The sequence below is a fragment of the Corynebacterium sp. 5QC2CO genome (assembly GCF_024580435.1).
Lineage (GTDB): Bacteria > Actinomycetota > Actinomycetes > Mycobacteriales > Mycobacteriaceae > Corynebacterium > Corynebacterium jeikeium_D.
On sequence record NZ_JANIKI010000015.1, the window covers coordinates 1 to 45,186 of the forward strand.

Annotated in this window: 35 protein-coding genes, 1 tRNA gene and 1 pseudogene; 17 read left to right on the plus strand and 20 right to left on the minus strand. The window is 58.1% G+C overall.

Annotation, left to right across the window (positions count from 1 at the left end; genetic code table 11):
• Positions 1–124 precede the first annotated feature (124 nt).
• Positions 125–1,498, plus strand: a pseudogene (locus NQ014_RS09980) (DUF5635 domain-containing protein); the annotation flags it as partial.
• Positions 1,499–1,634: 136 nt separating this feature from the next.
• Here the strand turns inward: NQ014_RS09980 and NQ014_RS11010 are convergent.
• From NQ014_RS11010 to NQ014_RS10000, 4 genes are all read right to left on the minus strand, one after another.
• On the minus strand, positions 1,635–2,873 hold the full coding sequence (locus NQ014_RS11010) for a restriction endonuclease subunit S (protein ID WP_257075128.1): 1,239 nt from the start codon (positions 2,871–2,873) through the stop codon (positions 1,635–1,637).
• The gene (locus tag NQ014_RS09990) at positions 2,870–3,919 is read right to left on the minus strand and encodes a virulence RhuM family protein (protein ID WP_257075130.1); all 1,050 of its coding nucleotides are present in this window, start codon (positions 3,917–3,919) and stop codon (positions 2,870–2,872) included. The genes NQ014_RS11010 and NQ014_RS09990 overlap by 4 nt, the downstream gene beginning before the upstream one ends.
• Positions 3,912–5,489: a type I restriction-modification system subunit M gene (locus NQ014_RS09995; RefSeq protein ID WP_257075132.1), complete on the minus strand. Its 1,578-nt coding sequence runs from the start codon at positions 5,487–5,489 to the stop codon at positions 3,912–3,914. The genes NQ014_RS09990 and NQ014_RS09995 overlap by 8 nt, the downstream gene beginning before the upstream one ends.
• Positions 5,490–5,656: 167 nt before the next feature.
• On the minus strand, positions 5,657–6,538 hold the full coding sequence (locus NQ014_RS10000; protein ID WP_257075134.1) for a class I SAM-dependent methyltransferase: 882 nt from the start codon (positions 6,536–6,538) through the stop codon (positions 5,657–5,659).
• Positions 6,539–6,631: 93 nt separating this feature from the next.
• Here NQ014_RS10000 and NQ014_RS10005 point away from each other — a divergent pair, with 93 nt between their 5' ends.
• On the plus strand, positions 6,632–7,810 hold the full coding sequence (locus NQ014_RS10005; RefSeq protein ID WP_257075136.1) for a glycosyltransferase family 4 protein: 1,179 nt from the start codon (positions 6,632–6,634) through the stop codon (positions 7,808–7,810).
• Here the strand turns inward: NQ014_RS10005 and NQ014_RS10010 are convergent.
• Together NQ014_RS10010 and NQ014_RS10015 are read right to left on the minus strand one after the other, a co-directional pair.
• Entirely contained in the window at positions 7,790–9,622 is a 1,833-nt protein-coding gene (locus NQ014_RS10010) for a hypothetical protein (RefSeq protein ID WP_257075137.1), read from the minus strand. The genes NQ014_RS10005 and NQ014_RS10010 overlap by 21 nt on opposite strands.
• Before the next feature lie 81 nt (positions 9,623–9,703).
• Positions 9,704–10,864: a DUF3068 domain-containing protein gene (locus NQ014_RS10015; RefSeq protein WP_257075138.1), complete on the minus strand. Its 1,161-nt coding sequence runs from the start codon at positions 10,862–10,864 to the stop codon at positions 9,704–9,706.
• 196 nt (positions 10,865–11,060) lie between these two features.
• Here NQ014_RS10015 and NQ014_RS10020 point away from each other — a divergent pair, with 196 nt between their 5' ends.
• A complete protein-coding gene (locus tag NQ014_RS10020; protein WP_257075140.1) occupies positions 11,061–12,353 on the plus strand; it encodes an acyltransferase in 1,293 nt (430 codons plus the stop codon).
• 6 nt (positions 12,354–12,359) lie between these two features.
• Here NQ014_RS10020 and NQ014_RS10025 read toward each other — a convergent pair whose 3' ends face one another.
• From NQ014_RS10025 to NQ014_RS10040, 4 genes are all read right to left on the minus strand, one after another.
• Positions 12,360–15,947 carry an alpha-(1->3)-arabinofuranosyltransferase family protein gene (locus tag NQ014_RS10025; RefSeq protein ID WP_257075143.1) on the minus strand — a complete coding sequence of 1,196 codons (3,588 nt, stop codon included), beginning with the start codon at positions 15,945–15,947 and terminating at the stop codon, positions 12,360–12,362.
• A 29-nt stretch (positions 15,948–15,976) separates the two neighbouring features.
• Positions 15,977–16,171, minus strand: coding sequence for a DUF2613 domain-containing protein (locus tag NQ014_RS10030; RefSeq protein WP_005510537.1), 195 nt, complete (start codon positions 16,169–16,171; stop codon positions 15,977–15,979).
• Between the two features lie 196 nt (positions 16,172–16,367).
• On the minus strand, positions 16,368–16,847 hold the full coding sequence (locus NQ014_RS10035; RefSeq protein WP_005510532.1) for a universal stress protein: 480 nt from the start codon (positions 16,845–16,847) through the stop codon (positions 16,368–16,370).
• Between the two features lie 152 nt (positions 16,848–16,999).
• Entirely contained in the window at positions 17,000–17,179 is a 180-nt protein-coding gene (locus NQ014_RS10040; RefSeq protein ID WP_016421593.1) for a hypothetical protein, read from the minus strand.
• 177 nt (positions 17,180–17,356) lie between these two features.
• On the opposite strand from NQ014_RS10040, the gene NQ014_RS10045 reads away from it, so the two are divergent.
• From NQ014_RS10045 to NQ014_RS10055, 3 genes are read left to right on the plus strand one after another with little or no spacing between them, the layout of a single operon-like run.
• Positions 17,357–18,688: an MFS transporter gene (locus tag NQ014_RS10045; protein ID WP_257075146.1), complete on the plus strand. Its 1,332-nt coding sequence runs from the start codon at positions 17,357–17,359 to the stop codon at positions 18,686–18,688.
• Positions 18,689–18,744: 56 nt separating this feature from the next.
• Positions 18,745–19,914 carry a sensor histidine kinase gene (locus tag NQ014_RS10050; protein ID WP_257075147.1) on the plus strand — a complete coding sequence of 390 codons (1,170 nt, stop codon included), beginning with the start codon at positions 18,745–18,747 and terminating at the stop codon, positions 19,912–19,914.
• The gene (locus NQ014_RS10055) at positions 19,911–20,552 is read left to right on the plus strand and encodes a response regulator transcription factor (RefSeq protein WP_257075148.1); all 642 of its coding nucleotides are present in this window, start codon (positions 19,911–19,913) and stop codon (positions 20,550–20,552) included. Before NQ014_RS10050 ends, NQ014_RS10055 begins: the two co-directional genes overlap by 4 nt.
• Before the next feature lie 123 nt (positions 20,553–20,675).
• Here NQ014_RS10055 and NQ014_RS10060 read toward each other — a convergent pair whose 3' ends face one another.
• Positions 20,676–23,066, minus strand: a complete 2,391-nt coding sequence (locus tag NQ014_RS10060) for an MMPL family transporter (RefSeq protein WP_257075150.1) — start codon at positions 23,064–23,066, stop codon at positions 20,676–20,678.
• Between the two features lie 173 nt (positions 23,067–23,239).
• Positions 23,240–23,310, minus strand: a tRNA-Gly gene (locus tag NQ014_RS10065).
• Between the two features lie 207 nt (positions 23,311–23,517).
• Between NQ014_RS10065 and dcd the strand changes: the two genes are divergently transcribed.
• The 6 genes from dcd (at position 23,518) to NQ014_RS10095 (ending at position 28,912) form a co-directional block, all read left to right on the plus strand.
• A complete protein-coding gene (gene dcd, locus NQ014_RS10070; protein WP_115598554.1) occupies positions 23,518–24,096 on the plus strand; it encodes a dCTP deaminase in 579 nt (192 codons plus the stop codon).
• 40 nt (positions 24,097–24,136) lie between these two features.
• A complete protein-coding gene (locus tag NQ014_RS10075; protein WP_257075153.1) occupies positions 24,137–25,021 on the plus strand; it encodes an ABC transporter ATP-binding protein in 885 nt (294 codons plus the stop codon).
• An 8-nt stretch (positions 25,022–25,029) separates the two neighbouring features.
• Positions 25,030–25,707 carry an ABC transporter permease gene (locus NQ014_RS10080; RefSeq protein ID WP_257075154.1) on the plus strand — a complete coding sequence of 226 codons (678 nt, stop codon included), beginning with the start codon at positions 25,030–25,032 and terminating at the stop codon, positions 25,705–25,707.
• Between the two features lie 16 nt (positions 25,708–25,723).
• A complete protein-coding gene (locus tag NQ014_RS10085) occupies positions 25,724–26,419 on the plus strand; it encodes an ABC transporter permease (protein WP_257075156.1) in 696 nt (231 codons plus the stop codon).
• The gene (locus NQ014_RS10090) at positions 26,416–27,423 is read left to right on the plus strand and encodes an ABC transporter substrate-binding protein (protein ID WP_257075157.1); all 1,008 of its coding nucleotides are present in this window, start codon (positions 26,416–26,418) and stop codon (positions 27,421–27,423) included. The genes NQ014_RS10085 and NQ014_RS10090 overlap by 4 nt, the downstream gene beginning before the upstream one ends.
• A 106-nt stretch (positions 27,424–27,529) precedes the next feature.
• A complete protein-coding gene (locus NQ014_RS10095) occupies positions 27,530–28,912 on the plus strand; it encodes a UDP-glucose/GDP-mannose dehydrogenase family protein (protein ID WP_257075159.1) in 1,383 nt (460 codons plus the stop codon).
• Here the strand turns inward: NQ014_RS10095 and NQ014_RS10100 are convergent.
• The 4 genes from NQ014_RS10100 to NQ014_RS10115 form a co-directional block, all read right to left on the minus strand.
• The gene (locus NQ014_RS10100; protein WP_257075177.1) at positions 28,909–30,333 is read right to left on the minus strand and encodes a YibE/F family protein; all 1,425 of its coding nucleotides are present in this window, start codon (positions 30,331–30,333) and stop codon (positions 28,909–28,911) included. The two genes, NQ014_RS10095 and NQ014_RS10100, sit on opposite strands and share 4 nt — an antisense overlap.
• Positions 30,334–30,889: 556 nt before the next feature.
• A complete protein-coding gene (locus tag NQ014_RS10105) occupies positions 30,890–32,272 on the minus strand; it encodes a pyridoxal phosphate-dependent aminotransferase (RefSeq protein WP_373467724.1) in 1,383 nt (460 codons plus the stop codon).
• A 212-nt stretch (positions 32,273–32,484) separates the two neighbouring features.
• Positions 32,485–33,021, minus strand: a complete 537-nt coding sequence (locus tag NQ014_RS10110; protein WP_257075160.1) for a YceI family protein — start codon at positions 33,019–33,021, stop codon at positions 32,485–32,487.
• Between the two features lie 145 nt (positions 33,022–33,166).
• Positions 33,167–34,123, minus strand: coding sequence for a pirin family protein (locus tag NQ014_RS10115; RefSeq protein WP_257075162.1), 957 nt, complete (start codon positions 34,121–34,123; stop codon positions 33,167–33,169).
• A gap of 112 nt (positions 34,124–34,235) precedes the next feature.
• On the opposite strand from NQ014_RS10115, the gene NQ014_RS10120 reads away from it, so the two are divergent.
• Together NQ014_RS10120 and NQ014_RS10125 are read left to right on the plus strand one after the other, a co-directional pair.
• Positions 34,236–35,360, plus strand: coding sequence for a CE1758 family FMN-dependent luciferase-like monooxygenase (locus tag NQ014_RS10120; protein ID WP_257075163.1), 1,125 nt, complete (start codon positions 34,236–34,238; stop codon positions 35,358–35,360).
• Entirely contained in the window at positions 35,357–36,124 is a 768-nt protein-coding gene (locus tag NQ014_RS10125) for an FMN reductase (protein WP_257075165.1), read from the plus strand. Before NQ014_RS10120 ends, NQ014_RS10125 begins: the two co-directional genes overlap by 4 nt.
• Before the next feature lie 51 nt (positions 36,125–36,175).
• Here NQ014_RS10125 and NQ014_RS10130 read toward each other — a convergent pair whose 3' ends face one another.
• On the minus strand, positions 36,176–36,367 hold the full coding sequence (locus NQ014_RS10130; protein ID WP_257075167.1) for a hypothetical protein: 192 nt from the start codon (positions 36,365–36,367) through the stop codon (positions 36,176–36,178).
• A gap of 518 nt (positions 36,368–36,885) precedes the next feature.
• Here NQ014_RS10130 and NQ014_RS10135 point away from each other — a divergent pair.
• The 3 genes from NQ014_RS10135 to NQ014_RS10145 are packed head-to-tail and all read left to right on the plus strand — an operon-like array spanning position 36,886 to position 38,809.
• Positions 36,886–37,479 carry a hypothetical protein gene (locus tag NQ014_RS10135; RefSeq protein WP_016421574.1) on the plus strand — a complete coding sequence of 198 codons (594 nt, stop codon included), beginning with the start codon at positions 36,886–36,888 and terminating at the stop codon, positions 37,477–37,479.
• Between the two features lie 47 nt (positions 37,480–37,526).
• Entirely contained in the window at positions 37,527–38,201 is a 675-nt protein-coding gene (locus NQ014_RS10140) for a hypothetical protein (RefSeq protein ID WP_257075169.1), read from the plus strand.
• A gap of 8 nt (positions 38,202–38,209) precedes the next feature.
• Positions 38,210–38,809: a hypothetical protein gene (locus tag NQ014_RS10145; RefSeq protein ID WP_257075172.1), complete on the plus strand. Its 600-nt coding sequence runs from the start codon at positions 38,210–38,212 to the stop codon at positions 38,807–38,809.
• A 140-nt stretch (positions 38,810–38,949) separates the two neighbouring features.
• Here NQ014_RS10145 and NQ014_RS10150 read toward each other — a convergent pair whose 3' ends face one another.
• From NQ014_RS10150 to NQ014_RS10160, 3 genes are all read right to left on the minus strand, one after another.
• Entirely contained in the window at positions 38,950–39,603 is a 654-nt protein-coding gene (locus NQ014_RS10150; RefSeq protein ID WP_257075173.1) for a response regulator transcription factor, read from the minus strand.
• A gap of 133 nt (positions 39,604–39,736) precedes the next feature.
• Entirely contained in the window at positions 39,737–40,843 is a 1,107-nt protein-coding gene (locus NQ014_RS10155; RefSeq protein ID WP_257075181.1) for a histidine kinase, read from the minus strand.
• A 263-nt stretch (positions 40,844–41,106) separates the two neighbouring features.
• Positions 41,107–44,427, minus strand: a complete 3,321-nt coding sequence (locus tag NQ014_RS10160; RefSeq protein ID WP_257075174.1) for a heterodisulfide reductase-related iron-sulfur binding cluster — start codon at positions 44,425–44,427, stop codon at positions 41,107–41,109.
• Positions 44,428–45,186: the final 759 nt, after the last annotated feature.

The following is a 45,186-nucleotide window of genomic DNA, read 5'->3' on the forward strand; positions in this document are numbered from 1 at the left end:
CGCCGACACCACCACCAAGGAGGTCGCATGAACCAGTCACAGCACCAAGCACGTGCCGGTCCCTGACGCCATCACACTGCTTGTTTCAACGAAAGGCAGAAACACCACTCCGTCGGACTTGACCGTGCAGGGCCAGCGGGTGCTTGTCATCTATGTTGCGGCAGCCTCTGAACCCGTTGAAGATACTGGGAATAGGCTGCGTTGGCGTGTTGGTGATTCGTGCAAGCCGGTGGACCGGTCGGAATGGTGGGAGTATCGGCGTGCGCAGGACGGCTTTGATTCAATGGCGCAGGTTAGTGCCGCAACACTTTCCGATGTCCGTCCCGGTGCCCTGGCGTTGGCCAGGAAATGGGACCCAGTGTTTGCCGAGCTTACCGACCAAGAAGTGCTGCACGGCATTGGTGCTCTTGATGCCAATGGATTCCTATCAATGGCAGGAAAGCAGCTATTTACTTCGGCAGGGCGTACGGTTATTGAGCTCAGCATTTTTGATGTTCACGGTGGTCAGGTGCTTAACAGAGTGGTGCCGGAACCTGAGAAGTCGTGTCTTGAGCAGCTTGCGTACATAGAGCAGGCTCTGAATGTGGTGAATAAAAACAACACTGTGGTGGAGGGGTTCGTACATAAGCCGGTACCAGAGATTCCACGCGGTGCAGTGCGTGAGGCGATGCTAAATGCCATGATTCACCGCGATTGGAATCGAAGCGAAGCCATTGATGTGCGATGGATTGAGCTCGACAGCACCTTGATTGTGCGAAGCCCCGGTGGTTTTCCAGGAGCAATCACCGAAAACAATGTGTTAAGTAACCGTTCTGCTCGTTACCCCGCTCTGGCTGATGTGTATCGCGCAATTGGGCTCGTAGACAAGCAGGGTGTTGGGGTGGATCGCATGTACCAATCGATGATTGCCCTGGGGCATCGGCCGCCCACCATTGAAGAAGTAGCGGGCCCGTTTGTGGAAACGACTTTGGTGGGTGGCAGTCCCGTGCTGCCCGTTCTTGAGCTGATGTCAAGGATAATCCCTCAAGCACGGCAGGAAGATTACCGCATTGCAATCGTGTTGTATCTACTTTTTCAGCGTCCATTTGTCACGGTTGCGGAAGTAGCGCGTGGGCTGCAAGCCGGGCCTGAATCGGCTCACAATGCCCTGGATGCAGCCCGACAAACGACGGTACTGGGTGAACCGCTGATTGTCCCCCATGCTGGAGTGTGGGTGCTTGGCGAAACATGCCGAGCAATCTTGCGCAAAGCTGAACCGACGCCATTCTTGCCTGCGCGGTACCTCACCACCGATCAGGATGAACTCCAGAAAGCAGCGATGTTGTGGCTGTGTGAGGTTGGGGATATCGCTACAAGTGACCTCATGGTTCTGTCTGGAAGCTCCCGCGGCACAGTGAAGGCCTGTATCGACGTCATGGTAGAAACCGGCATTGTCACTGCCATTGGCAACGGCCGATCGCGCAGGTATCGGCTCACTAATCCGTCAAGGTCTCTGTAGAAACCGAAATCATTGTCAGATTAGGCACTGCCTAATCTGACAATCCGGAGGTGGGCGATGAATGCGGAAGTATTGCTGACCTGATGGAGCGAGGGAAGTCCGACGTCCCGCTGGGACTCGCCGACGCCGTCCTGGTTTATGCCGAAAGCTCCTTAAATGTGAGTAGTTGATCCCGGTAGAACTCGTACTGCTTCCGGCGAGCTTCAATTTCGGCAGGCAGACCGGAGGTGAGGTCGTTCACGAGTGCATCGAACTTGTCGAGAATATTCACGATGCGCTGCTGTTCTTCGAGGGGAGGGACGGGGATGGGGAAGTTCTTAATCTTTCTCGCGTTGAGATTATTTTGAGAACCTTCACCTAGGTTTTTCAAAATAAAGTATTGTTTAGCAATCCAGTGATAGACGTATCGATAGTGTGCGATATTACTATCCACAGTTATGTTGCAGCATGCTTGATTGGTGGTCAGTGGAATCTTGTTAACTGCGACTTTCGCTGCTGTAGCACCGTACATCGCCACAATTACGGAGTTTTCTGGGACCCATTTCGCAGAAGATGAATTGAGGCCTGCCTCAGTAATTGATACTGAGGTTTTATAGACGTCCCTGTAGTCGATGTCTTGGGTACGTAACCACGGGATTGAGCCGTTGTAAAACTCTTTTGTCCCGGACCGAGGTGTACCACCAGAGGAAACACGTTGGGCTACTTCGTTCAAGGTCACCCACCGGACTCTCTCGCTCTCGGTAAATGTCAGCAGTTGGTCACGATAAAATTCATACTGCTTTTTCCTAGCTTCCAGCTCCGCTTCCAGCTCCGCTTCCAGCGATTGGAAGGTGTCGAGGATTTTTACAATTTCTTTCTGAATTTCTAGAGGTGGAACCGGGATTGTTATTCTCGCGAGGCGGGGTTTGGAGATGTTTATCCTGGTGACACCGTTCGAGCACCTTCTAATTTGCTGTCTTATGTACTCCGATCTGAATAGATGCTTAGCGAAATCAGGGTTGAAAAATTCATTACTTATGGGACGAAGTATGAAGCAAAAACTATTGAGATAAATTGGTTTCGAAGGCGCTTTAGTTACGACTGATGTAAGTCCTACATCTTCAGTGGATTCTGATGACCCTGTGATGAGAATATCGCCTAAAAGCAGATGATTCTGCTTTTCTTGATCTCCTACTTTAACGTAATCAGAAGAATCTAACTGAGTAGAAATATTGGAAAATACATTCTTGTAACTAATGAATGGTGCGTTTCCGTTTGAAAAGTCTGTTTTCTTTTTACCTTTGAGGCCGGGTAGTGCGATCGTTAATTCGCCCAGCGGTTTGTACTCCACACCATCCGGGCAGAGTTCCTCGATGAGCTTTTCAATCTGGTTCACTTCTGCTCCTTCGGTGGTTGCTGGATCTGCTTCTGAACTGCAGTGATTTCCTTGAGATAGTCCCGTTCCACACCACTCGGTTGGGTATCAATCACTGATTTGTACTTCTCGTATTCCGCATGGGCCTTCTGTACCGCTTGGCGGTGGGAAACCGTTCCTGCTCCCTCCAAGGACTTGCCACCCATGGCCGCAATCATTGTGGTGAGGTGATCCATCCAGTCCGCCATGTACGTCGGTTGGTGCATCTGGGCACGGAATTCTGCCGCGTCGAAGTAGGCAGAAACCAAGGTATTTAGGCGTTTTAGCTCGTCCTCGGCAAGGTAGTTTTTGGCAATCTCCACCTCAGCCTTGGTGATGCGCTCGCCCTTCCAATTGGTCAACCCCATGTTTGGCTTTGTGGCATCCGAACGCTCGTAAACCACCTCGGCTGCCGTGTGGCCGTGAGCACCAAAATGAAGTTTATTCTGGACCGTCGCAAAGAACTGCTTACTCACAGCGGCCCGTGGATCGTAATCCACGCTGGTGGCGTACAAATCTAGAACCTGGCGATGAATGACCTTCTCACTAGAGCGAATATCGCGGATACGCTCCAGCAATTCACGCCAGTATGTTCCGCCACCGCCCTCTTTCAGGCGCTCATCGTCCATGGCGAAGCCCTTGATCAGATATTCGCGCAAAACGCCTAGTGCCCACTGCCGGAACTGAGTACCCCGCAAGGACCTCACTCGGTAGCCCACGGAGATAATCACGTCGAGGTTATAGTGCTCCCGCTCGCGCGAAACTTCCCTTGAGCCTTCGAGTTGAACTGTTCGGAATTTCCGAACAGTTGCCTCTGACCTGGGAAGCTCGCCTTCCGCAAAGACATTCCTAATATGTTCGGAGACGTTCGCCTTCGACGATTGAAACAGCTCCACCATCTGGGCCTGGGTGAGCCACACGGTTTCGTTGACAAGCCGTACCTCAATGCGTGTCGCGCCGTCGTCCGTGCGGAACATCACCAGCTCGCCCGCAGACGCCATGCTCATGTCGCCGTTCATGTCAGACATCGGTGCGGGTTCCCTCAAGATCTGCCACAATCTCATCGATTGCCTCGCGCAGCTGGCGCTGGCGCTCCACAATGCCAACGATCTGCTTATTCAGCTCTACGATGTCTATGATCTCGCGGGTGTCCTCGGGTTCGACGTAGGAGGAAACTGCGATGTTGTAGTCGTTATCCGCAATCTCCTCAGCGGGCACCAGCTTGGTGAAATACTCCACATCCTCTCGGGCAGTGAAGGCATCCAGAATCTTCTTCTGGTTCTTGTCATTCAGTCGGTTCTTGTTACCACTGCGCTCAAACTCTGCGGAGGCATCGATGAAGAGAACCGAATTGTCCTTCTTCGACTTCTTCAACACGATGATGCAGGTCGCGATTGTGGTGCCGAAGAAAAGATCCGGCGGCAACTGGATAACCGTATCCACATAGTTGTTATCCACCAGGTACTTGCGGATCTTCTTCTCCGCACCGCCGCGGTAAAGCACACCGGGGAACTCAACAATTGCGGCCGTGCCGTTCGTCGCCAGCCACGAGAGAATATGCATGGTGAACGCCAAGTCAGCCTTTGACTTCGGCGCCAGGACGCCTGCCGGTGCGTAGCGCGGATCGTTAATCAGCAGAGGATTGTTATCGCCCTCCCACTTGATGGAGTAGGGCGGGTTGGACACGATTGCCTCAAACGGCTGGTTATCCCAGTGTGCAGGTTCAGTGAGTGTATTGCCCAGCGCAATGTCGAAATTGTCGAAGTTCACATCGTGCAAAAACATGTTGATGCGCGCAAGGTTATACGTGGTCAGGTTGATTTCCTGGCCGTAGTAGCCCTCGCGGACACCGCCCACGCCCAGCACCTTCTTGAACTTCAACAGCAGTGAACCGGAGCCAACAGCCGGGTCATACACCCTGTTCACACTCTTCTTGCCCACCACAGTGATTCGAGTCAGCAGCTCAGAGACTTCCTGCGGCGTGTAGTACTCGCCACCGGACTTGCCTGCCTGAGAGGCGTACATGCCCATCAAGTATTCGTAGGCATCACCGAATAGGTCGATGGAGTTGTCATCGGCTTTAACCGTGAGAGGCATATTGCCGATATGCTTCATCAGATCGTAGATCTTGTTATTGCGTTCGATGACCGAGTTGCCAAGCTTGTTGCTGTCCAGGTTGATGTCGTCGAAAAGCCCTTGAAGATCGCTTTCGCTAGCGGTGCCTTTTGCAGATGCTTCGATATTTTTGAATACCTGCTGCAGTCGCTCATTGAGGTTCTCGCGGTAGTGTTCGTCAGCTGCCTGTTTGCAGACGTTGGTAAACAACTCAGAGGGCAAAATGAAGTAGCCCTTTTCCTCGACGATACTGGTGCGTCCCCACTCAGCATCCTTGTCAGAAAGGGAAGCGTAATCCGCGTCCTCATTGCCAGCGGCGCGTTCGCCGTCATCGATGTACTCGGAGAGCTTCTCCGAGATAAAGCGGTAGAACATCATGCCGAGCACATAAGACTTAAAATCCCAACCATCCACGCTGCCACGCAAGTCGTTGGCGATGTTCCAAATAGTCCTGTGCAGCTGTGCCCGGTCTGCGTCACTCATAGTGAAAATCCCCGCTCAATCAGTAAAAATGCTTGAGCTCCCAGTCTAGTGGCAGACGATACGAAGTCAGGGGAACACGCGACGGGCAAAGCTGGGCGGGGGTAGAGGAGGAGGGAGTGCCGCCAGCGTCAATCTCGACGATCACCTTGTCGCTCAGCGCCAACCCCCTACCGCTTCCGCAGCACCAGCACCAGATTCGATACCGCGAACTCGCGCAGCCCCGGCACGTGCACCATCCACCAGGCCCACCACGGGTGGTAGCGCGGGAACGCGGCCAGCAGTTCGCAGTCGCCGGCCTCCGCGGCAGCGTGCGCCCACTCCAACCCTTCACCGCAACCGACCTTGAACAGGGACTCGCCAAAGTAGTTCTTCGGTCGCTTGCCGTGCTTCTTCTCATACATGCGCCGCGCTCGGTCGCCGCCCAGGTAGTGCGTCATCCCCATCTCGTGGCCACCGAACGGACCGTACCAAATGGTGTACGAGTAAACGACCAGTCCACCCGGCTTGGTCACGCGCAGCATTTCCTCGCCCATCGTCCACGGCTCAGGCACATGCTCGGCGACATTCGACGAGTACGTCAGGTCAAATGCGTCATCGCGAAACGGCAGTTCCAGCCCCGATCCGCGTACCGACGACTCCAGCTTGATACCTGCCGCCGCCATCTCGCCCACATCAGGTTCGCAGGTGTAATACTCCACGCCACGCTGGGCAAATGCTCGGCCAAAGTATCCAGGGCCGCCGCCGACATCAAGGATGCGCTTGCCACGCAGTGCGGTATTCGTCGTAACGCTTGACGACGTGCCCGCCGGCCCCCCTGCGCCCGTCGTCCCCGCCGTACCAGCGGTACCCGCTGAACCATCCGCGCCAGCCACGATGCCTTCTAGGAGGCCGATGGTGTCCTCGGCCAGGTGCCCGTAGAAGATATCGGGATCGGTTTGCTCATATTTGAAGTCGTTGAGCAGGCCGAATGAGCGTGACAGCGTAGCAAAGCTGCGCAGCTCTTTCAGGGCGGGCGGGACGATAAAAGCGGGAAAGCGAAAGCTGGTCACGTCAAACAATCTAATGGACTGGTTGGGTCTGGGAGTATGGATTTGAGCTAAAGCGGCAACGAAAGCCGCGCCGAGCGTTAGGCTCATATTGTTATGAAAATCTTACTGTTGTGTTGGCGCGACACCGGCCATCCCGAAGGTGGAGGTAGTGAGCGCTATTTGGAGCGCGTCGCAGGTTACCTTGCCGATCAAGGCCATACTGTGGTGTTCCGCACGGCCAACTACCCAGGCGCACCAGCCCTTTCGCGTCGTGACGGTGTGACTTTCTCCCGCGCTGGTGGAAACTTCTCCGTCTACGTGCGCTCCTGGACCGCGATGCTGGGTGCGCGACTTGGCGTGGGCCCAATTGCCAAGGCGCTCGGCGGCAAGCCGGATGTCGTGGTCGATACCCAAAACGGTGTCCCCTTTTTCGCGCGGATTTTCTCCGGCGCACCGACGGTGCTGCTGACACATCACTGTCACCGCGAACAGTGGCCAGTGGCAGGGCCGATTATTAGCAAGCTTGGGTGGTTCATCGAGTCGCGTCTGTCGCCGATGATTCACCGCCGCTGCCGCTACATCACCGTTTCCGAGCCAAGTGCCGCTGAGCTAGTGGAACTCGGAGTGTCGCCGGGGCGCATCGCGGTAATCCGCAATGGTGTGGACCCGATTCCGGAGGAGTTGCAGTCGACCGAAATCATGGCGGACCTATCCGAGTGCGACGGTCCAGCACCGCATTTGGTGACGCTGTCGCGATTGGTTCCGCATAAGCAGATTGAGCACGCCATCGATGTGCTTGCAGATCTTGTACAAGATCGTCCAGGTGCGATTCTCGATGTTATTGGTTCGGGTTGGTGGCACGACAACCTCGTGGAATATGCCCGTGACAAGGGCGTTTCGGACCACGTCGTCTTCCACGGGCAGGTCACCGAGGCGGACAAACACCGCATCCTCTCCAAGGCGTGTCTGCACCTGATGCCTTCGCGCAAGGAGGGTTGGGGGCTCGCCGTCATCGAATCAGCGCAGCACGGCGTGCCGACGGTCGGTTACCGCTCCTCGGCGGGCTTGCGCGATTCGGTCAACGACGGCGAAACTGGCCTGCTGGCCAGCGATGAAGCTGACCTGATTGCCAAGACACGACAGATTCTCGATAACGGCGAACTGCATCGCGCAATGTCCAAGGCCTGCGTCGCCCGTGCCGCGGAATTTGGCTGGGACAAGACCGGTGAGGCAGTTCTGAATGTCTTGGAAAACCCAACACTGGACAAGTTGCTACCTGCGGCGGGGCAGTAGCGCTTCCATTACTCCAGTCAGTAGCCCCGCCAGCAGCCCAGCGAGTAGGCAAAGAGTCCAGATTCCAAAGGCTGTCCACGCAGCTGCATAGGCCCCCTGGCTTGGTTGTGTGGCCGGCTCGATAACACCGGGGACATGGTAGAGCTGCAGGTCAGGTGTTTCATAGACGGGATCTAACGCTGCCACAATGTCAGCGGAGTCGCCGAAGTTGCCGGGCGAGTTCTCCACTAGGACCCAGCCAACGCCTTGGTCTCGAAGGCTCTGGAGCGCAGACTCAAGCTCCTCCTGCCTCTTCGCACCACCGAGCAGCGTGCGCTCAACGGTTGTGGCTCCCTCGCCAGACACCGACTGCCCAGAGACAATCAGTTCGCCAGAGCTCACCACCGGAGCGGGCAAAATCTTCGTAGCCGGGTCGAGGACAGGACGCCCATTAATAATGCGGTAAGAACCGGCAGGTAGAACCGCAACGCGATCGTCGTCAAGCGCGACGACACCGGAAACCGCCGACCAGCCCTCCCATGACGGAATGGGGCGGAGTGGAGCGACATCGGCGGGCAGCGTGGGGACAGCGGCAATGATGATGAGCGCGCTGACGCCAGTAGCCAACCACTGGCCGATATTGGCGGTGGCGCTGCGAGCGCGGCGTGCCAGGTACTCCGCACCGCTGGCGGCGAGGATGACATAGGCGGGGACAGCGAGCGCGATCCACTTTTGTGCATCACGAAGCAGACCCGCCCCCGGGATGTGCTCGAGCGCCCAACCCATCATCAAAATGCCCGGCGTTGTTGCGGCGAGAGCGACGAGCACAATGCTCACGGCGCCGGTGATAATCAGCCCCCGCCAGCGCTCCTGCGAATGCCAGACACGACGGAATCCCAGACCCATGAGTACCAAGAGCACCAGCACCATGATCGCCGAAAAACCAGCCTCGCGAGTTAGCGGCACAGCCTGCTTATTCCAGATACCGGCCAGCCCCAACAGGCTGCCGAGCGTGCCGACGTGAGCCTCTGCTCTGGCCGCAAATGCGGCAGCGCCAGCAACATCGGAGGACCCAGCTGCACTCGGGTTCAGCAAAGACGCAACCAGCCACGGTGAACTGACCGCCACTGTTGTGGCCGCAACCCAAGCGCGGTCGCGGTTATTGCGCGCGGCAACAATGCCGGTGATACCAGCCAAAAGGGCACCGGTCGGTGTGAGGCCCGCAGCGGCAATTGCACTGGTGCGCCAAAAAGCACTACCCACCTGCGTTGCCAGAACAACTGCCGGAAGTAGCAATACGGCGATGACCAGTGACCACTGTCCCTGGAGTAAACGCTCGACCACGAACGGGCTCCATAGCAGCATCGTCGGTGCAATCAGCTGGCTGGCCAAGCTCGGATTCATGGGTACAAGGCCCGCACCGGATGCGCTACTGGCGCTAGCACCGTGACGAGTGAGCCTGCGGGCGAGCTCAGCAGCCGCAAGACCACCAATCAAACAGGCGCCCACCATGCCGAAGCGCACCCAATGGCTGGCATCCACAAAGTAGCCCAGTGCCCACAGTGCGGTGTCCTGCGGAACAGCTCGTGCCGCAGCGGGGCCGAGTCCCAGGGCCGCGTCGGTAAGCGGTGGGTGATTGGGGATGACCATGTCGCGCAGCAGAAACATCGGTGCCCCAAAGCGACCATCAGCCGGGGCCTTGTGGGGCACAAAGAGAGGCCAGCACACGGCAGCGGTCAGCAAGAGAATCCACGACAACACAAAAAGCCAGGCGACTCGCTCCGAATGAGAGCGAGCCGACTGGGTCAGAGTAGTGCGGAAACGTTGTGTCACGTGCCCTATATTAAATTATTTTTCGCTTTCCTCAGTGAAACTTAGGGTAAGCGAGAGCCTGTGGCACCGTAGTTTGGCTTCTTAGGCGGACCTGCTGCGAACACGGAAGCCAATCACGATGAGAACCAGGCCGAGGATACCGAGGATCCACGGTGCGACAGTGCCACCGATAGTCAGCGACTTACGTGCCTCCTTAGCGCGGTCCATCTGGCGGCCCTTGGAGCCTTCGTCCCACTGAGCGGTGTACTTCATCGCGGTACGGTTCTGCTCCTTGGCCTCCTTTTCACGGCCAGCCTTGGAAGCAATTTCTTCAGCTTCCTTGTCGTCCTTGGCGTAGAACATGAACATCTCTTCAGTACCGTTGACAATCACGCCAGAAGTCGGCTCGACGCGAACAGTACGGACGTTGGTGTAGTAACGATCCAACTCGACGTCGTCGTCACCCTCCAGGCCCCACTTGGGAGCCGGGAAGCTCAGGCGCATGGAAGCCAGCGAGGACTTGTCAGCCTCGGTGAGCTTGCGGCCGTCGCGAGTGAAGTGCTCGGTCAGGGACTCGTAGAGGTTCTGCGGCGGAACGGTCATGGAGTACTTGTAGACCTTGACGCCATCCTGAGTTTCCTCACCGACGAAGTCAATCTCGAAGTTACGCATCGCCTGGACGTCGTAGTACGGGTAGGACTTCTTCTCAGCACCAAACGGGAACTGGTACTGGATGCCCGGACGGGTGAACGTCGGCGGCTTGGTGTCCGAACCACCCTGCGGTGCGTTAATAGCAACGCTGGAGATCGGGTCATCTACCGGGTACGCAGTGCTGCGGTCAACAGTGATGCGGTCGAGGGTCGCATTGATAAGGTTCTTCGGCTCTTCGAGGTCATCGCGCAGCAGAGTGGTACCGACCTGGAGAGTTGCGATCTTGTCGTCAGCCGGCTCCTCAATTTCAACGTGGCGCTTCGACTGCATCGGAGTCTTGTCGTTGATGAAGCAGTGGACCGGAAGATCGCGCTTCTCTTCGTCCGTCTCTGCCTTGCAGCGCGGGTCATTCTTGCGGTTTGGCGTTGGCTCATTCTTGCCCAGCTGGCTGGAGTCCAACAGAGTGCCGTCGCGCACCTCCGTGATGGTATCGCTCACAGTGTCAAGTGGGATGACCCGGAGGCGAGGAACCAGGAAGGTTGGCAGAAGGACGGCAATGACAATCAATGCAGCACCGATAATAATCAGTGCATGTCCGAGAGTTCTCTTCATCAGCGGATAGTCCTTTAACTGTACGTAACTTTCTGCTGCAAAACCTAGCAGGAAGTTAGGAGTTATGTGGTGTGTTTTTTAAAAATAACTTGTCGGGAAAACAAAAGAGTTTTGGAAAAACCAGCCTGAACAGGACTTATTTCATAATAAAATACAAGTGATTTTACTCATTCCGGTATCCGTGTAAGAAAGTACTATGACGTCCAAGGCATCTGCGGCAGCGCCAAACGTTGGGCAAGACACAGCGTTGAGCTCTGTGCCGAACTCTACGCCGAGCACTGCATCCAGCTCGGGATTCAGCTCTGCATCGAGTACAGCATCGAGCTCTGCCACCACATTCCGCCCAGGCTTCCTGCCTTCGCTGGAGGGCCTGCGAGCTGTGGCTTCGATGGGCATCATCGGCACGCACGTCGCATTCCAGACCGGGCATGATGTCGGAGCCCTGTGGGAGCGCATCCTCGGCCGCTTCGACTTCTTCGTGGCCGTTTTCTTCGTGCTATCGGGATTCCTGTTGTGGCGTTCTCACCGCTCGGGTTACGGCGGAATTCCCCGTCGTAAAGCATTGTCCGATGCCGACGGCGGACGGAAGAAGAGCTGGGCGAAGTACTACAAGAAGCGCGTCGCGCGCATTATGCCCGCGTACTGGGTGCTGGTGCTTATTGTGCTCATCGCACTGCCGGTGGGGCGCGGCGCGGATCTCAAGATCTGGCTGACAAACCTGACGCTGACACAGGTGTATTTCTCCGGCTCGCTGCACGGCGGGTTGACGCACCTGTGGTCGTTGTCGGTGGAGGTCGCGTTCTACATCTCGCTGCCGCTGTTTGCCATTGGGCTTAGCCGGTTGGACCCGCATCGCCAGCAGGGGCGCCGTATAGTGGCGATTTCCCTGCTCGCGATCTTGAGCTTCGGCTGGCCCTACCTGCCACTGCCGTACCTGGAAGGCGTTAACCCACATATTCAGCCGATTGCATACTTTTCCTGGTTCGCAGCTGGCATGATTCTCGCCGAGCTGGAATCGCTCCAGGGCGTCGATACCGATGCCGCCCGCGCGAAGGTGGAAACCATGCAGCGCTGGGCGCGCCGCCGTTCGCTGTGGCTGGCGATCGCCGTTGGTGCGCTGGTCCTGGCTTCCTACCTGGGCCCCGAAGGGCTTGTCGAGCTCACCAACTGGGAATTCACCCGCCGCCTACTGTGCGGTCTGGTATTCGGTGCCGCCATCATCGGCCCCTGGACGATGGCGCCGGAGTCGCGCTTCCTCGAACACCCCATCATGCAGGCGCTGGGGCGCTGGTCGTACGGTATCTTCCTCTGGCACGTGGCGATGCTCTCCATTGCATTCCCGCTGCTTGGCGTGAAGCTATTTACCGGCCATCTGCTCAGTGTCACCATTGTCACGGTCGCACTGTCGATTCCGGTGGCCGCCGCCTCCTACGCGCTCGTCGAGGAACCTGCCCGCCGCTTCTTCGCACGCGTCTGGGTCAACCGCTAACGGCTTTTAATCAGCGGTGTTGTCAGTGTCGTCGGCGTCTCTGTCGGCATCCTCATCAGGACCGCCACCGGAAAGCATCGAGCAGCACGCCACGATTGTCAGCGCCGCCGTCAGCAGTAACTGAAGCGGCCAGCCGGCACCGGCGTAGTCATCCTTTGGCCATGGGTTCGCCGCCAACATCCAGCCCGCAATCGACATCGTCGCAGCAAGTGCAACAATTAGTGCGTTTCGCACGTTCAGCCATGGCTTGACGACGTCCCCACGCTTCCGTGCCCAGAAAACCGAACCAAGGGTAGCGGCAACCACCACGAGGGCAACGACCACGCCAGGCCAGCTGGATACCAGCGTCACTGTCGCGGCAGCCGCAATGCCAATAACCGCCCGCGGCAAGTCATTGCTCAGCGAAGATGCGGGAATCGGGGTGGTGAGAGCGAATCGTCTCCAAGCGAAAGCCAGCCCCACAGCGACCAGTGCGTACACGGCTGCGAGTGCGCCGCCTGCGAGGATTCCCGTACGCCAGGTCTGCTGCGGTGGGTAGGTCAGCTCGACTGCACCGCCAATTCCAGCCGGAATCGTCCAACCCTGCTGCCAACCAGAGACCGTTACCGGCTTCATGGCGGCACCTCCGACACGAAGCTCGTGGCCAGCATTGACAGAGATTGGCAACCACACAATGCGATCGTGGTCGGCAGCGTCAATAGGATTGTTCAGGTCGATTGGCGTGGCTTTCTGCTGCTCGGCTGACGGCGCGAAGTAGTCAGTCGAGGTGAGCGATACCCAATCGGACTTGGCATCGATGCGCCAAGGCCCCGGCGAGAGCTCAATCTCTTCACCACAGGTCAGCTCGCGGTGATCAGAACCGTCACCTCGTTGGAGGCTGGCCCACGGGTCTCCGATGCTGCTGCGGCAGGTATCAGCATCGACCTTCACCTTTACCGGCTTCGGAACGGTGAACAGGCGCACCAGCGTGCCCTCGTGAATCTCCTGGCCGAAGACCCAACGCTGAACCAGCGACGAGGAATTCGGCACCACCGGGACACGAACCGGGGTGAGGTCCTCCGCTATATCCTCGGCGGAAAGTTCCGCCTCTTCATTGGAATCGGGGTTGCTGGATTCGAATGCGTCGAAGCCCGTGTCCCGCTTTGGAATCACCAGTCCTAGCTCGGAGATAGCAAAGCCCACAGGAGCAATCTTTGCTGTGATGCGCACAGATGTGGTCTTGCCGCCGGGCAGCGGAATGCGGGTCGTCTCACCCGGGACCAACTGTACGGAGCTGGAAGCCGTGTCGGTCTGGATACGCAGTTGCGCCGGAACGCGAGCACCGGTCAGGCTGAGCACTGCGTTATCGGTCGGTTCCTTCCACGACAACTTGACCCACTCAGCCTGACTCTTGCCCGCTAGGGGTTCCCACCAGGTAGAGGTGTCGCCGTCGAGCATTGCGTTGACCGAGTGGTCAGCCGATGCACCACCGACGTTGTATGGCTCAGAGGCCGACGATGAAACCTCAATTGTGGCGCGACCCGTTGCTGTCTGTGTTAGCGGCAGTCCCGCGACGGGGTAGTCCGGAACGAGGTTGCGGACATATGAGTCCTCGTCTTTGGCCAGGATTGCCGACTCCGCTCCGACGACTTCACCATAGTTGCGGCCGCGGCGTGCGGGAGTGTCGGTGACAGTGCCGGCGTTCTTACCGGACAGGATGCGCACCGGGGCATCGGAGTCGACCTCATCAAGCCGCGGGAGCACTTCGGGACCACCGGCGACCAGCGGCACCTGTGTAGTGTCCACCAACCGCGGTGAAAGGGCGTGATTGCGCAGCTCCTTCGGGCCTGCGCCCCAAATCTGGATAGCGGTATGGCCGTCCTCGTCCGTGAACTCCGCCACCTTTTCCATGGTCGGGGAGTCCTGCAGCGTGGAGGTGATGGCGCGCAGTGAATCGCCCCTCGAGGTAACTCTCAAGTCGTGGCGGACCAGCACATAGCCGATGCCATTGTTGCGCAGAGTGGCATCCAGTGCCGGTACCTCGCGGCCCCGAGTCAGCGAATTGCGCAGACCATCGAGGCCGCGAATCGCCTCTGGGGGCACTAGCGGCACGGTATCGCGGACGGCCCAGGGAACGTCGGCAAGCGGCTGGAGCGGTTCGTCGCGAGTATTGCCCCATGTCTGATCAGCAAACGGCGATGATGGCACCAACAGCGTGCGGGTGTCCTCGCCCTGCTCATTCAGCCAGTCGGCAGCTTCGTGCCAGTAACCCGGAACCTCGGAAAAACCGCCTGCCGGAGCGAGGCGGGCGCTCCACGCAGGGGCGGTGGCACTGGCGATAACCACCAGAACCAGCATCGATGCGATAGCGCGCGGGTGCTTCTCCGGGTGCAGCCACTGCTGCCAGCCAGTGGTCGCTGAATCGCTCGCCGTCTCTCGCCAGGGCCATGGCAGCTGGGCTGTCGCATGAGCGAAGCCGATAACAAGTGGCAGACGCACAATTGTGTCGAATTTGTGCAGGTTGCGCACTGCTGCGAGCGTGGAATCGAGCACCTCTCGAGCCGATTCCCACACCAGTCCGAATGGCTCCGTCCAGGCCGCCACGATGACAAGCCCGATCAGCAGCATCATCAGCCACATTCGACGCAGCGGCAGTGAGCGCATGACCAAGCCAAGCAGACCAATCGCCGCCACAGCCAGAGTGGCGTAAATGAGAATGGGCTCCGCGACCAGCGCATTTCCGCCGACTCGCTCGAAAGAGACAAACGGGGTCCACGAGGTGGAACCGCGGAGCGTCTCACCGAGACTCAACCAACGAGTGGTCACGCCGGAGGACTCGATGTAGTCCGTAAACGGTGGCGAGTACTTGCCCAGCAGTAGTAGCGGCACAATCCACCACATGCTGACCGCTGCACACGCAGCCAGCCAACCGCCGAGCATCGCCCACGCACGCCCGCGGCGAGGCCCCGTAAAAGCGAAGAAGAGCAGCATCAGACCTGCGGGGATGCAAGCCGCCGCTGTACTGACCGCATTGACCGCGCCAGTGCACAGTACCGCTAGACCGGACAGCAATACGGCACGGGCAGTCGCGCGCCAGGGCAGTTCCTCGCGCCGGGCCGCGACCCGCAGGAGCGGAAGCAGAATCCACGGTGCCAGCGCCACGGGCCAGGTCTCGGACGAAATCGCGCCCAACGTCGTAATCACTCGCGGCGACAACGCGTACAACAACGCCGCCAGTACGCGAGAGGTATGCGTGCCGACGTTTATAGCTTCGGCCACGCGATATGCGCCGGTAAAAGCCAAGCAGAGAGTAAGGCTCCACCACAGCGCCTGGATCAGCCAGCCGGGCGCTAGGACATCGGGCAGCAAACTAAACAGTGCGAAGAATGCACCCTGTGGAAAGAGATAGCCATATGCCTGGTTTTGAAGCTGTCCCAGTGGCATGGTGTCTGACCACATGTTGAGCGAGGCGGACAAAAACCCGATGGGGTCTTCTGTCAGGTCGTGCTTTGTGTCAGCGACAGTCTTGCCGGGGGACTGAATGAATGCCAGCAGGCACAGCAAAGCCCACCAAGGTACAAGCACGCGCTTACGCGCTCGAACAAAGGTGGGCATAGCTTTAAAGGAGGGTTAGCGTTAAAGGCTTAACGCTGACCGTACTCGACACCGCCAAGCAGAGCGTCATCAGTGGAAACAGCCTGTGCTTCCGGAATTCGGTCTTCGGTCAGAGCCTGGCCGATGCCGAAGATAGCGGCACCACCGAGAAGGGCGCCAATGAGCGCCGAGGCCAGGGCAGGGCCAACGCTACGACGCTGCTCGGAATCAGTTTCGTATGCCATGTTGAGGACTCCTCGTGTGCATTAAGTCAATACTGTTTATAAAACTACACTCTGTGACATCTGTAAACCAGTGGAACAGCTGGGAATCTCGCCCTGCCTTGAACTTTGGGTGGTTTCAGCGGTCATTGAGTTTTCTTAGTTGAGAGATTAACCCATTTTCTATCAGCTAAGTAAGTTTTTAAAAATTTTCTAGAAATTATTCCTTTTCCCCGGGAACGACGAGGACCGGGCGGCCAGCATTCTTCAGCAACGCGTCAGAGGTCGAGGCGGTAAACAGACCACGCAAGCCAGTCACACCACGAGTGCCGGAGATAATCACGCCCGCATCGAGGTCGTGAGCTGCATCGACGATGGCCGACCAGATAGTAGTTTCAGTCTCTACCAAGTAGGGCTCCGCGACGAAGCCGGCCTCAGCGGCAATCTGCACACCCTCACGGCAAATACGGACGGCCTCGTCGTGAGCGGGATCGCCGTCTTCAGTAGTGGCGTCCCAGTCGGGCTGCATCATGCCAGAGGCGCCAGCAGTGCGTGCTGCAGCACGCTGTAGAGGCTCCCAGGCCGTCAGAATGTAGGCCTTCTTAACGCGCAGCAGTTTTCCGGCGTAGGCCAGCGCCCGCTTGGCTTCGTCGGAGCCGTCGTAGGCAATGAGCATGGAATCAGAAATCGGTTCAACCATTTTCGAGTTCAATCCTTACGTCAGAGATAGCCGAAAAACTGTCAATAGATACAGAAAAAGAGATGTCGCTGTAATCCAGGATAGGACAACAGCGACATCGAGTACGTCAATCTTTAAAGCTACTCCCAGCCATTGGTGGCAGAAGTGCTGAACTAGCCGAACAGGCGTCCGAGGAAACCGCGGTTCGCACCAGCTGCCTTAATTTCTTCATCGGTGTGCTTTCCGCCGCACCACTGATCTGCCGGGACAGTTGCCTTTACCTGGTCGATGTGCTGTCCGCACCCAGCCCAGGTCGTCTTGTGGCAAACATTGCATTCAACGGGTCGACACATACTTCATCAATCTCCTTGAGGGGTGGCCAACCTTCCTGCTGGCCAGGGGTAGGGGCGTGAGGGTAACGCCGTTTCACTACCTAAAATTATTCCCTATTCCAGTGGAAACGATAAATCGACGGGGGGAGTCGTAGCCGGCTAGAGAGTCATTAACAGGAAGCGGTAACGTCCACTGGTATGGCAGCAGAACAAAATCCAGGGCAACCTCAACCAAAAGCTTCTGGGTCCTCGAAGAATGTCATCGCGCTCAGCGTTCCCGTTCTTGTTATCGCCGTAATCGTTGCGGCGCTGAACTTGCGCCCGAGTATTGCGTCGATTGGTCCGGTGCTCGATCATCTCCTCTCCGACCTCGGCGCATCCTCCGCCTTTGGTGGTCTGATTACGGCCATTCCGGGGCTCGCGTTTTTCGCGATTGGGTTGTCCGCGGTGTCCGTCGGCAAGCGGATGGGCTTAAGCGGCGCGCTTACACTGTCTGCGACGTTGCTATTCGTCGGCCTTGCGGTGCGCCCGTGGGTGAGCAGCATCTGGCTATTCCTGTTGTTTACCGCGTTATCGGTTGCTGGCATTGCGCTGGGAAATGTGCTGCTACCTGCGTGGATTAAGGTGCACGGCGGTCGCCATACGGTCGTGCTGATGATGCTGTACTCCAGCATGCTTGCCCTCGGCGGTGGACTGGGGCCGGCGACGGCATTTTTGATTAGCGATTCTCCCGAGACATCTGCAGGTGGTATCGAAATGTGGCGCTGGGCGCTTGCCGCATGGGCAATCACCGCCCTGGTGCAGCTCGTCGTGTGGTTGCCGCTGCGTGCACGCATCGGATTCGACTACCCGAAGGCGCCGGTCAGTGCCTCGGCAAGCACTCCAATCTGGAAGTCTCCGACGGCCATTGCGCTGGCAGTTTTCTTCGGCGTGCAGTCGATGAACGCCTACGTGCTCATGGGCTGGATGCCGAAAATGCTTATCGACGCAGGTATCAGCGTAAACATAGCCACTGTAGCGTCCATGATTGTTCAAGGGTTGGGCATCATCGGCGGGCTGCTGATGCCGCCGCTGATTGCACGGCTCCGCACCATGTCCTACGTTGCCTTTGGTCTCGGCTGCCTTTTCTTCCTCGGGTATGCGTTGATGATTCTGATCGACCAGCGGGGAGCGGCGGAAACTGGTGTGGGATATGCGATTGGAGCTGCGTTCCTGCTGGGTGTGGGTGGTTTTTGTTTCCCCATGGCCATCGCACTGATTCCGGGCCGTACGCGCAGCCACGAGCTGACCGCGCGACTGTCCGGCTTCGTGCAGCCAATCGGCTACGTTTTCTCCGGAGTCGGCCCCTTCCTGGTAGGCGTGGCCGCCGGAACCGCGGAAACATGGACACCGATTCTGGTCGTGCTGCTTGGCACCACGGTGGTGCTAGCAGTGCTTGGGTTGATTGTCGGTCGGCCAACGTACATTGATGACGAACTGGCCGACCGAGGTATCGGCGAAAAGAAGCCGGGACGTATTCAGCTCGACTGAATTTAGGGGAGTTAGCTCCACTGTATTTGGACACGGGCCAACTTAGCTTTGAAACTATGACAAAGAAAAAGAATTTAATCGCGCTGGCCTGGAGTTTTATTCTCGGACTGCTGTTCATTCCGGGATTGATTGTCTCCGCTTTTCTTCTGCCCTGGATTCCGCTCATTGGCCGCGGTGCCGATTGGCTCTCCCGGTGGGCAGCATCGTGGTCCGGCACCCCAATCGCCAACCGCGTGACCAATCGCTGGTTCGACATCCGCAACTTCGTCAACCTGCTCGTGCAGTTGGCCATTGGCTTTGTCACCTTCACAGCGTGGGTCGGCGGCGGGTTCACTGTCGGAGTGCTCTTCGCTGCACCATTCCTGGTTGATGAAGTGCAGTTTTTCAGCTGGACTCTGACAGACCCCACACAGAAAATCGGGGTTGCATGGGTTTTCGCCATCCTCTTTTTGGTGCTGACCATCGCCATCAACCTCGGTGCCGGCCTGCTGTCCATTTGGCTCTCCCGCGTCATCCTCGCACCATCCAGCGAGGAAGTCAGCCAGTCCCGTGATGTGCTCATCGACTCCTTCTCGGGCGAGCGCCGTCGCATTGAGCGCGAGCTTCACGACGGTCCACAGCAGCACCTGACCGCCTTGAAACTCAACATTGCCGCTGCTCGCATGGGCAAGACTGAGGAAGAGGTAGCCGAGGCACTCTCCGCCGCCGACCGCAATGCAACGCAGGCTCTTGCGCAGCTGCGCTCCGTGGTGCTTGGCATTGCCCCACCAGTGCTTTTCGAAAATGGCCTAGTCGCAGCAGTAGAGGAATTGGCAGCGCACTCTGGCATGGAGGTTTCTGTTCGTGAGGACGGTGTCTCCGACTTCGGCCCGATTGACGAAACCACAGCGTTGCTTGCTTACCACTGCGCAGCGGAGGGGCTGACCAACGCCACCAAGCATGGACATGCCGATCGAGCTGATATCACTCTCGCGGTTCAGACTCCGAAGAAGGCGCTCGTGTCTCATCTGGGTACGCTTACGGTCACTGTGCGCGACAATGGCGAAGGCCTGGAAAAACCATCGAGTGCGGACGCTGTAGACGTCGTAAAGCATGGCACGGGAACCGGCATTGCGGGCCTGCGCGAACGGGCGGCAGCGCTTGGCGGAACCGTGTCGTTCGCCAACGCCGACGGTGGTGCTGAATTGCGGCTGGAACTGCCTGTTCGCCAAGGAAGGACACGATGAAAGTACTGCTGGCCGAGGATTCCGTACTCCTGCGCGAGGGGCTGACCGGCCTGCTGCGGGCGCTGGGGCACGAGGTCGTCGCCGTCGGCGATGCGGATCAGCTGCTCGCCACTGCCGAAGGGCAGGCGTTCGATGTCATCGTCACCGATGTCCGGATGCCGCCGAACATGCGTGACGACGGACTGCTCGCGGCTTCCACACTTCGCCACGACAACCCCGACCAGCCGGTTGTGGTGCTCAGCCAATACGTGGCGGCCAGTTACTTAGATCGCCTGCTGCAGCATGGTGGCTTTGGGTACCTGCTTAAGGAACGCGTCTCGGATGTCGACCACTTCGTTGCGGCGCTGGAAGAAGTGCGTGGCGGCGGTACCGTGGTCGATTCTGAAGTGGTTGCGACGCTACTGGCCGCAAAGCAGGACGGCATCGCCGAGCTGACTCCACGTGAGCGCGAAGTGCTGGACCTGATGGCGCAGGGGCTTAGTAATAAGGAAATAGAAAAACGCCTAGTACTAACCGCAGGCGCTGTGAGTAAGCATGTGGCGAATGTGTTCTTGAAGCTCGGCTTCCAACCGGAAGATAACAACCGTCGTGTCAAAGCAGTATTGCGGTGGCTGAGATATACCGCGCCATCGACTTAGGCTTTGCCGTTGTCTTTGGCCTAAACCGCGCCCTACGCAAAAGCCCCACACGTAGGCAAAAAGCCCCGCACCGACTCCTCCGAAACTGGAGTCGAGGCGGGGCTTATGGCTGTCTAGCTGGTGCTACTTGGCTTCAGTAGCTACCTCAGTTGTAGCGGTCACCTCAGCATTTCCGAACTGCTTATTGAGGTTCTCGCCCTCCACATCCACGGCCGGGATGATCTTGTCCAACCAGCGCGGAATCTTCCAGGCGCGCTCGCCGAGCAGGAACATCATGGCCGGGATGAATGTCATGCGGACGATGAAGGCATCGAAGAGAACTGCGGCTGCCAGGGCAAAGCCCATGACCTTAATGAACGGCTCATCCATCAGGATGAAGGCGGCGAACACCGAGATCATAATCAGTGCCGCAGCGGTGACCACGCGGGCACCGTGTTTGAAACCGTTGGACGTTGCATTAGCAGCTGTCTTGCCGTGCGCCCAGCCCTCACGCATACGGGTAACCAGGAACACCTGGTAGTCCATGGCCAGGCCGAAGACGATACCAATCAGCATGATCGGCAGGAAGGAAATCAGCGGCTGCGGGTCATCGATAATGCCCAGGGCGCCCTCCTGCCACAGAGCCACCGTGACACCAAAGGTTGCGGCCACAGACAGTGCGAAGCCGAGAGCTGCCACCAGTGGTACCCAGATGGAGCGGAAGACGAGCATCAACAGCAGGAAGGCCAGGACCAGCACGATGCCGATGTAGGGCAACAGCACGTCGGAAAGCCGCTGCGAGATGTCCTCGAACATGGGCGAAACACCGGTGATGGAGTAGCGGGCGCCCGTGTCCTCGTTGTACTTGCCTTCGGCGTCGCGAATGGATTGCAACAGGTCAGCAGCGCGCTCATCGGTTGCGCTGTACGCCGGGGTAATCAGAATCTGGGCGGCATCACCGAGATCGCTCGGATCCTGTGGATTGCCATTGGTAGCGATGACCTGAGCATTTACCACACCATCGACGCTCTGCAGCTCCGTCAGGGCAGACATCATGGCGTTCTGCTTTTCCGGTGCGGCGAGATCCTTGTAGTCCACGAGCGCAATCATCGGGGAGTTGCGGCCGGGGCCGAAAGCGTCTTCGGTCATTTCGTAGGCCGTGCGGTTGGGAGTGCCCTTGGCCATCATGCCGTCAGAAGGCATGGCCAACCGGAGATTAGTAGCCGGCATGGCCAGCAGAATTAGGACAACTGCCGTACCCAGGACGAACGCCAGCGGACGCTTGCGCACGATGCGGACCCACTTCAGGCCCATGGTCGGGGTGTCGTTCTCCGGGTCCGGTGCCTTCACAAATGGCGCGCGACCGGCGAAAACCTTGGTGCCGAACAGGCCGAGAATAGCCGGCAGCAACGTGATGGCAACGAGCACCGCCATAGCGACGGTAAATGCTGCGGCCAGCGCCATTGCGGTCAGGAACGGGATGTTGATGATCGACAGTGCCGCAAGAGCAATCAGCACGGTGAGGCCTGCGAATACCACTGCGGAACCAGCCTTGCCGACGGCCAGGCCCGCCAGATGTGCACGCTCCTCGCGTGGGATTTTCTTGAGCTCGGCGGCCAGTTCCTTCGGCTCAAGGTTCGAGCCATCGACGTGTGCAACCAGCTCGTTGCGGAAGCGAGCCACGATAAAAAGCGCGTAGTCGATGCCGACAGCCAGGCCAATCATCGACGCCAGCGTCGGTGTCATGGTGGAGATGGTGTCGGTGAAAGCGGTGGCGGCGAAGATGCCCGCCATGCCGATTCCCAGGCCGATGACAGCCGACAGCAGCGGCAGACCAGCGGCGACGAAGCTTCCGAAGGCAACAATGAGCACGATTGCGGCCACGATGATGCCGATAATTTCCGCAGTGGCGGTAATCTCGCTCATTTGGAATGCGTTACCGGACCAGGCGACGTTCAGATCGCCCTTGTGCTTTTCGACGGTTTCCGTGAACGCATCCCGGACTCCACTTTCGATATCCATGCTGGTGGCAGCATCGAAAGTCACGGAAATGGTGCCGGTGGTCTTATCGGCACTCAGTGGGGAGACGGCCTCCAGGTTCGAATTGATCTGCTCCTCGGGGAATCCCTGAGCTTGCATTGCCGGTACGGCCTGCTGCTTCATCCCCTCAGCCGCCATCATGGGCGGGACAATTTCTTCGGTCTTCGTTAGCCCTTCGGCGCTCCGCATTGCGGCGACGAGCTCATCGACCTCGCCTGCAACAGCTGGGTCCTCGAGGGTCTTGCCTTCTGGAGCTTGAATGACCACAGTGCCCGTGGGTGCGCTTAGCTGATCTTCATCGGTGGCAAAGCGCTGCTGAATCTCTTCTTGAGTTTCAACTGACTCAAGGCCGGGAAAGGTGAAGTTCTCAGACGTGCCGCTGTACAGCGTTGCCGTCGCGGTACCCATGCCCGCGATGAGCAGCAGCCATACAATGAGGAATCGCCAGCGGTGAAGATAAGCTGATCTACCGATTTTGTACAACAAGGAAGCCATGACAGTAACACTTACATAATTTCAGAATTAATTTCTAATGGGTTTGTGCTGCGCAAGAGCGTTACTCGGATGTGCTAATCGGAGTTGTTTGGTTGTTGTGGCACCGCGGGATGTAGCCGAAAAGCAGCGGAAACAAAAATGAGGCTCAGCTTGACGCTGAGCCTCATTGGCGGAGCCGATGACGGGAATCGAACCCGCGCCGCCTGCTTGGGAAGCAGGAGTTCTACCATTGAACTACATCGGCACACAGTAGGCGGAATGATTAAAAGCACGCCACGGGATTGGCACAGTAGGTGTGGCATGCAGGCAATCAGTCGCCCTCTGTAACTTCAATGTAGCACTCTCGATTCGTGTCGAAAAAATTGGTTGACAGCATCTCCGCTGAATTTATCGGGGGCGTATCCTACAACCCACGCACGCTGTGCATTAGAGAGCGGTTAAGCTGGTCTATGTGTTGCTCTCAGATCGTGATATTCGTGCCGCTATCGATGCCGAAGGCTCTGGTCATCTCGGCATTGATCCTTTTGACCCGAAGATGATTCAGCCTTCGTCCATCGACGTGCGTCTGGATAAGTTTTTCCGAGTCTTTAACAACTCGCAGTACACGCATATCGATCCGAAGTTGCCGCAGGAAGAACTAACTTCTCCACACGAGGTTCCAGAAGGGCAGCCCTTCATTCTTCATCCGGGCGAGTTCGTCCTGGCATCGACCTTGGAGTACTTCACTATTCCCCCGAACTTGGCAGGTCGTCTGGAAGGTAAGTCTTCACTGGGGCGTCTGGGCCTGGCAACGCACTCCACCGCAGGCTTTATTGACCCGGGCTTCTCCGGCCACATCACCTTGGAGCTTTCCAACGTGGCCAATCTGCCCATCGCACTGTGGCCAAACATGAAGGTCGGCCAGCTGGCACTGTTTAAGATGTCCTCCCCGGCGGAGGTACCGTATGGCTCCGGCAAACTCGGTTCGAAGTATCAGGGGCAGCGCGGCCCGACCCCGTCGCGGGCATACTTGAACTTCCGTGACGAATAGCAGAAAACAGCCTGTGGACGCAGGCCACACTTAGGAATCTATGCTATCTGACCTCCGCGAAATAGCCATCCGCTTTGAAAAGGTTACCAAGGTTTTTGACCACGCCGGGGGCTCCGTGCCGTCGTCAAGCAACACCGCGGTGCTCGATGGCGTCACCTTTGACATCCCGCGTAATGCCATTACGGTGCTGGTGGGCTCGTCAGGCTGCGGCAAGACTACGCTGCTGCGGATGATTAATCGGATGGTGGACCCGACCTCGGGGCGCGTGCTGGTCGAGGGCGAGGACGTGGCGGGCCGCGATCCAGTGAGTTTGCGCCGCGGCATTGGCTATGTGATGCAAGATGGCGGGCTGCTACCGCATCGTACGGTGGTGGACAACGTTGCGACGGTGCCGCGGTTGAATGGAGTGCCTCGCAAGCAGGCGCGAGCTCGGGCGATGGAATTACTCGAGGTCGTGGGGCTGGAGGCGGGTGTCGCCAAACGGTATCCCGCACAGCTCTCCGGCGGTCAGCAGCAGCGCGTCGGCGTGGCGCGGGCGCTGGCGGCGGAGTCGGGAATCCTGCTGATGGATGAGCCCTTCGCCGCCGTCGATCCGATTGTGCGCCGTGAACTCCAAGCGGAAGTGCTGCGGCTTCAGCGCGAGCTCGGGCGCACCATCGTCTTTGTCACGCACGATATCTCCGAGGCATTTCACCTTGGTGACCAGGTCGTTTTGCTCCAAAAGGGTGGGCATATCGCGCAGCGCGGCACGCCCGAGGAGTTCATCGCCGCGCCGGCAAACGACTTCGTCCGCGAGTTCATCGACGCGGACTCTCGACACCTACGGGTCGAGGGCAGGCGGGTTATCGATGCCCGTGGACGCGTCGCCGGTGTGCTTGACGACGGCACCTCCAACCACCCCGCGCACAAGCAACCAGGTAGGTGAATGCTGTCATGATTCGGTGGTCATGGTACCTGGAAAATTTCGCTCAGATTGCGGAGTTGACCCGCGCTCACATTGCGCTGTCAGTGCCACCAATTGTGGTGTCGGTGCTGATTTCGGTGCCGCTGGGTTACATTGCGGCTCGCTGGACGCGTGTTCGCGCAGCTATTAATTCCAGCACCGGGCTGCTCTATGCCATTCCCTCTTTGGCGCTGTTTGTGCTCTTGCCCATAGTGCTTGGCACCTCAATTCTGTCGCCATTAAATGTGCAGGTAGCGCTGACAATTTATGGCATTGCGCTGATGACCAGGACAGCCGCGGATGGTTTTGGCTCGGTACCCAGTTTCGCCCGCGATGCCGCCACGGCGGTGGGCTATTCCCCGTGGTCGCGCATCGTCATCGTCGAGTTGCCGCTGGCCGGGCCGGTGCTGTTGTCCGGCGTGCGAGTGGTCTCAGCCGCCACGGTCTCACTGGTCAGTGTCGGTTCACTCATCGGTGTCCACGGGCTGGGATACTTTTTCACAGACGGCTTCAACCGCAGCTTTCCGACGGAAATCCTGGCAGGTGTCTTCGGCACTGCTGCAGTAGCTTTGGTCTTTGACGTAGTCCTGCTGACTTTGGGCAGCTTGGTGATGCCGTGGACCCGCAAGTCTGGGTCAACCGCCCAAGCCGAACGATCAGTGGCATAAGTGGTGGGATGATGCAATGAATGAAAGTGGAGCATTCAGTCAGGCGTGGCAGTGGTTGACCACGGCTTCGTCTTGGCAAGGGGAAAATGGCATTTGGAATCGCATTGCTGAGCACCTGGGCTACTCGGCTCTGGCCACCGTGATTGCAGTGGCGTTGGGCGTAGGCCTGGGCATCGCGGTCGGTCACACCGGTCGCGGGCGTGTGGCGGTGCTCGGAGTTTCTGGAGTACTACGCGCCATGCCGACTCTCGGGCTGCTTACCTTCTTGGCGCTGGTTATTCCCTCGGGCATTACCGTCGCTCTTATCCCGGCCACGATTGTGCTGGTCCTTCTCGCAGTTCCGCCGGTGTTGGCAGCGACTGCCGCAGGTTTTGAGGCGGTTAACCGAGACGCTATTGACGCGGCCACAGCCATGGGGTTTTCCACGCGCCAGGTCATTGGCGAGGTGGAGCTGCCACTGGCGCTTCCGGTCATTATCGGTGGTATTCGCTCGGCTTGGCTGCAGGTATTGGCGACGGCGACAGTAGCCGCCTACCTTGGTTTGGGCGGTCTCGGCCGCTACCTCCTCGATGCCTTAGCGGTGCGAAACTACGGAATTATGCTGGCTGGCGCAGCGATTATCGCAGCTTTATCGTTTCTATCGGACGGGGTATTCGCTCTGCTGGAAAGGCTGTTGGCCCCTGCCGGGCAGAGAGGAAAGGAAGCGCGATGAGCCAGCTGCATCGCAACTATCTTCACCACAACCAGATGCAGGCCCGGAACCAATATTCACGCCGGGATGCCCTGCGAGCCGCAGCGCGAGTTGGCGTAGTCATCAGCACTGCTTCTATAACCGCGCTGGCCGGCTGTGCTCTTGATCCGGCCAATCCTGAGGGACGCCAGGGCAAGGAGATTCGCATTGGGTCCGCGATGTTCCCGGAATCGGAAATCATTGCTCGAATCTGGGCATATGCTTTGCAAAATGTCGGGGTCGCAGCGATTGTCGTCCCGCAAATTGGATCTCGTGAGGTCTACTTGGAGGCACTGGCGGAGGGTTCCGTCGACATCGTGCCGGAGTATTCGGGAAACCTCGGTGCCTATTACGGCGAAGTCCCAGTTGGCGCCGATGCCGACAGCGTAATGCAGGCGGTAAGGGACAATCTGCCTGCCGAGTTTTTCATTGCCGCAATCGCTCCGGCGCAGTCGAAGGATGCCTACCGAATCACACGAAAGACCTCAGAAGAATTTGGCGTGAAATCGCTTCCTGACCTCAAACGGCTGCTGGCGGAAACACAGAGCATTCGCATTGGTGGCTCACCTGAACTTGCTGAGCGCCCATACGGGCCGAAGGGGTTGACCACGTTCTACGGTCTGCCCGCCGACCGACTTGAACTGGTGGGATACGGCGATTCCGGCGGCCCGCTGACGATCCACGCGCTTGTCGACGACGCTGTAGATGTAGCCAATATTTTCACGACCACTCCGCTTCGAGATTCCTCAGGCCAGCGCGTCGATCTGGTGACCTTGGACGATCCAAAGCGGATGATCTCGGCGCAAAATGTGGTGGCGCTGGCTCGCCGGGACAGGGTCTCGGAAGAAGCTGCGCGGATACTCACAAGTATTTCAAAAGACCTGACTACAGGGGATCTCGTCGCCATGAATGAACGAGCCTCAGGTAACGAAAAGGCCAGTGCCGGATTGATTGCCCGCGATTGGTTAAGTGGCAGCACAAAGTGACATTTTTGGCAACTTGAAAAATAAACTGCGGGTATGCAAATTGCCACCCCGTTTAGGGGGTAAATCGGCTTGAAGGTCGCTAAAAGTTCTACAAATAATGAACGTTATGCGTATTACGGTTATTGGTACGGGTTACCTTGGTGCCACTCATGCCGCGGCAATGGCGCAGTTAGGTCACGAGGTTCTCGGTGTAGATGTTGATCCCGCCAAGATTGAGGCATTGTCCGCAGGTCAAGTTCCTTTCTTTGAGCCTGGCTTGCCCGAACTGCTAAAGAAGCACGTTGAGTCGGGGCGACTACGTTTCACCACTAACTACGACGAAGCCGTTGAATTTGCGAACGTCCACTTCATAGGTGTCGGAACTCCGCAGGTCAAGGGTTCGTACGCAGCCGATGTTCGCTATGTGGACGCAGCTATTACCGAATTGGCTAAGCGCGTCGTCGGCAAGCATTTAGTGTTTGGTAAGTCCACTGTGCCCGTCGGTACCGCACCGCGCCTGCAGGAGCTAGCTGCGAAGATGATCGGTGAGCGCGCCGCAGATGGTGATGAGCAGTTGAAGAACACCAGCCTCGAGATCGCCTGGAACCCGGAGTTCCTGCGCGAGGGCTTCGCGGTAAAGGACACCCTGGAACCGGACCGTGTGGTGCTGGGCACCCAGAAGCCGGGCATGATCCTCAATGGTGCTGGCCAGGAGGTCGAATCGATTGCCGAGGCCAGCCTGCGCGAGTGCTTCGGCCCTATCTTCGAGCGCGAGACGCCACTTATCGTCGCGGACACCGCCACCGCAGAGCTGGTGAAGGTGTCGGCGAACGCATTCCTCGCCACCAAGATTTCCTTTATCAACGCGGTCTCCGAAATCTGTGAGGTCACAGGTGCGGATATCACTACGCTTGCCGACGCCATCGGTATGGATGCCCGAATTGGCCGCCGCTTCCTCAACGCGGGTCTGGGCTTCGGCGGCGGTTGCCTGCCGAAGGATATCCGCGCATTCATGGCCCGCGCCGGTGAGCTGGGCGTTGACCAGGCGCTGACCTTCTTGCGCGAGGTCGATGCAATTAACATGCGTCGCCGTGAAAAGACTGTTGACCTGGTGCGTGGTAGTTTCGGTGGCTCGCTGCTCGGCCACACCGTGACCGTGCTGGGTGCGGCTTTCAAGCCGAACTCTGACGATGTGCGTGACTCCCCGGCGCTGTCGATTGCCGGTTCGCTGTCGTTGGCAGGCGCTTCGGTAAGCGTTTACGACCCGCAGGCCATGGAGAACGCCAAGAAGAATTTCCCGACCTTGGAGTACGCACCGAGCATCGAAGCGGCCCTGGAAGGCTCGGAGATGGTTGTCGTCGCCACCGAGTGGCAGCAGTTTCGCGACATTGACCCGGTCGCTGCGAAGAAGCTGGTCAAGCGCGCAGCGGTGCTCGACGGCCGCAACTGCCTGCCAGCCGACCAGTGGCGTGCCGCAGGCTGGGATGTCACCTGCCTCGGCCGCGGCTAAATGCTAGCTGCCCTCGAGCGCTTCGGAAACTTCATACCCTCCGGGGCCACGGTATAGGCGGCGATGAGGGTGGTAATCGGCACTGCGAGTACCAAAGCCACCGCACCGATGGTGGAACGCAGCAGCTCTGTGGCCACGACATCGGAGGTCAACGACTGCATCAGCGGCCGGTCGGAGACGCTTAACAAAATCGATAGCGGCAGTGCGGTGCCGAGGTACGCCAGTACCAGCGTGTAGACCATCGACGCGATGTGGTCGCGGCCGACGCGCATTGCCGAGCGGAAGACCTCCATAGGCCGCGACCGCGGAGCTGCTTCGTAAAGCTCCTGGACGGTCGATGCCTGGGCGATGGTGACGTCGTTAAGCACGCCCAACGCGCCGATGATGAATCCCGCCAGAAGCAGACCTGTGACGGAGACGTCAGGCAGGTAAAGCTGAATGAGCAGGTTGTCCTCGTTGCCGAGACCACGTAGCTGCGACGTGGAGATAGCGAGGTTGGCCAGGCCCGCCGCCAGCACCATCGTGGTGAGTGTTCCCGCCAGTGCGGAAGCTGACTTCCAGTTGATGCCATGAACGAGGAAGAGCACCGGGAAGAGGATCGCCGCGCCCGCCGTGATGGCTAAGGCCACAGGATCGCCGCCGCGTAGCAGTGCCGGAACGAGGAATCCCATCACTGCGGCCAGCGTGATGCCAAGACCAATGAGGCTCAAGACACCGCGAGTTATGCCGACGAGGATGATGAGAAGTACTGCCGCGCCGAGCCACAGCCAGATCGTCGTGGTGCGATCCATGTCCAGGAAGGTGTAGGTGTTCCCGATGTCAGTGGTGTCGACAACCTGATGAGGTGCGAGGTCGACGACATTAGTGTCGGCCGCGGGAGCAGGAGCTTCGGGGGCAGCGGGGGCTTCTGCGTCGGATTCAGGTGCTGGTTCCGGCTCCGGGGCTGGAGCTGGTGCCTCTGCATCAGGAGCAGGCTCACCCTCAGCGCCCTCAGGGGCAGGCGCGGGAACAACGCCGGGAGCCGGTGTCATCAACCCCGGATCCGGGACGGCACCATTGTCGACAGCTCCGGTACCGCCCGCGTTTGGACGGTGAATTGCCAGGACGACCTTGTCACCCTCCGCCAGCTCAATCTCGCCGGGAAGGCCGGATGCTTCCAGCAGAGTCTTCTTGCCCTCGTCTGGGCCCGAGGTCAGCTCAATGACCGAGAGCTGGCACTTCGGCGCCGCGGGGTCGTTGAGCGAAGCCGTCAGCCCTGGCCGCGGCTGGTCGTCGAAGACACGTCCGTTGTCAGGCGAATTGCACGCGCCGACGCTGTGCTTTACGACGGTTCCCTTGACCGTCTCTGCAGCTGACGTCTGTGACTGCAGGAATCCCGGCCCTGGGCTCGGAGCTTCGCCAGATGGCCAGAGCCCAATCACGGCGAGGAAAGTCGCAATGCCGGCAACTGTAAGAACTGTGGCCAGTAAGCGACGTGCTCTGGTGGGGTTGTGCCGCGGTTTCGTCGGTTTTGGTTTGGCTTGTGCAGGTTCGTTTTGCCGTGCCGGTGCTGTCGGCTGCGCCGGTTCTGCCGTTTGCGCAGGTTCTGCATGTCGTGCTGGGACAGCCGAGGTTTCAGAGTTGGGTTGATTCGCGGCATTGACAGCCCGGAACCGGCCGGTAGGGGAGCCGCTGTTCGAGTTCTTCAGTACGTCGAGATGCGCACCTATGTCGGAACCCGGAGCAACGCGAAAAGGTTGCTGGGTGTCAGAGTTCATTGAATCTTTTGAATGCCTGCCCACCCTTAATAACCTAATCGCTGCACCAGCACCGGAAGGCGTACCGACATTCCGGCGCGCCGAGCCGTAGTCATCAGCGCTATGGCACACCTATCGATGCAATATTCACTCATCGATGCGCACCAGCGTGGCCATAAGTGAATAGCGCATCGATATGTGAGAAGGGAAGAACCCGCAGCGTGCTGAACCTTAAGTACTGCTACTGCTTGTAGCTGACCAGGAAGTTGCCCAGACGCTCGATGGCTTCCTTCAGGTCGCGCGCCCACGGCAGGGTCACAATTCGGAAGTGATCCGGCGCCGGGTAGTTGAAGCCAGAGCCGCCGACCATCAGGATTTTCTCTTCACGCAGGATGTCGAGCATCAGCTTTTCGTCATCGTGAATTTCATAGACGTTCGGATCCAGCTTCGGGAATGCGTACATGGCGCCCATCGGCTTCACGCAGCTCACGCCCGGAATTGAGGTCAGTCCCTCGTAGGCGACATTGCGCTGCTCCAGGAGGCGACCGCCTGGCAAGATCAGGTCCTCGATGGACTGGTAGCCGCCAAGTGCCACCTGAATGCCGTGCTGAGCAGGGACATTCGGGCATAGACGGGTGCTGGCCAGCAAGTTGATGCCCTCGATAAAGCCCTCTGCGTGGCGCTTCGGGCCAGTCAGCACCATCCAGCCCGCGCGGTAACCCGCCACACGGTAGGTCTTGGACAGGCCGTTGAAGGTGATACAGAGCAAATCCGGGGCCAAGGAGGCAGTGGAAATGTGCTCGGCATCGTCGTAGAGGATACGGTCGTAGATTTCGTCGGAAAGCAGCAGGAGTGAGTGCTCACGAGCGATATCGACGATGGCTTCGAGTGTCTGGCGTGTGTAGACCGCGCCGGTCGGATTGTTCGGGTTGATGATGACAATCGCCTTCGTGCGATCCGTCACCTTCGAGCGAATGTCTTCGACATCAGGGGCCCAGTTATTCTCCTCATCACACGTGTAGTGGACGGCCTTGCCGCCGGCGAGGGTGGTTGCCGCCGTCCAGAGCGGGTAATCCGGAGCTGGAATGAGGACCTCATCGCCCTCGTTGAGCAGTGCCTGCGTGGTGATGGAAATCAGCTCGGAGACGCCGTTGCCCAGCCAGACGTCGTTGACGTCGAAACGGGGGAAGTCCGGGTCCATCTCATAGCGCGTGACGACGGCACGGCGTGCGGAGTAAATACCCTTGGACTCGGAGTAGCCCTGTGCGTGGGGGAGGGCGCGGACCATGTCCTGCACGATGGTGTCAGGTGCATCAAAGCCGAACTTCGCCGGATTGCCAGTGTTGAGCATCATGATGCGGTGCCCGTCGGCCTCCATCTGCTCGGCGAGAGTAGTCACCGGACCGCGAATGTCGTAGAGGACGTTCTGCAGCTTGGAGGATTGGTCCAGTGTCTTTAGCGGAGTGCGGCGAGGTGCCCTGATGTTTCCGCGGCGAGCGGCAACGCGGGCGGCACGGGACTGCTCAGCCTGAGCGGCCTGCGCAGCCTTAGTGTCCTGCGTTGTCTCGTTGGTGGTTTCGGTGCCCTGGGAAGTGTCTTTACTGGAACTCACCTGTCTAAGCATGCCACTTTTTTGCTTCCGCACCATGCTTTTCTCATAGTGGGGGCAGATTAATTGCGTAATAACCACGACACACCCGGGGACAGGCATACATTTTGTCCATTACCCCTGAAATGTGTCCTGAATAAACAAAAGTGCCCTGCATGGGAATGCAGGGCACTGTGGCTCAGTTTTTGGCGGTTGGCTACTGAACTGCCAGGGATATTGATTGCTAGTTACTGCTTGACTGCAGAGCCGTCGATCTGCAGGGAAATCTCGTTGCCAAGGAGCAGGCCGCCGGTCTTAATGGGAGCGTTGTAATCGATACCGAAATCGGTGCGGTCAATCTTGGTGGCTGCCTCGAAGCCAACGCGAGTCTGACCCCATGGGTCTTCAGCGGAGCCGAAAATGTCGACATCCAGGGTGACCGGCTTGGTAATGCCGTTGATGGTCAGGTCGCCGGTAACGGTGGCCTTTTCTTCGCTCTGGAGCTCGATAGCGGTGGAAGCAAACTCGAAGGTCGGGTTTTCGTCGGTGCCGAAGAAGTCCTTCGAGCGCAGGTGGTTGTCGCGCTCTTCATTGTTGGTGTTGATGGAGTTCGCCTGAATGGTTGCCTTTGCCGTGGAATTCTCCGGCTTGTCGGCATCAAAATTAATAACGGACTCAAACTCAGTGAACTGACCGTGGACCTTAGTAATCATTGCGTGACGAACGGTGAATCCAACGGTGGAGTGCTGAGTGTCAAGAACGTAGTTACCAGACTGAAGAGCCATAGTGAATCTCCTAAAAGTTAAAAAGTGTTTCGAATCTTTCGAAGTATTTTTGTCCGCCGGAACCAAGTTCCGGTATTGACGTATCAACGATAACTCTAGATGTGATGATGTGTCAACAAATTTCAAAGAAAATGTCGAATATTTTTTAGAAGCGCACATCCGGTCGGGCGATCGGTTCGGGATTTTGCCGTGGCTTGAGAGTGATTCTCGGCATCGTCGGTGCTGGTAGGCGGGAAGGGCCTTCCGGGTTCCGGCTGATATAGCCGTGGACGTTGCCAAAGCGGTCGGATTCTTCCTCCCACTCCTTGCGGAACTGCGCAATTTCCTCGGTAGAGCGACCAATAAAGTTCCACCACATCACTAAGTCCTCGGTTAAGGGCTCGCCGCCGATAAGGACGAGGCGGCTTTCTTCGGTTCCAGGGTTGTGGAGCTTAATCGTGTTCTCGCCGACGCCGGTGTAGGCCAGCTCGGTGCGCTTGACTGTGGTGCCGCCAACGGTGAGTTCGCCCGTGTCCAAGAGGAAGCCGTGCTCGAACTTCGGGTCGACCTCAATGGTGATGGTCGCGCCGGGCTTTATGTGAATCTCTGCGCCGACCAGTGGGGTGAACATCCGCACGGGGGACGTAGAGTCAAATAGTTCGCCAATAAATACCAGGGCGTGTCCGCCGTCTAATTGGACCGCTTTGGGTTTGTAGTGGTCAAACCCGGGGTTTGTGCCGCGGGCGTCGTTGGGAAGTGCGACCCACAGCTGTACGCCATGCAGGGTAGTGGTGTCCTGTGTTGAGACTTCGGAGTGGCAAATGCCGGAACCCGCGGTCATGAAATTCGCTTCACCAGGCTTGACGACGGCGTGGTTGTCCGCCGAATCGTGATGTGTAATCTCGCCCTGAAAAAGCCAGGAAACGGTTTGCAGGCCAGTGTGGGGGTGGGGTGCGACATCCATGCCGCCGGTGGCGCTGACATCGTCGGGTCCGTAGTGGTCGACAAAGCACCATGCTCCGATGGTGGAGCGCTGGCGCTGGGGCAAAGTGCGATGAACGGTCATGCTGCGAGGGCCGCCAAGGGGGACTTCGCGGGAGGTGATGATCTCAACTTTTGTCATGGCTGAGCGAGGCTCCTTTGGTTGGGGCGGTTGATATGGGGTTGTTTTAGGCGCTTACGCCCAGCATAACATGTGTTGACATGTCAACAACCGCTATTTAGGATTGAGAATTATGCAATTCGGAATTTTTACTATTGGCGACGTCACAAAAGATCCCACGACCGGACAAATCCCTACTGAACATGAGCGAATTAAGGCAACTGTCGCGCTAGCGAAGAAGGCCGAAGAGGTCGGCCTCGATGTATTTGCTACCGGCCAGCACCACAATCCACCGTTTGTGGCCCCGGCGAACCCGCCGATTTTATTAGCCAACCTCGCAGCACAGACCGAAAATCTGATTCTGTCGACCTCGACAACGCTGATTACCACCACCGACCCCGTGCGCATCGCCGAGGATTACGCCTACCTCCAGCACCTTTCCGAAGGCCGCATGGATCTCATGATGGGCCGCGGCAACACCGGGCCTGTTTATCCGTGGTTTGGCAAGGATATCCGCAAGGGAATTCCGCTGGCCATTGAGAATTACCACCTATTGCGCACCCTTTGGCGCGAGGAGAATGTGGATTGGCAAGGTCAATTCCGCACTCCGCTGCAGTCCTTTACGTCCACGCCGCGTCCACTCGACGGTGTGGCGCCTTTCGTGTGGCATGGCTCAATCCGGTCCACCGAGATTGCTGAGCAGGCCGCCTTCTATGGGGACGGCTTCTTCCATAACCACATTTTCTGGAATATCGAGCACACCACAGCCATGGTCAATCTCTACCGCCAGCGCTATGAGCACTACGGTCATGGTGCTGCTGATCAGGCAATCGTTGGACTTGGTGGGCAGGTCTTCGCCGCTGAGACGGAGAAGAAGGCCAAGGAAATTTTCCGCCCCTACTTCGACAATGCCCCGGTCTATGGACATGGGCCATCGTTGGAAGAATTCGAGAACATCACTCCACTGACCGTCGGCACGCCTGAGCAAATCATCGAGCGCTACCTTGGCTATGCAGATGCCGTTGGCGACTACCAGCGCCAGCTTTTCCTCATCGATCACGCCGGCCTGCCGCTGGAGATGGCGTTGGAGCAGGTTGAAATCCTGGGAACCGAAATCGTTCCGGTCCTCCGTGAAGAGTTTGAGCGCCGCCGTCCGGCACATGTGCCTTCCGACCCGCCGACGCATGCCTCGCTGGTTGCCGAGGGCGCAGATTCCCCGCATCTTCTCGTCCGCCCGGCTGAAAGGAATCAGCAGTGAAAAAGCTTGTCGTCGTAAGTGCTGGTGTTTCCGATCCATCAACCACGCGCATCCTTGCCGACCGCATCGCGGAGGCCGTCGAGGCGCAGGTCTCCAAGCGTGGCGAGGGGCTCCACATTGAGTACGTCGAGCTGCGCGAACTCGCTGTCAGTCTCGGCACTGTGATGTCCACAGGGCTTTACGACGAAAAATTGCGGGCAGCCCTCGATACTGTCAGCGGTGCTGATGGATTGATTGCCGCGACCCCGGTGTTCGCAGCGTCCTACTCGGGGCTGTTCAAGATGTTTTTCGATGCCCTGGATAAGGATGCGCTGACTTCCATGCCGGTCATTATTGCTGCGACAGCTGGCACAGCACGACATTCGTTGGTGCTGGAGTATGCGATGCGTCCGCTGTTTAGCTACCTTCGCGGCACGGTTATGCCGACTGCTGTATTTGCAGCTACTGAGGACTTTGGTGCCGGCGATAGTACCGGCGATGGCGCCGGCGGAGTGTCCGGCGCGGAGATGAACAATCGCGTCGTGCGTGCAGCTCGTGAGCTTGCCGAGTACCTTGTCGGTGTTCGCTCGGCAGTAGTCGGTTTTGGTCCAGATTTTGGGAACGAAGCTGAAGAAAAGGGTGCAGCGCATTCAGCGGGCGGGACCAGCGAGGGGAATCAGACTGTTGGCGAGCCGAACCAGCGACGCAGTACAAACACGCGGGTGGATACTAACGTCACGGATTTTGCCACACTGCTAGAGGGGCTCGACGGCACCGCAAAGTAGCCGCGCACTCACGTCAAGGGAGGGCCGGGGGAGGGGCGGAGTCAGCGCTCTTTAGCGGCACCACGGGAGGTTGTAGTAGTCGCAAGAGAAGGTATCGGAAAGAGCGTATTCCTTAACCTGCAGGTCGTCGCTGCTGGTCGTAGCTGTCGGTGCTGCGGTAGCGGACGGGGCGGCGGTCAGCGCGCCCAGGGAGAGTGCTGCGGATGCAATGGTGGTAGCAAGAATAGAAGTGCGTCGAAACATTAGGTAGTACTCCGAAAGATATCTGCCTCGGCAAAGTGTCAGGGCTTTGTGGACTGCCGGACTTCGCCAGTGATTAATAAAGAAATCATAACTATTTAATCAAGAGTGTGAAGTGTGGAGGTCTCTCTACCTGCCCGCGCCTGGGGGTGGCCATTCGGCTACTCTCTGGTGCCTTTATGTAGGTGGGGTAGTGGCCGAAATGTTGATTGCCCAATACCAAGTGGCCGACCGAGGCATTTTCGAATTGGTTCAAAAGGCGTAGTTCTAATGCGATTAAATTAATCGCTGAAATCTTATTGCGACGCTCATAATTGCTGGTCAAACGCTGTTATATGCCGTATTTTCGCATGGCGGAAATCAGTGAGATTCCATTTTTACTATGTGGATAATCGCTGCGGCCGTCGTAAAGCGAGTCGAAAATTTTCCATTACAAAACGCTGAATTTCGACTTACCTTTGCAGGTGTCAGTTCAAGTATTTCCTTACGAGTTGCTCGTCACATCCTGAAAGGATTTCGCCGTGAAGAAGACCCTGCTCTCCGGCTCCATTGCAGCCCTGGTTACCATGTCCTCGCTGGCTGTCGCCCCGATGGCCGAAGCTGCCCCAGCCCCCACCCCGGGCACCGTCGGTGGCACCTGCTCCGTTGAAGGCCAGTCCGGCCAGTCCCTGAAGATCACCGGCTCGAAGTTCGAGGTCGAAGGTACCGCCACCGTCGCTAACTACGGCGACACCGACCTGCCGCTGACCCAGACCCTCAAGGAAGGCAAGACCAAGTCCTGGAACGTCGGCGGTTCGGTCGACTTCGACCTGCTCAAGCTCTTCCACGTCACCTTTAGCGCCGGCTACCAGTCCACTCAGACCTGGGAAGTTGGCCAGACCCTCGGCCCGTACCCAGTCAAGCCTGGCTACACCGGCGTTCTGGAGTATGGCTTCCTGAACCAGTCCTTCGAAGGTACTCACCTGACCTGTAAGGGCGGTAAGTGGATCGACGCAGGTCGTCCGTACTGGGGCACCATCCCGAAGGAGCGCCACATTCGCGTTTCCATGCGCGCCAACGAAGCTGATCGCTCCGTGGACGGTGCTGCTCCGCAGGTCAAGGAGTACGCCGTCTAAGACGGGCTGAGCCTCTTTAAGACCTCGAAGCAGAAGGAAGTTTCTCCATGTTGAGCCTGAAAAAGAAGGCCCTGGCCTGCGCGGTGATGGGTGCAAGTCTTCTTGCGCCAGGCATCGTTGGGCAGGCCGTGGCGACCCCGCTGACCCAAACCCCTGACCAAGATGAGCACCACACCGGTTTCACCAATACGGATAAGTGTGACCCGGTCAAGGACGCCAAGCGTCACCCCTGGGAACAGTGGATCACCGACGAATGGGACCGCTACAACGGCACTAACTCATTCACCAACCGCACTGACCGCCCGATTCAGTACACCCTCGAGGTGACAGAGGGAGTCAACGAGTCCGTGAAGGCCATGAGCTCCGGAAATATGTGGGACGTGTTCCTCCACGGGGTGAAGAACAAGTACGGCATCGTCGAGGTCAGTCAGTGGTCGGTTGGCGACAAGCTGGGCCCGGTGACCGTCAACCCAGGCGAGACTGTTCGTGCAGACTACGGCGTGCACATGAAGTCCTTCATTGGCCGTGTTCGTACCTGTGACCAGAAGACCGGCCTGTGGCGCGGTGAGCCTTATTTCGGTGAGTACAACGGCAAGGGGCCGTCGACTCGCTTCGTGGTCTGGCACAAGACCACCAAGGAGGGCGAGCACCGTCAGCAGTGGGCGCCTGTCAGCGGTAACTCCGGTGACGGCGGCCCGGCGTCCGCCACGATTAACGACTAGGAGCAGTTATGAAAAAGCGTGTTGTCGCCATGTGCTTAACGACGGTCTTTGCGCTCGGACTCGGTGCTCCGACAGTAGTGGCCGCCCCGAATCCAGGAGCTGGTGAACCGTTCGCGCCGGAGGAGTGGGTACCAGTGCCCAAGCCGGCGGCAGTTGACCGCGGTCCGGCACCGGGAACCACTTGTGAAGCTCCGGGTTCGGTGGCTGAGTTCGTGGAAATCACCGGCTCTCGCTACGACGTTGAGGGCGTTGTTTCTACGAAGAATGACATCGGTGATGAGCCGATTCCGCTGACGCAGACCATCAAGGAGTCCAAGACCAAGAAGTGGTGGACCAATATCTCTGTCAGCGTGAAGGTCAGCAAGGAGCTCAACCGCAAGTACTCCTGGGAATACTCCCGAGAGATGGTTTGGAGCCTCGGGCAGAAGATTGGACCATACGAAGTGCGCAAGGGTGAAACTGGTCGTCTGAGCTGGGGATTCCTGGTTGACGAGTTCGCCGGACAGACAGTTCGCTGCAACGCCAACTCGAAGACGTGGGAGCCAATTGGGCGCAGCTACTTCGGTGTGGCTCCGCGTGAGCGACATGTCGAGGTGACGATTCAGTAGTTACACAGTTCTCTCTCCACACTCAGCACGGGTAAAAGGGGCATATTCACGAAAGCGAATATGCCTCTTTTTGCTATCTATCTCGGGCCTGCAAAGGCTCGATTCAGAGCCGCTACCCGGTCAAATCTCAGAGTCCCTGGTTATTCTGCAGTGGCGGATGCCGGCGGATGGAAGCCTGCGTCTATTGCTTTCAGCGCCAGGTCCAGGCGAGAGGTAGCACCAAATTTATTGAACATGCTGGAGAGATGCTTCTTGATAGTGCCCGGTGACTTGCCGAGTTCCTTGGCGATGTCGTGGTTCGACTTACCGCGGCAGATCAGACCGAGGACCTCTCGCTCGGCCTGAGTGATCTTGTACGAGGAAATGTTGCGGGACGGCAGGGTTTTAATCAGCCGAGTCGCAGAAATCGGCGAGATGACGGTGCCGCCCTGGAAAACATCTTCAACGGTGCCAATGACTGATTCCGGGCGGGCAGTTTTGAGAATGTAGCCATTTCCGCCGAGGCTCAGGATTTTCAGCATTGTTTCATCGGTATCAAATGAGGTGATAGCGATGAATTTTGGTGGATTCTCCACCTTCTTAATGCGCTCGAGCAGCTCAACGCCGTCCATGTTGGGCATATGAATATCGGTCAAAACTACGTCAACGCCACCACGGGCAATAATGTTGAGAGCCTCGTGGCCATCGCTGGCTTCATCGACCACGGTGATATGCGGTGCCTTCTTGAAATAGGTTCGCAGCGTCGAGAGTACGAGTGGGTCGTCGTCGACAATGAGAACCTTAATGTCAGACATCCGCGAACCTTTCATAGAAGTTATAAAAACCGAACAATATCTGTCACCGTGTGATATTACTACGCTAACCAGGACTTTTCGAGAGATATCTTCGTCACAAGCGGCTGCTAAATCAATCTTACGCTAGCGTAACCTACTGGTTGGTAGATGGCATGTGGAGTTTGCAATTCCACGCATTTCCTTCTCGTTCTGACGTGATGGAACCGTCCCACGGTCGCACTCGCCGATGCAGTGAGGAAAGCCCCAAACCGCTAGAGAGCATCGCCCGTGGCAGAAAATGCGGTAGCGCCTTCGATATCTGATTGCTGATGTCGAGCGTGAAGCCGTCTTCCTCATTGCTCAGCGTCAGAATGTGAACGTTCGTTTGCGGTTCGCCGTACTTCTGAATGTTCGTGCAGAACTCCGACAGTGCCGGCGAGATAACTTCTGAAATCTGCGTCAAAGAGGGCTCGGTTTCAATCTTCGTGGCCAGCGAAACGTTAAACCCGGCTTCCTGCAGTTCATCCTTGGCCTGTTGGAGCACCCTGTTCATGCTAGGTACGCGCTCGTCCTGGCCAATAGCCGAGGTCAGAGAGCTCTCTTCATCAGCGGATTTCAGCAGTGAAAGCAACTGGCGAAGCTGTAGCAGACCTTCTCGGGAGGTTTCTGCGATGTCCTCCAGGGACTCTTCAAGCTTTTCATCTGTCCCTTCTCGCTCGATGGCGAGCGCCTGCGCCAGCATGGTTACGCGAGTAAAAGACTTGGCGGTGGAGTCGTGCAGTACGGTCGCCAACTCAAGGCGTTGTTCTTCCAGAGCGCGGTTAGATTCAATCGTTGCCTGCCGGCGTTGCTCTTTGTAGCGACTGCGCATCATGCCGATGGCGTAGGCAATTACAAAAAGCAGCGTTGTAACAAAGGTCGCGACATGGTCGCGTGCGAAAGTACTTGTGTTTACGTCGTAGTTTGAAATCACCAACAACAGCAACGCAGTGATTCTCGCCGGCATCTTGTTGTTGTTAGCACGCATCACTTCCACGATGAGAAGCGCGCAGAAAATCTGCATTGGAGCTTGCTCTGTAGGAAGGAAGGTCAACGCCAAGAAGTTCGCTGGGACAACCACCATGGCAAAGAGTGGCAAATACGTCGCCACTGCAACAAGAATGACCTGAAGGCCACCGATAATGGCCGGCAACAATAGATCAGAGTTGCTCGCGCGGAAAATTAGCGCATCGAGAACAGTGAGGATAAGTGCAATGACCATCTCCACTGACCCCGGAGTCCTCAGAAAGTCTCTTATCTGTGACAGCGATTTCTTAATCACTACGCCAAGACCTCTTTCCACACCACAACGCGGTCATCTCTAACGGGATGCAGTAATCAATATGCAGTAATCAATATATTGTCAGCGCGGTTGAGAGTGCCATTTGCACGATTAATGCCGCTGCGCAGGGGTCGTCGTAAAGCACAAAAAATCCGCCCGGGAAGAATAACCTCTCAGGCGGATTCTTGCTTACTTAGCGAGTGCTACTTACGTCGCGCCGATCCTGGCAGCGGAACTCCGTGCTGGTTGCGCGGAAGGTTCTTAGCGCTTGCCGACGGTGCCTGCGTCTCCTCGGCTGGGGCCTCAGCGGCCTGCTCGGCGGAGGTGGTATCTTCCGCCGACTGCTCTTCGGTAACCTCTGGCTGCGCCGGTGCCTGCTCGGCCTCTGGCTGAGCAGGAGCCTCCTGAGCTTCGGTTTCCTCGACTGCCGGGGCAGGGGCGCTAGCGACCGGCTTGGCCTTGCGTGCGCCACCCGGGATCGGGGCGCCCTTGCGTGCGCCGCCCGGAATCGGAGCACCGGATGTGGTCTTCGGCTGCTCAGCTGCTGGCTGCTCGGACTCGGTGGCCGCTACCTCAGCAGCTGTGTCCTGGGCAGGAGCGGATTCCTCGGCCTTCGGCTTGGCGGCCGGAGCTGCCTTCTTAGCGCCGCCCGGGACTGGTGCACCCTTGCGTGCGCCACCCGGAATCGGAGCGCCCTTGGTTGCCTTCGGGGCCTCAGCCGGAGCTTCGGTTTCCGCAGCTACTGGCTTTGCCTGCGCGGCCGGCTTAGCGGCCTTGGCGCCGCCCGGAACTGGAGCGCCCTTCTTAGCGCCGCCTGGAACCGGTGCACCGCCCTTGGCACCACCCGGCTTCGGAGCGCCACCCGGAGCAGGAGCACCCTTCTTGGCGCCACCCGGAGTTGGTGCGCCGCCCTTAGCACCACCTGGAGCTGGAGCGCCCTTCTTGGCACCAGCTGGAGTCGGGGCACCGCTCTTAGCGCCACCAGGCTTTGGTGCGCCACCCGGAGCTGGAGCACCGCCCTTAGCGCCACCAGGCTTCGGAGCGCCACCCTTAGCGCCGCCTGGCTTTGGAGCACCGCCCGGAGTCGGAGCGCCACCCTTGGCGACAGCACCTGCAGCAGCACCAGCAGCTGCGACACCAGCGCCGGCAGCGGCGGCCTTCTCTGCCTTCTTCTTCTCGGCAGCCTCGGCCTTCTTGCGCTTAGCTTCCTCTTCCTCGAGGCGCTGACGCTCTTCCTCTTCAGCCTTCTTCGGATCGACCCAGCCACGCTCCGGCTGCTCAATCCACTCCGGTTCGCGTGCCTGCGGCAGCTCGCCGTCGACCTTCACGGAGTCACGGAGCATCTGGGCGATGTCCAGGACCTCCGGCTTCTTCTCGTCGTCCTCGATGACGTTGTTGACGCCATCGTTCATCATCGTCTTACAGAACGGGCAGCCGATGGCAATTGCCTCAGCACCGGTTCCGACAGCCTCTTCGGTGCGGTTTACGTTGATGCGCTGACCGATGGTCTCTTCCATCCACATGCGAGCGCCACCAGCACCACAGCAGAAGCCGGTGTTCTTATTGCGTGGCATTTCGACGAGGTTGGCGCCGGATGCGCCAATCAGCTCACGCGGAGCCTCGAATACCTTGTTGTGGCGCCCCAGGAAGCATGGGTCGTGGTAGGTGACCTGGCGACCCTGGCCAGAAGCAACCGGCTGCAGGCGGTTAGCGCGAACCAGCTTGTTCAGCAGCTGGGTGTGGTGGACAACCTCGTACTGTCCGCCCAGCTCCGGGTACTCGTTCTTGAAGGTGTTGAAGCAGTGGGCACAGGTGACGACAATCTTGCGCTGCTTCGGTGGCACACCGTCAAAGACCTCGTCGAGCTGCTCGATGTTCTGCTCAGCCAACATCTGGAAGAGGAACTCGTTACCAGCACGGCGAGCGGAGTCGCCAGTACAACCCTCGGCCTGGGAGAGCACAGCGTACTTCACACCAGCGGTGTAAAGCATCTCTGCAACAGCCTTGGTGGTCTTCTTCGCATTGTCGTCGTAAGCACCGGCACAACCGACCCAGAACAGGTACTCGGTGTCGTCGAAGCTCTCGACATCCTCGCCCCAAATCGGGACAACGACGCCTTCCTTGCGGACCTCATTAATCCAGTCGGCACGAGTGGAAGCGTTCTGGCCCCACGGGTTGCCCTTGGTCTCAAGGTTCTTGAACAGGCCAGCCAATTCGGTCGGGAAGTCCGACTCGACCAGAACCTGGTAACGACGCATATCAACGATGTGGTCGATGTGTTCAATGTCAACCGGGCACTGCTCAACACAGGCACCACAGTTGGTGCAGGACCACAGGACGTCCTGGTCGATGATGCCCTCGTCGCCATCGCCAACCAGTGGCTTGGTCAGCAGTGCTGCACCAGCGCCCTCGCCCTCGCGAGCGGTTTCGATGGTCTCGCCAGCCAACAGGTACGGGGCAGAAGCGTAAGCGTGGTCACGCAGCTGGTTAACCAGCAGCTTCGGGGACAGCGGCTTGGAAGTGTTCCAGGCCGGGCACTGCTCCTGGCAGCGACCACACTCGGTACAAGAGGTGAAGTCCAGCAGAGCCTTCCAGGAGTGGTCAGTGACCACGCCGGTGCCCATGGAGTCAACCTCCGGGTCAGCCTCTTCCAGGTTCAGGATCTCACCGTTAGAGGTCATCGGCTTAGCGCCCGCGAGGGCGTTGTAGCCATCAGCGTTGCGCTTGAGCAGGATGTTGGCGAACGCCAGGAAGCGGTGCCATGCGACACCCCAAGTGAGGTTGCGGCCAACAACGAAGAGCCAGACCATACCGGACAGCAGCTTAATCAGCGCGAAGATGGACACCATGACTTCGGAGGCCGGCAGAATCTGTGCGATACCACCGGTGACGAAGTTCGCCCAGGTCCAGACCTCGGCGCCAGTGTGGCCGTGGTCGCCGTAGGTAGCCAGCTTGGCAGCCTTGACGAACATCATGCCCAGGCCCTCGATGAGGACGACGGCCTCAACGAAGTAGGCAGCCTTGGCGTTGGATCCGTAGAAGCGGCTCAGGCGCTCCTTGCCCAGGTTTGTCTGGCGGACGAGAATCAGTGCCAGGATGCCCAGGGTGGTGCCCAGGCCGAGCAGTTCGTCGATGAAGTGCCAGGCGGTCAAATTCCTGAGAATTGGCCAACCACCGGCTGGCCAGAAGGTCTGAATGTACGCCTCGAACCACACTAGGGAGCCGAGGAGGAAGCCCACCATGACGAACCAGTGAGCCACAGCAACGCCGGGCTTCTTGGCCATCTTGGTGTGACCGACGATCTCTCGGATCATGGTCCAAATACGGGTTCCCCATTCACCGGTGTGACCGTACGTCTTTTGGCCCACCATGATGGTCTTCACCATATGGGTGAATCCCTTGATAAAGATGAACCAGCAGGGCAGGGACAACAGGACGCCAATAACGCCGACTGCGACGGTGAATCCAGTAGATTCCGGAATCGCCGTGTCAGCCGTCGCCGCGGCGAGGTTGAGCACGCTCATAATGTTCCTTCTAGGCTGGCTCAGCCAGGGTGATGGCTGAGTGAAAATAGTTCTCTTGTGAGTTCTATCACGAGCCGCGGACGCTTACCTAACTAATGTGCAAAATAGTGCTGAATTCATCGATACACGGTGTAACCAGCGGTTATTTGGTGAATTACGCAAAAAAATCGTTGTTTTATTCGAGAGGGTTTCGACGGTTTTAACGCCTTCGCTTGACGACGGCGCGCGGCACTTTCGTCGTCACGCTTTTATGGGCGGAAGTGGTGGCGGCGTTGTGTGTGTGCAGTTGTCGAGTGTTGCCGATTCGATGTTTTGCGGACGCATTGTGGGGGTAGTGCTGGAGCGTCGGGGTGGGGCTGTGTTGTGAGGCGGAGAGGGTGCTCGGTGGTGTGTTGGCCTTCGAAAATTGACTGAAGCGGACATGTATTCACATGCGTTACATTCTTAACATCAATAACAATAGCGACTTCTGTATCTATGTTTTGGTGGATAAATCGCTATTGGGCTCTAGGGTTTGCTGACAGTTAACGAAAATGCCATTAAATGTAACTGACTTATATGAATCCCAAGTGGATTTAATAGCCTCTATCTCCGCAATTGACCTGGTAGGAGGCGTGCTAATTCGGTGGCGAAGGGTTGCGTCCGTTAGCGTGGTGTATCTGTGACTATCGGTGAGGGCCTGATGAATGCATGAGGCGACCACCGTAGTACCTTTCGATTCCATAACCACACTTCCTCGAAAGGGATAACCACGATGGC

Bases quoted from the DNA above. Each gene is read 5' to 3' on its own strand.
- NQ014_RS10045 (WP_257075146.1), top strand. From the start codon at position 17,357: ATGGCAGCAGAACAAAATCCAGGGCAACCTCAACCAAAAGCTTCTGGG.
- NQ014_RS10095 (WP_257075159.1), top strand. From the start codon at position 27,530: ATGCGTATTACGGTTATTGGTACGGGTTACCTTGGTGCCACTCATGCC.
- NQ014_RS10035 (WP_005510532.1), bottom strand. From the start codon at position 16,847: ATGGTTGAACCGATTTCTGATTCCATGCTCATTGCCTACGACGGCTCC.
- NQ014_RS09990 (WP_257075130.1), bottom strand. From the start codon at position 3,919: ATGTCTGACATGAACGGCGACATGAGCATGGCGTCTGCGGGCGAGCTG.
- NQ014_RS10150 (WP_257075173.1), bottom strand. From the start codon at position 39,603: ATGTCTGACATTAAGGTTCTCATTGTCGACGACGACCCACTCGTACTC.
- NQ014_RS10110 (WP_257075160.1), bottom strand. From the start codon at position 33,021: ATGGCTCTTCAGTCTGGTAACTACGTTCTTGACACTCAGCACTCCACC.
- NQ014_RS10030 (WP_005510537.1), bottom strand. From the start codon at position 16,171: ATGGCATACGAAACTGATTCCGAGCAGCGTCGTAGCGTTGGCCCTGCC.
- NQ014_RS10080 (WP_257075154.1), top strand. From the start codon at position 25,030: ATGATTCGGTGGTCATGGTACCTGGAAAATTTCGCTCAGATTGCGGAG.
- NQ014_RS10020 (WP_257075140.1), top strand. From the start codon at position 11,061: ATGACGTCCAAGGCATCTGCGGCAGCGCCAAACGTTGGGCAAGACACA.
- NQ014_RS10105 (WP_373467724.1), bottom strand. From the start codon at position 32,272: ATGCTTAGACAGGTGAGTTCCAGTAAAGACACTTCCCAGGGCACCGAA.
- NQ014_RS10140 (WP_257075169.1), top strand. From the start codon at position 37,527: ATGTTGAGCCTGAAAAAGAAGGCCCTGGCCTGCGCGGTGATGGGTGCA.
- NQ014_RS09995 (WP_257075132.1), bottom strand. From the start codon at position 5,489: ATGAGTGACGCAGACCGGGCACAGCTGCACAGGACTATTTGGAACATC.
- NQ014_RS10060 (WP_257075150.1), bottom strand. From the start codon at position 23,066: ATGGCTTCCTTGTTGTACAAAATCGGTAGATCAGCTTATCTTCACCGC.
- NQ014_RS10090 (WP_257075157.1), top strand. From the start codon at position 26,416: ATGAGCCAGCTGCATCGCAACTATCTTCACCACAACCAGATGCAGGCC.
- NQ014_RS10050 (WP_257075147.1), top strand. From the start codon at position 18,745: ATGACAAAGAAAAAGAATTTAATCGCGCTGGCCTGGAGTTTTATTCTC.
- NQ014_RS10160 (WP_257075174.1), bottom strand. From the start codon at position 44,427: ATGAGCGTGCTCAACCTCGCCGCGGCGACGGCTGACACGGCGATTCCG.
- NQ014_RS10075 (WP_257075153.1), top strand. From the start codon at position 24,137: ATGCTATCTGACCTCCGCGAAATAGCCATCCGCTTTGAAAAGGTTACC.
- NQ014_RS10085 (WP_257075156.1), top strand. From the start codon at position 25,724: ATGAATGAAAGTGGAGCATTCAGTCAGGCGTGGCAGTGGTTGACCACG.
- NQ014_RS10145 (WP_257075172.1), top strand. From the start codon at position 38,210: ATGAAAAAGCGTGTTGTCGCCATGTGCTTAACGACGGTCTTTGCGCTC.
- NQ014_RS10040 (WP_016421593.1), bottom strand. From the start codon at position 17,179: ATGTGTCGACCCGTTGAATGCAATGTTTGCCACAAGACGACCTGGGCT.
- NQ014_RS10025 (WP_257075143.1), bottom strand. From the start codon at position 15,947: ATGCCCACCTTTGTTCGAGCGCGTAAGCGCGTGCTTGTACCTTGGTGG.
- NQ014_RS10015 (WP_257075138.1), bottom strand. From the start codon at position 10,864: ATGAAGAGAACTCTCGGACATGCACTGATTATTATCGGTGCTGCATTG.
- NQ014_RS10005 (WP_257075136.1), top strand. From the start codon at position 6,632: ATGAAAATCTTACTGTTGTGTTGGCGCGACACCGGCCATCCCGAAGGT.
- NQ014_RS10115 (WP_257075162.1), bottom strand. From the start codon at position 34,123: ATGACAAAAGTTGAGATCATCACCTCCCGCGAAGTCCCCCTTGGCGGC.
- NQ014_RS10155 (WP_257075181.1), bottom strand. From the start codon at position 40,843: ATGGTCATTGCACTTATCCTCACTGTTCTCGATGCGCTAATTTTCCGC.
- NQ014_RS10120 (WP_257075163.1), top strand. From the start codon at position 34,236: ATGCAATTCGGAATTTTTACTATTGGCGACGTCACAAAAGATCCCACG.
- NQ014_RS10130 (WP_257075167.1), bottom strand. From the start codon at position 36,367: ATGTTTCGACGCACTTCTATTCTTGCTACCACCATTGCATCCGCAGCA.
- NQ014_RS10055 (WP_257075148.1), top strand. From the start codon at position 19,911: ATGAAAGTACTGCTGGCCGAGGATTCCGTACTCCTGCGCGAGGGGCTG.